At 68.7% G+C, this 56,865-nt stretch carries 52 protein-coding genes (2 of these 52 running past the window's edge); 21 read left to right on the top strand and 31 right to left on the bottom strand.

Translation table 11 applies throughout. The features are described 5' to 3' along the window. Positions 1–195, bottom strand: partial view of a phosphoenolpyruvate synthase gene (locus tag O3I_RS09195; RefSeq protein ID WP_063632238.1) — the start only. 2,505 nt of this gene lie to the left of the window's left edge; only the first 195 of its 2,700 coding nucleotides appear in the window; its start codon is at positions 193–195; its stop codon lies beyond the left edge, outside the window. 209 nt (positions 196–404) lie between these two features. Here O3I_RS09195 and O3I_RS09190 point away from each other — a divergent pair, with 209 nt between their 5' ends. The 3 genes from O3I_RS09190 to O3I_RS45430 all read left to right on the top strand — a co-directional run bounded on the left by O3I_RS09190 (position 405) and on the right by O3I_RS45430 (position 2,664). Beyond that, positions 405–1,109 (top strand): ESX secretion-associated protein EspG, encoded by a 705-nt coding sequence (locus tag O3I_RS09190; RefSeq protein WP_014982631.1) that lies wholly within the window; start codon positions 405–407, stop codon positions 1,107–1,109. A 92-nt stretch (positions 1,110–1,201) separates the two neighbouring features. Beyond that, complete coding sequence (locus tag O3I_RS09185; protein ID WP_014982630.1) at positions 1,202–1,576, top strand: hypothetical protein; 375 nt, start codon at positions 1,202–1,204, stop codon at positions 1,574–1,576. Further along, a complete protein-coding gene (locus O3I_RS45430; protein WP_014982629.1) occupies positions 1,573–2,664 on the top strand; it encodes a hypothetical protein in 1,092 nt (363 codons plus the stop codon). Before O3I_RS09185 ends, O3I_RS45430 begins: the two co-directional genes overlap by 4 nt. 476 nt (positions 2,665–3,140) lie before the next feature. Here O3I_RS45430 and proB read toward each other — a convergent pair whose 3' ends face one another. From proB to O3I_RS09130, 10 genes are all read right to left on the bottom strand, one after another. Next, on the bottom strand, positions 3,141–4,277 hold the full coding sequence (proB, locus tag O3I_RS09175; protein ID WP_014982628.1) for a glutamate 5-kinase: 1,137 nt from the start codon (positions 4,275–4,277) through the stop codon (positions 3,141–3,143). A gap of 52 nt (positions 4,278–4,329) precedes the next feature. After that, a complete protein-coding gene (gene obgE / locus O3I_RS09170) occupies positions 4,330–5,784 on the bottom strand; it encodes a GTPase ObgE (RefSeq protein ID WP_014982627.1) in 1,455 nt (484 codons plus the stop codon). A gap of 134 nt (positions 5,785–5,918) precedes the next feature. Beyond that, on the bottom strand, positions 5,919–6,185 hold the full coding sequence (gene rpmA / locus O3I_RS09165; RefSeq protein ID WP_014982626.1) for a 50S ribosomal protein L27: 267 nt from the start codon (positions 6,183–6,185) through the stop codon (positions 5,919–5,921). Positions 6,186–6,207: 22 nt separating this feature from the next. Beyond that, entirely contained in the window at positions 6,208–6,519 is a 312-nt protein-coding gene (gene rplU, locus O3I_RS09160; protein ID WP_014982625.1) for a 50S ribosomal protein L21, read from the bottom strand. A 340-nt stretch (positions 6,520–6,859) separates the two neighbouring features. After that, complete coding sequence (locus O3I_RS09155; protein WP_041562503.1) at positions 6,860–10,120, bottom strand: translation initiation factor IF-2 N-terminal domain-containing protein; 3,261 nt, start codon at positions 10,118–10,120, stop codon at positions 6,860–6,862. A 539-nt stretch (positions 10,121–10,659) separates the two neighbouring features. Beyond that, positions 10,660–11,076 (bottom strand): nucleoside-diphosphate kinase, encoded by a 417-nt coding sequence (gene ndk, locus O3I_RS09150; RefSeq protein ID WP_014982623.1) that lies wholly within the window; start codon positions 11,074–11,076, stop codon positions 10,660–10,662. A gap of 82 nt (positions 11,077–11,158) precedes the next feature. Continuing rightward, positions 11,159–11,566: a DUF4233 domain-containing protein gene (locus O3I_RS09145; protein WP_014982622.1), complete on the bottom strand. Its 408-nt coding sequence runs from the start codon at positions 11,564–11,566 to the stop codon at positions 11,159–11,161. Continuing rightward, complete coding sequence (gene folC / locus O3I_RS09140) at positions 11,563–13,032, bottom strand: bifunctional tetrahydrofolate synthase/dihydrofolate synthase (RefSeq protein WP_014982621.1); 1,470 nt, start codon at positions 13,030–13,032, stop codon at positions 11,563–11,565. Before folC ends, O3I_RS09145 begins: the two co-directional genes overlap by 4 nt. After that, positions 13,029–15,707, bottom strand: coding sequence for a valine--tRNA ligase (locus O3I_RS09135; protein ID WP_081593933.1), 2,679 nt, complete (start codon positions 15,705–15,707; stop codon positions 13,029–13,031). The genes folC and O3I_RS09135 overlap by 4 nt, the downstream gene beginning before the upstream one ends. Positions 15,708–15,899: 192 nt before the next feature. Continuing rightward, the gene (locus O3I_RS09130; protein ID WP_014982619.1) at positions 15,900–16,823 is read right to left on the bottom strand and encodes an NAD(P)/FAD-dependent oxidoreductase; all 924 of its coding nucleotides are present in this window, start codon (positions 16,821–16,823) and stop codon (positions 15,900–15,902) included. A 91-nt stretch (positions 16,824–16,914) separates the two neighbouring features. Here O3I_RS09130 and O3I_RS09125 point away from each other — a divergent pair, with 91 nt between their 5' ends. Together O3I_RS09125 and O3I_RS09120 are read left to right on the top strand one after the other, a co-directional pair. After that, positions 16,915–17,505, top strand: a complete 591-nt coding sequence (locus O3I_RS09125; RefSeq protein WP_014982618.1) for a helix-turn-helix domain-containing protein — start codon at positions 16,915–16,917, stop codon at positions 17,503–17,505. 164 nt (positions 17,506–17,669) lie between these two features. After that, the gene (locus tag O3I_RS09120; RefSeq protein WP_014982617.1) at positions 17,670–18,410 is read left to right on the top strand and encodes an AAA family ATPase; all 741 of its coding nucleotides are present in this window, start codon (positions 17,670–17,672) and stop codon (positions 18,408–18,410) included. A 12-nt stretch (positions 18,411–18,422) separates the two neighbouring features. Here the strand turns inward: O3I_RS09120 and O3I_RS09115 are convergent, their stop codons facing one another. Then, positions 18,423–19,379 carry a diacylglycerol kinase gene (locus O3I_RS09115; RefSeq protein ID WP_014982616.1) on the bottom strand — a complete coding sequence of 319 codons (957 nt, stop codon included), beginning with the start codon at positions 19,377–19,379 and terminating at the stop codon, positions 18,423–18,425. Then, positions 19,376–20,953, bottom strand: a complete 1,578-nt coding sequence (locus tag O3I_RS09110; RefSeq protein WP_041563564.1) for an FAD-binding oxidoreductase — start codon at positions 20,951–20,953, stop codon at positions 19,376–19,378. Before O3I_RS09110 ends, O3I_RS09115 begins: the two co-directional genes overlap by 4 nt. A 98-nt stretch (positions 20,954–21,051) precedes the next feature. Here O3I_RS09110 and O3I_RS09105 point away from each other — a divergent pair, with 98 nt between their 5' ends. Then, on the top strand, positions 21,052–21,699 hold the full coding sequence (locus O3I_RS09105; protein WP_081593932.1) for a TetR/AcrR family transcriptional regulator: 648 nt from the start codon (positions 21,052–21,054) through the stop codon (positions 21,697–21,699). A 513-nt stretch (positions 21,700–22,212) separates the two neighbouring features. Further along, entirely contained in the window at positions 22,213–23,763 is a 1,551-nt protein-coding gene (locus tag O3I_RS09100) for a glycerol-3-phosphate dehydrogenase/oxidase (RefSeq protein WP_014982613.1), read from the top strand. Between the two features lie 394 nt (positions 23,764–24,157). Here the strand turns inward: O3I_RS09100 and O3I_RS09095 are convergent, their stop codons facing one another. The 4 genes from O3I_RS09095 to O3I_RS09080 all read right to left on the bottom strand — a co-directional run bounded on the left by O3I_RS09095 (position 24,158) and on the right by O3I_RS09080 (position 27,686). Continuing rightward, the gene (locus O3I_RS09095) at positions 24,158–25,342 is read right to left on the bottom strand and encodes an NAD(P)/FAD-dependent oxidoreductase (RefSeq protein WP_014982612.1); all 1,185 of its coding nucleotides are present in this window, start codon (positions 25,340–25,342) and stop codon (positions 24,158–24,160) included. A gap of 81 nt (positions 25,343–25,423) precedes the next feature. Next, complete coding sequence (locus O3I_RS09090; protein ID WP_014982611.1) at positions 25,424–26,368, bottom strand: RNA polymerase sigma-70 factor; 945 nt, start codon at positions 26,366–26,368, stop codon at positions 25,424–25,426. Positions 26,369–26,452: 84 nt separating this feature from the next. Beyond that, positions 26,453–26,998, bottom strand: coding sequence for a GNAT family N-acetyltransferase (locus O3I_RS09085; protein ID WP_237748273.1), 546 nt, complete (start codon positions 26,996–26,998; stop codon positions 26,453–26,455). A gap of 7 nt (positions 26,999–27,005) precedes the next feature. Continuing rightward, positions 27,006–27,686, bottom strand: a complete 681-nt coding sequence (locus O3I_RS09080) for a TetR/AcrR family transcriptional regulator (RefSeq protein ID WP_014982609.1) — start codon at positions 27,684–27,686, stop codon at positions 27,006–27,008. A 158-nt stretch (positions 27,687–27,844) separates the two neighbouring features. Between O3I_RS09080 and O3I_RS09075 the strand changes: the two genes are divergently transcribed. Continuing rightward, on the top strand, positions 27,845–28,681 hold the full coding sequence (locus tag O3I_RS09075) for an SDR family oxidoreductase (protein ID WP_014982608.1): 837 nt from the start codon (positions 27,845–27,847) through the stop codon (positions 28,679–28,681). 487 nt (positions 28,682–29,168) lie between these two features. Here O3I_RS09075 and O3I_RS44445 read toward each other — a convergent pair whose 3' ends face one another. Then, positions 29,169–29,762, bottom strand: a complete 594-nt coding sequence (locus O3I_RS44445) for a hypothetical protein (RefSeq protein WP_014982607.1) — start codon at positions 29,760–29,762, stop codon at positions 29,169–29,171. Between the two features lie 1,308 nt (positions 29,763–31,070). Between O3I_RS44445 and O3I_RS44430 the strand changes: the two genes are divergently transcribed. Then, complete coding sequence (locus O3I_RS44430; RefSeq protein WP_014982604.1) at positions 31,071–31,439, top strand: FHA domain-containing protein; 369 nt, start codon at positions 31,071–31,073, stop codon at positions 31,437–31,439. Positions 31,440–31,566: 127 nt separating this feature from the next. On the opposite strand, the gene O3I_RS09050 is transcribed toward O3I_RS44430, so the two are convergent. Next, positions 31,567–32,769, bottom strand: a complete 1,203-nt coding sequence (locus O3I_RS09050) for a cytochrome P450 (RefSeq protein WP_014982603.1) — start codon at positions 32,767–32,769, stop codon at positions 31,567–31,569. A 214-nt stretch (positions 32,770–32,983) separates the two neighbouring features. Between O3I_RS09050 and O3I_RS09045 the strand changes: the two genes are divergently transcribed. Beyond that, positions 32,984–33,679, top strand: a complete 696-nt coding sequence (locus O3I_RS09045) for a GbsR/MarR family transcriptional regulator (RefSeq protein WP_014982602.1) — start codon at positions 32,984–32,986, stop codon at positions 33,677–33,679. A 13-nt stretch (positions 33,680–33,692) separates the two neighbouring features. On the opposite strand, the gene O3I_RS46235 is transcribed toward O3I_RS09045, so the two are convergent. Genes O3I_RS46235 through O3I_RS42490 form a run of 3 tightly spaced genes read right to left on the bottom strand, consistent with a single transcriptional unit; the run spans position 33,693 to position 37,083 of the window. Beyond that, positions 33,693–35,897 carry a serine/threonine-protein kinase gene (locus O3I_RS46235; RefSeq protein WP_014982601.1) on the bottom strand — a complete coding sequence of 735 codons (2,205 nt, stop codon included), beginning with the start codon at positions 35,895–35,897 and terminating at the stop codon, positions 33,693–33,695. Next, on the bottom strand, positions 35,894–36,739 hold the full coding sequence (locus tag O3I_RS09030) for a hypothetical protein (RefSeq protein ID WP_014982600.1): 846 nt from the start codon (positions 36,737–36,739) through the stop codon (positions 35,894–35,896). Before O3I_RS09030 ends, O3I_RS46235 begins: the two co-directional genes overlap by 4 nt. Next, positions 36,736–37,083, bottom strand: coding sequence for a hypothetical protein (locus O3I_RS42490; RefSeq protein WP_014982599.1), 348 nt, complete (start codon positions 37,081–37,083; stop codon positions 36,736–36,738). Before O3I_RS42490 ends, O3I_RS09030 begins: the two co-directional genes overlap by 4 nt. 1,764 nt (positions 37,084–38,847) lie before the next feature. Between O3I_RS42490 and O3I_RS09020 the strand changes: the two genes are divergently transcribed. The 3 genes from O3I_RS09020 to O3I_RS09010 all read left to right on the top strand — a co-directional run bounded on the left by O3I_RS09020 (position 38,848) and on the right by O3I_RS09010 (position 42,587). After that, on the top strand, positions 38,848–41,145 hold the full coding sequence (locus O3I_RS09020) for an FdhF/YdeP family oxidoreductase (RefSeq protein ID WP_014982598.1): 2,298 nt from the start codon (positions 38,848–38,850) through the stop codon (positions 41,143–41,145). Continuing rightward, positions 41,138–41,974: a formate dehydrogenase accessory sulfurtransferase FdhD gene (fdhD, locus tag O3I_RS09015; protein WP_014982597.1), complete on the top strand. Its 837-nt coding sequence runs from the start codon at positions 41,138–41,140 to the stop codon at positions 41,972–41,974. The genes O3I_RS09020 and fdhD overlap by 8 nt, the downstream gene beginning before the upstream one ends. 79 nt (positions 41,975–42,053) lie before the next feature. Beyond that, positions 42,054–42,587, top strand: coding sequence for a hypothetical protein (locus O3I_RS09010; protein ID WP_014982596.1), 534 nt, complete (start codon positions 42,054–42,056; stop codon positions 42,585–42,587). 116 nt (positions 42,588–42,703) lie between these two features. Here O3I_RS09010 and mihF read toward each other — a convergent pair whose 3' ends face one another. Beyond that, the gene (gene mihF, locus O3I_RS09005; RefSeq protein WP_029895202.1) at positions 42,704–43,018 is read right to left on the bottom strand and encodes an integration host factor, actinobacterial type; all 315 of its coding nucleotides are present in this window, start codon (positions 43,016–43,018) and stop codon (positions 42,704–42,706) included. 577 nt (positions 43,019–43,595) lie between these two features. Here mihF and O3I_RS09000 point away from each other — a divergent pair. The 4 genes from O3I_RS09000 to O3I_RS08985 all read left to right on the top strand — a co-directional run bounded on the left by O3I_RS09000 (position 43,596) and on the right by O3I_RS08985 (position 46,956). Next, on the top strand, positions 43,596–44,111 hold the full coding sequence (locus tag O3I_RS09000; RefSeq protein WP_141691973.1) for an OsmC family protein: 516 nt from the start codon (positions 43,596–43,598) through the stop codon (positions 44,109–44,111). Between the two features lie 25 nt (positions 44,112–44,136). Beyond that, positions 44,137–45,450: a bifunctional o-acetylhomoserine/o-acetylserine sulfhydrylase gene (locus tag O3I_RS08995; RefSeq protein ID WP_014982593.1), complete on the top strand. Its 1,314-nt coding sequence runs from the start codon at positions 44,137–44,139 to the stop codon at positions 45,448–45,450. Positions 45,451–45,571: 121 nt separating this feature from the next. After that, positions 45,572–45,949, top strand: a complete 378-nt coding sequence (locus O3I_RS08990; RefSeq protein WP_014982592.1) for a nuclear transport factor 2 family protein — start codon at positions 45,572–45,574, stop codon at positions 45,947–45,949. A 191-nt stretch (positions 45,950–46,140) separates the two neighbouring features. Then, positions 46,141–46,956: a hypothetical protein gene (locus O3I_RS08985; protein WP_014982591.1), complete on the top strand. Its 816-nt coding sequence runs from the start codon at positions 46,141–46,143 to the stop codon at positions 46,954–46,956. Positions 46,957–46,987: 31 nt separating this feature from the next. Here O3I_RS08985 and O3I_RS08980 read toward each other — a convergent pair whose 3' ends face one another. Further along, the gene (locus O3I_RS08980) at positions 46,988–47,494 is read right to left on the bottom strand and encodes an Lrp/AsnC family transcriptional regulator (RefSeq protein WP_141691974.1); all 507 of its coding nucleotides are present in this window, start codon (positions 47,492–47,494) and stop codon (positions 46,988–46,990) included. A 63-nt stretch (positions 47,495–47,557) separates the two neighbouring features. Here O3I_RS08980 and O3I_RS08975 point away from each other — a divergent pair, with 63 nt between their 5' ends. The 3 genes from O3I_RS08975 (at position 47,558) to O3I_RS08965 (ending at position 50,606) form a co-directional block, all read left to right on the top strand. Further along, positions 47,558–48,445 (top strand): EamA family transporter, encoded by an 888-nt coding sequence (locus O3I_RS08975; RefSeq protein ID WP_014982589.1) that lies wholly within the window; start codon positions 47,558–47,560, stop codon positions 48,443–48,445. After that, positions 48,445–49,425: an aldo/keto reductase gene (locus O3I_RS08970; protein ID WP_014982588.1), complete on the top strand. Its 981-nt coding sequence runs from the start codon at positions 48,445–48,447 to the stop codon at positions 49,423–49,425. The genes O3I_RS08975 and O3I_RS08970 overlap by 1 nt, the downstream gene beginning before the upstream one ends. A 539-nt stretch (positions 49,426–49,964) precedes the next feature. Further along, positions 49,965–50,606, top strand: a complete 642-nt coding sequence (locus O3I_RS08965; RefSeq protein ID WP_014982587.1) for a PhzF family phenazine biosynthesis protein — start codon at positions 49,965–49,967, stop codon at positions 50,604–50,606. A gap of 219 nt (positions 50,607–50,825) precedes the next feature. Here the strand turns inward: O3I_RS08965 and O3I_RS08960 are convergent, their stop codons facing one another. Further along, on the bottom strand, positions 50,826–51,443 hold the full coding sequence (locus tag O3I_RS08960) for a LysE family translocator (protein WP_014982586.1): 618 nt from the start codon (positions 51,441–51,443) through the stop codon (positions 50,826–50,828). A 110-nt stretch (positions 51,444–51,553) separates the two neighbouring features. Here O3I_RS08960 and O3I_RS08955 point away from each other — a divergent pair, with 110 nt between their 5' ends. Next, a complete protein-coding gene (locus O3I_RS08955) occupies positions 51,554–52,006 on the top strand; it encodes an Lrp/AsnC family transcriptional regulator (protein ID WP_014982585.1) in 453 nt (150 codons plus the stop codon). 12 nt (positions 52,007–52,018) lie between these two features. Here the strand turns inward: O3I_RS08955 and O3I_RS46230 are convergent, their stop codons facing one another. The 6 genes from O3I_RS46230 to tig form a co-directional block, all read right to left on the bottom strand. After that, a complete protein-coding gene (locus tag O3I_RS46230) occupies positions 52,019–52,303 on the bottom strand; it encodes a ribosomal protein bL12 (RefSeq protein WP_014982584.1) in 285 nt (94 codons plus the stop codon). A gap of 29 nt (positions 52,304–52,332) precedes the next feature. Further along, positions 52,333–52,698 (bottom strand): STAS domain-containing protein, encoded by a 366-nt coding sequence (locus O3I_RS08945; RefSeq protein ID WP_014982583.1) that lies wholly within the window; start codon positions 52,696–52,698, stop codon positions 52,333–52,335. A gap of 292 nt (positions 52,699–52,990) precedes the next feature. Beyond that, entirely contained in the window at positions 52,991–54,271 is a 1,281-nt protein-coding gene (gene clpX / locus O3I_RS08940; protein ID WP_014982582.1) for an ATP-dependent Clp protease ATP-binding subunit ClpX, read from the bottom strand. Positions 54,272–54,714: 443 nt separating this feature from the next. After that, complete coding sequence (locus tag O3I_RS08935; RefSeq protein ID WP_014982581.1) at positions 54,715–55,380, bottom strand: ATP-dependent Clp protease proteolytic subunit; 666 nt, start codon at positions 55,378–55,380, stop codon at positions 54,715–54,717. Positions 55,381–55,449: 69 nt separating this feature from the next. Next, positions 55,450–56,040 (bottom strand): ATP-dependent Clp protease proteolytic subunit, encoded by a 591-nt coding sequence (locus O3I_RS08930; protein WP_014982580.1) that lies wholly within the window; start codon positions 56,038–56,040, stop codon positions 55,450–55,452. 179 nt (positions 56,041–56,219) lie between these two features. Further along, positions 56,220–56,865 carry the end of a trigger factor gene (tig, locus tag O3I_RS08925; protein WP_041563557.1) on the bottom strand. It continues 755 nt past the right edge of the window, so 646 of the gene's 1,401 nt are visible here — the last part of the coding sequence; its start codon lies off the right edge, out of view — the gene reads right to left on this strand; the stop codon is at positions 56,220–56,222.

The raw sequence follows: 56,865 nt of genomic DNA, 5'->3' as shown, positions 1-56,865 counted from the left end.
GTCGAGTGAAACGATTGTGTCCGCTGTCTGAGCCAGCGCGCTCCCGGCGAGGAACCGCGCGAAGACGTCGGTACCGAGCACGGTCCAGTCCGGGACTCGAAACCCGCACTGCCCCAGGCTATGCAGGCCCCGCGCTTTGCCGCCGCCGAGCTCGGCGATCGTCGCGGTATCGGTCCATGGTCCAAGCACGTGCACGGATTCCTCCCGTCACCCCTGGGTCAGCGCACCGCAGCAAGGCGCTGCGACACGGGCTAGCCGAGCAAAACAAATAGGGGTTGTTTGGATATATCCGAGAAATCACCGCATTGTTAGCCCACAATCCTAGGTGCTCGGTGCGCCGACCGCACCGCGACCGCTAGGCTACGAGCAGCGTCGGTGGGTTCGGTGAGGATGTGATTCGGGCGGTGAGTTGGACGTTCACTCCGGACGAGTTCGCCCACGTCTGGCGGGAAACCGAGCTCGATCGGCACCCGTATCCGTTGCGGATCCTGGCGACCCCGCGCACCGAGGACGAGGCCGACCGCCTGCGCGCGACCCTCGACGAGCGGCTCCCGCTGCGCGCCGACCCGGACCTGAGCGCCTGTCTGCGCATCCTGGCGGCACCGCAGACCCGGATCGTGGCGATCGGCGGGGCGCACACGCCGGGCAGCGAGCTGCGGCTGCTCGCCGCGGCCATCTACGACCGCGCTGTACTCGCCCTGCAGGAGCCGGGCTCGACCCCGGAGTTCGGTGGCCGGGTCCGCCTCACCATCGGGCACAGCGGCAAGCTGGGGGCCCGGATCGCCGGTCTGCTGCCCACCGCCCCGCCGGGACACGAACCCGCCCGCGTCGCGCCCACCGAGGCGGTCCGCGACGAGGAAGTGGTGGTCGCCCAGCGCCCCACCGCGCCGCGCATCCGCAAACTGCTGTTGAAGCCGCACTCCGCGGAGGGCCACATTCGGATCGAGTCCCACCTCGACCAGCCCACACCCGCGCCGGCCATCCACTACACCTGGATCGACGTCAAAGGCGACGGGCGGTACCTGATCAGGGCGGGCAAGGAAGTCCACATCACGCCCGCCTCGGCCGAGCAGATCGCCGCACAATTGCAGAAACGCATTCAGCCGTGAGGCTCGTCGGTCCGGCCGAGCGCCGACCAGTGCTGACCGGATACTCGGCTTCGGGATAGTCTGGGGCGGACCGACCATCTCAGGGGTGTGCGATGACGATCGAGACCAGCCGAGCCGATATCACCCGGTTCAAGCAGGCGGCCCAGGCAGGAACAGTCCAGTTCGATCCGGCTGCGGCGCGGCAATGCGCGGAGATGTACGAACGGCAGGCCGAACGGCTGAGCTACCTGCAGCAGCGCCTCGAATCCGCCGCTGAACTCGGCGGATTCGGCGGATTCGTCTCCGCCCAGCAGTTACAGGCCGGCTTCAATCACAAAGCACGGGATGCCGCGGCGTTGCTCGATCACTACATCGAAGCCGCGTATCGGATGAAAGAAGCGTTCTTGATCAGCGGCGGACTACTCGAAGAAGCCGATGCCGCCAACGCCGCCGCACTGCGCGCCGTCGCCTCCCGGGTGCCGCGATGACCGGCGTCGACCCCGACTACATCAGCTCGATGGAGCACTTCGAGTCGATGCGGCACGAAGAGATCTACGCCAAAGCCCAGCAGATCGACGCCGCCGAGGTGCTGCGCGCGTCGGTCGCGTGGCTGGAGGTGGCGGGCACGCTCAGCACCTCCTTCCCGCTCACCCGGACCAGCACCGACCGGGTGATGAATTCGATGGAGTGGCAAGGCGCCGCGGCCGACGCCGCGTTCGCCAGCACCCGCAGCTTCGCCGCGTCGGTGGACGAACTCGCCGCGATCATGGGGCAGGTCGGCGCCCGCCTCGGCGGGGTGGCCGCGGCCGCCGAGGCGGTCAAGATCGCCGTCGCGCCGCCCGGTGGCTCCGGGCCGATCGGGGCCGTCGCCAAACTCCTGGAAGCCGCGCACGTCATCGACGCGCAGATGGCGGAGGAGGCACTGCGCCAAGAAGCGGTGCTGGCCATGAACATGGTGTACAAACCGGCGTACAGCACGGCGGGCAAAGCTGTTCCGGCGCTTCCTGGTCCGCCGCAGCTGCCCGGTATCCAGTCGGCGCCGCCGCCACCGAAACAACGCCAGGCGCCCCAGTACTTCCCGCAGGACGAGCAGCCGTCGACGCCGCAGGACAGTTACCCGTCCGCGCCGAACGGTCAACCGCAGGGCCCGTCTCCCGAATCGCAAGCGCCACAAGGCCCTTCGACGCCATCGCCGACGCCCGCGCCGCCGACCACCCAATCGCCCTCCCCCACACCGGCTCCGCCGACTACGCAGGCTCCGCCGACCCAGGACGCGCCGCCCACCACCCAGGCGCCGCCACCGACAACACAGCAAGCGCCTCCGCCGCCACCCACCACCCAGGCACCACCGCCCCCGCCGCCTACCCATGAGCCGCCGGCCCCGCCGACCCGCGACGCCCCGCCGCCCGCTCCACCGAGCCAGCAAGCGCCGCCACCCCCGCCCCCCGGCCAACCCCCGGCCCCCCTCCCCGACCCGGGCGGCCAACCGGGCGTCACCGGCCCCATCCCCTCGGAAGACGAACAACAACCCCCGTCGACCACCAACCAACCCGGCGTGGTCCCGTCCCAGAAGTAGCGCCCAATCCACCTGGGCCGCCGCATATCCCAACGGCCCAGGTGCCGCCATCGAGTCGGTGTCGACCTCGATCGGCGAGCGCGCGTCCACGGCGGCCCGGTCGAACAGCCTGCCTGCCGCAACGGGTGCGGCAGCGCAGAAGGGGCGCGAAGGCCCCACGAAGTGCGGCGGCGGGCGGAGACAGCGAGGTCCGCTCTCGCCCAGATCTTGGGCACAGCAACGGTTTTCACGTCAGCGGAGCGCACGATGGGCCGAGCGGACAGCGGTCGCGGTACCGGCGCACGCCGGGCAGGACGCCGAACCGCAAGAGCAGGGCACGACCGCGCCTCCGAGTCGCAGAATCACGCCGTGCACAGTCACCCGAGCACCGCCGCGCACAGTCATCCGAACACGGAACCACGCCGCGCACAGTGACCCGAAAGGCGGAGCCGGGCCACGCGGAGTGGGATCGGTTCGCGACGCGATGCCGGGGCGGCTCAGACCTTTACGAGGTCGTCGGCGTGGATTACGGGGCGTTGCATGGTTTCCGGGAGTTCGGCGGTGGAGTGGCCGAGCATGGTGGTGAGTTCGGTGCTGTCGTAGGCCACGACGCCGCGGGCGACGATGCGATCTTCGGTGGTGACGAGGTCGACCACGTCGCCGCCGTAGAAGCGGCCGCGCAGGCCGGTGATGCCTGCGGCCAGGAGGGAGCGGCGGGCCACGACGGCTTGGGCCGCACCGTCATCGATGAGCAGCGCGCCGCGGCTGTCGGCGGCGTGCCGGACCCAGAACTTGCGGGCGGACAGGCGCACCGGGCGGGCGGCGAACGCGGTGCCGACCGTGCCGCCGGTCAACGCGACGTCCGCGGCGGTCGCGGCGGCGAGCAGCACCGGCACGCCCGCGTCCGCGGCCAAGCGGGCGGCGGACAGCTTGGACGCCATGCCGCCGGTGCCGAGCGCGCCACCGCTGCCCGCGATCACCCCGTCCAGGTCGGCACTGCTGCGCACCTCGGGGATGAAGTTCGCGGCGCCCTTGCGCGGGTCGCCGTCGTAGAGGCCTTCGACGTCGGAGAGCAGGACCAGGGCGTCGGCCCCGACCAGGTGTGCGACGAGGGCGGCGAGCCGGTCGTTGTCGCCGAAACGGATCTCTTCCGTTGCGACGGTGTCGTTTTCGTTCACCACGGCGATCGCGCCGAGCGAGCGCAGGCGGTCCAGGGTGCGCTGTGCGTTGCGGTGGTGTTCGCGGCGCGCGAAATCGTCTGCGCTGAGCAGAACTTGGCCGACCGTGCGGTCGTAACGCGCGAACGAGGTACCCCAGGCGTGCGCGAGTGCGAGCTGGCCGACGCTGGCCGCGGCCTGTTTCGTGGCGAGGTCACGCGGCCGGCTGCTGAGCCCGAGCGGTGCGATACCGGCGCCGATGGCGCCCGAGGACACCACCACCACATCGGATCCCGCGCGCATCCGCGCCTCCACCGCGTCGGCGAGCCGGTCGAGCCGCGCGAGGTCGATCCCGCCTGCCAGACTGGTGAGCGCGGACGAACCGATCTTCACGACCACCCGCCGCGCCGACGCGATCGCCTGCCGCGCCTCGCTCAGCTCCGAACCCACCTCGGTCACACCCGAATTCCCCGTCATAGCCCTCGAACTCCCTGCGCCGCAATCGAATCCACCGACACCGGACCGGTCGCTACTCCTCGTCGTCCTTGACCAGACCGCGGCGCACCCGAGAAGCGTGTTTGCGTTCGGCGGCGCTGATCCGGTTGTCCTGTTCCAGACGGATATCCGTGCCGCGCCCGGTGGGCACCATGTCGATGCCCGCCGAGATCTGCGGCTCCCACTCGAAGGTCACGTTGCCGATCGTCACCGGGGCACCCGGCTCGGCGCCCTGCTTGACCAGTTCGTCTTCCACGCCGAGGCGGGCGAGCCGGTCGGCGAGGTAGCCGACGGCCTCGTCGTTGTCGAACTGGGTCTGCTTGACCCAGCGTTCCGGCTGCGGGCCGCGCACGATGAAACCGCCCGGCTCCTCGGGATCGGCGATGACGCTGAACCCGGTCTCGTTGACCGCGATCGGCCGGATCACCGGCCGGGCGGGCGCCGCCTTCGGATGCGCCGCCCGATACTGGAGCACCAGATCGGCGAGTGCGAAGGTCAAGGGCCGCAGACCTTCTCGGCTCACCGCCGAGATCTCGAAGACCGGCCAGCCCCGCGCGGTGAACTCCGGGGTGACCATCTCGGCGAGCTCGGCGGCGTCCGGGACGTCGATCTTGTTCAGGATCACCACGCGCGGCCGATCGGCCAGGTCGCCGAGGGCGGCGTCGGCGCTGAGCGCCGGTTTGTAGGCAGCGAGTTCGGCTTCGAGCGCGTCCACGTCGGATACCGGATCACGGCCGGGTTCGAGGGTCGCGCAGTCGACGACGTGCGCGAGTACCGCGCACCGTTCCAGATGCCGCAGGAAGTCGAGGCCGAGCCCACGGCCTTCGCTCGCGCCGGGAATCAGGCCGGGCACATCGGCGACGGTGAAGGTGGTGTCCCCGCTGAGCACCACGCCGAGGTTCGGCACCAGGGTGGTGAACGGGTAGTCCGCGATCTTCGGCTTGGCCGCCGACAGCACGGACACGAGCGAGGACTTCCCCGCCGACGGGAAGCCGACCAGGCCGACATCGGCGACGGACTTCAATTCGAGAACGAGGTCGCATTCCTCGCCGTCCTCGCCGAGCAGCGCGAAGCCCGGGGCTTTGCGCGCCTTCGAGGCGAGTGCGGCGTTGCCGAGACCGCCGCGGCCGCCGCGGGCCGCGATGTAGCGGTTGCCCGCGCCGACGAGGTCCATCAGGACCTTGCCCTCGTTGTCGAGCACCATGGTGCCGTCCGGCACCTTGAGCAGCAGGTCGGTGCCCTGCTTGCCGTCGCGGTTACCACCCTCGCCCGGCTTGCCGTTGCCGGCCTTGGCGTGCGGGTGGAAGTGGAAGTCCAGCAGGGTGTGCACGTTGGAATCGACCTCGAGGATCACGTTCCCGCCGTGGCCGCCGTTGCCGCCGTTGGGCCCGCCGAGCGGCATGAACTTCTCGCGGAGCACCGAAGCGCACCCGTGTCCGCCCTTGCCTGCGCGCACGTGCAGTACGACACGGTCGATGAACTTGGACATGTGGCGATCATCCTCCTTCAGGACTGGTCGTTGGCTGAGGCTGTGCTGGAAACGCACGGGGGCCTGCTGAAAACACAAAACGGGCCAGGGTTTGCGACCCTGACCCGCTCGGCTGTTGTCTGGAGAGGTAAGGCCTAGGCCTCGACCGGCTCCGCGACGACGATGTTGACGGTCTTGCGTCCACGCTTGGTGCCGAACTCGACGGCGCCCGCCGCGAGGGCGAACAGGGTGTCGTCACCGCCACGGCCGACGTTCACGCCGGGGTGGAAGTGGGTGCCACGCTGACGCACCAGGATCTCGCCCGCGTTGACCTTCTGGCCGCCGAAGCGCTTCACGCCGAGTCGCTGGGCGTTGGAATCGCGACCGTTCCGGGAGCTGGATGCACCCTTCTTGTGTGCCATAGCTGAATCTCCTCGGGATGTCTTACTTGATGCCGGTGACCTTGATGACCGTCAGCGGCTGACGGTGACCCTGACGCTTGTGGTAGCCGGTCTTGTTCTTGAACTTGTGGATGCGGATCTTCGGGCCCTTGGTCTGCTCGACGACCTCCGCGGCCACGGAGACCTTGGCCAGCTTGGCGGCGTCGGTGGTCAGGTCTGCCCCGTCGACGACGAGAACCGGATCCAGGGAGACGGACGTGCCCGGCTTACCCTCGATCTTCTCGACCTTCACCAGGTCACCGACCGCGACCTTGTACTGCTTTCCGCCGGTCTTGACGATCGCGTACGTTGCCATCGGTCGGCTTCCTCCACTCGAATAAGTACAGTCATGTTTCTTCTCGCGGCGCAAGTTCGCGACGCGAGATGTTCTTGGCTGGCTTGCTGCGCGGGGCGTGGTATAACGCCCATCGCCAGGCAGCGACCGACCAAGGTTACCAGAGCACCCCGGCAACGACACAATCCGGCCGTCGGCAGCCCGCGAGCAACTCGGCGGCCAGGGGTTTCGGTCCCAGGCAGCCGGGCCGGCCGCGGTCTGCGCGGCGCGGTGCGGCCCGACGAAACCGCCCACCGGCAAACGATTCGGCCGGTCGTACCCCGCGGGTGCGACCGGCCGAATCAGGCTGACGAATCAGCTGTTACGACTCGTCCGGCGGCGGCCCCGCGGGACGCCCGACCGCACGCCGCCGCGGCCTGCGCTCCGGCACCACGACCGGGACATCCGCCGTGTAGTCGACGGCGGGCGCGGGCGCGTGCTCCGCGGTCGGCAGCACGAACACCGCGCCGCTGCTGTCCGCGGCGGGCGCGGACACCGAACGGGCCACCCGACGCCGCCGGGCGGGGCGCGGCGCCGGTTCCGGCGCGCCGTTGGTCACCGCATGGTTGTCGGCAGCCTTCGGCTCTGCTCCCTTTGCCTCGGCAGCGACCGGCTCAGGGGCCTTTGCCTCGGCAGCGACCGGCTCCGGTGCGACCGGGGCCTGTGTGCGCGTCTCGACCTCGACGACCTCGGCCGGTTCGGTCTCCTCGTCCTGCGCGGGCACGGCGACCACGGCCTCGGTGGTGACGGCCTCGGTCACCTCGTCGGCAGCGGTGGCGTGTTCCGGCTCGGCCACGGGGGTCTCGACCGCCGATGCCTGGTCAGCGGAATCGGCCGCAGCGGAACCCGCTCCGGTATCGACCGGGCCCGACTCGGCCTCGACCGCCTTCGGCTCCTCAGGCGCCGCGTCCTCACCGTGGTGGGCCGCCATCGCCAGCGCGACCGGATGGGCCCGCTTGACCGCGATGTCCTCCTCGGACTCCGCGACCGCGGTGCCGTTGGCGGCGGCCGCGGGTGCCGCCGGAGCGGCGCCCTTGTCGCGACCGCGACGACGACGCGACCCGGTTTCCCGGGTGCCGCGGCTCGCGCTCTCCTCGCCGGAGGACGGCTCCACGGGGTACGCGTGCACCAGGATGCCGCGACCGTGGCAGTGCTCACACGTGGTGGAGAACGCCTCGACCAGGCCGGTGCCCAGCTTCTTCCTGGTCATCTGCACCAAGCCGAGCGAGGTCACCTCGGACACCTGATGCCGGGTGCGGTCCCGGCCCAGCGCCTCGGTCAGCCTGCGCAGCACCAGGTCCCGGTTCGACTCGAGCACCATGTCGATGAAGTCGACGACGATCATGCCGCCGATATCGCGCAACCGCATCTGGCGCACGATCTCCTCGGCCGCCTCCAGGTTGTTGCGGGTGACCGTCTCTTCCAGGTTGCTGCCGCCGGCGCCGGTGAACTTGCCGGTGTTCACGTCGACCACGGTCATCGCCTCGGTGCGGTCGATCACCAGGGTGCCGCCCGAGGGCAGCCACACCTTGCGATCGAGCGCCTTGGCGAGCTGCTCGTCGATACGGTACGTCTCGAACACGTCCACGCCGTTGTTCTCGTGCCGGGCGACCCGGGCGAGCATCTCCGGCGCGACGGTGCCGATGTACTTCTCGACCGTGCTCCAGGCCCGGTCACCCTCGATGACGAGCTTCGAGAAGTCCTCGTTGAACAGGTCGCGGATGACCTTGACCAACAGGTCCGGCTCTTCGTACAGCGTCTTGGGCGCGCCGTCGTTCTTGCCCTCGGCGGCCTTCTCGATGGTGCGCCAGGTGGCCTGCAGGCGTTCGACGTCGCGGGCCAGTTCCGCCTCGGCCACGCCTTCGGACGCGGTGCGGATGATCACGCCCGCGTCGTTGGGCACGATGTCGCGCAGGATCTCCTTGAGCCGCTTGCGCTCGGTATCGGGCAGTTTGCGGCTGATACCGGTGGACGTGCCGCCCGGCACGTACACGAGGAAGCGGCCGGCCAGGCTGATCTGCGTGGTCAGCCGGGCACCCTTGTGCCCGACCGGATCCTTCGAGACCTGCACGAGCACCTGATCGCCGGGCTTGAGCGCCTGCTCGATCTTGCGTTCCTTGCCACCGAGCCCGGCGGCCTCCCAGTTCACCTCGCCCGCGTACAGCACGCCGTTGCGGCCGCGGCCGATGTCGACGAACGCCGCCTCCATGCTGGGCAGCACGTTCTGCACCTTGCCGAGGTAGACGTTGCCCACCATGGACGCGGACCCGGTGCTGGTGACGAAGTGCTCGACCAGGATGTTGTCCTCGAGCACCGCGACCTGCGTCGCGGTCGGATGGTCCGGGAACGCCTTCTCGCGCACCACCATCACCCGGTCGACCGCCTCACGGCGGGCCAGGAACTCCGACTCGGTCAGGATCGGCGGGCGGCGCCGACCGGCCTCGCGGCCGTCGCGCCGGCGCTGCCGCTTGGCCTCCAACCGGGTGGAACCGGTGATGCCCTGCACCTCGTCGACCGTGGTGGCGCGGCTGCGGCTCTTGTTCCGCGGTTCGCGCTCGTGCACGACGGTGTTCGGCGGGTCGTCCTCGGTGACGTCGGCGGCATCACCGGAATCACCGGCGACCTTGCGCCGACGGCGCCGACGCCGGCGGCGGCTGGAGCCGTCGCCCGCGTTCTCGTCGTCGTCGGCATCGGCGTTGTCGTCGGCCGCATCGGCCGACTCCGCGGTATCGGCGTTCTCGGCGGGCTGCTCGTCGTCGGTATCCGACTCGGCCTCGCCGTCGTTGTCGTTCTCGTCGTCGGAGTCGCTGTGCTGTTCGCCACGACCGCGGCCCCGGCCCCGGCGGCCCCGCCGCCTGCGGCGCGGCTGATCGTCGGCGTCGTTCTGCTGGTCGGCGGTGTCCTGCTCGTCCTCGACGGTCTCGGGCTCTTCCTCGACCTGCTCGACCACGGGCTCTTCGCGGCGGGTCTCCCGCTCGGTACGGCGCTTGCGGCGGGCCTGCTCGGCCGCGGCGGCATCCGGCGGCAGGAACAGCGGCGCCTGCACCACGGCGGCGGACTCGAAGACCACCGGCGCGGCGACGTGCGGCTCTTCCCGGACGGGATGGGTGAACAGCTGGATCGACGGCTGGTGCGCGACCTCGCTCGGCCGCTCGGCGCCGGCCGACCCGACGATCGGGTCCGGCGCGGAGAAGACGAGGCCGCCGTGGCCCCGGCTCGGCTGCGACTCGACGATCTCGGCCTGCTGCTCGACCGGAGCTGCGGCGGCGGGCGCCGGGGTTTCCGCGGCCGGGGCAGCCGGGGTTTCGTCCGCCGTGGCAGCAGGAGTCTCGGCGGCTTGGGGCGCGGCGGTCGCCGCGGGGGTCTCCCCCTCCGGCGGGCCGAGCGCGTCGCGGACGGATTCCGCGATCGCCCGGTCGACGTTGGATTGCGCGCTGCGCGCGTCAGCTCCCAGCTCGGTGAGCTTGGCCAGGATGCGCTTGCTCGTTACTCCCAGGCGCTTGGCGAGTGCATGAACTCGGATCCGCTCCGGCAATTGTTCCGCATCCTGTGGTGTTGTTCCCGATGGCTCTTGTTCGGCCACGAAGTCTCCTCGGACCCCCGGGCGCGTCCCTCCCGGTAAGGAGTGACGCGGCCGACGCGGGGGCACTGTCCGTTCGCCTCACGCCGCTCGGCGCAAGGTCATCTGGTCTCGCCCCGCATGTCCGGTTATCACCATGTCGATCGTCGGTTGGGCTAACTGGTCACGCGGCGCCTGGCTGTTGGCTGAACTCCACGGTGTGAGCGCTCATCCAGCGTGCCGACGCGAACAGCGGGCCCCAGCAACCGGGCCTTTTGTCCGTGGCAGCGATGATCGGCATCGAACCGCGGTGTGTCATCCGGTTGCGATCGTCCCGATCATCCGCGTACCTGCGCGAACAGTCGGCATCAACAGCAACCGCTTCCAAGTATCCCACACCACGCGCGGCAAGTACGCCGCGGCGCACGGCTACGCTGCGCTCACTCATAAGCTTCGCTGCGCTGACGCTCGGCTTCGCCGCACGCCGGAGGCGCTGTTGCCATGGGTGTCGATGGCCCGGCCGCGGCGGTCGCGCGCGACCGGGCGGGGTCGGCAACTGTCGGTTAAATGCGGAACTCCGGGAACCAGAGAGCAATCTCTCGTTTGGCGGATTCGGGCGAATCGGACCCGTGCACCAGGTTCTCCTGGGTCTCCAGGGCGAAGTCGCCCCGCACGCTGCCGGGCACGGCCTTCTCGACCGGGTCGGTGCCGCCGGCGAGCTGCCGGAACGCCGCGATGGCGCGCGGCCCCTCCAGGATGGCCGCGACGACCGGACCGGAGGTGATGAATTCGATCAGGGAGCCGAAGAACGGCTTCTCGGCGTGCTCGGCGTAGTGGCCCTTGGCCAGGTCCTCGGACACATGCTTCAGTTCGAGAGCCGCGATCTTCAGGCCCTTGCGCTCGATGCGTACCAGCACCTCGCCGACGAGGCCACGGGCCACACCGTCCGGCTTGATGAGTACCAACGTCTGCTCAGTCACGGCGACACTCTAACCGGCACCCCCACCGGGTACCGAACCCGCGGTTCGGTCGCGAACACGGCGGACCTTGGCGAAGCCCGATTCAGGAGGAACGCGGGAGCCGCTGGCTCGGCAGCAAACCCTTCTCGATCCGGCCGCGCACGTCGGCGCGCAGCACCAGGATGAAGCCCCACACCACGGCGAAGACGATGCCGATGATGCCGATGGAGAGATGGATGAAGGTGCCGAGCAACACCAGAACCTGCAGGCCCAGATTGAACGGCATCGCCCAGGGGCGGCCCTGCAGTCCGGCGCCGAGGAACATCACGAGGGCGAGCACGACGAGGTAGGTCCCCGACCACCAGGTCACCCCGCCGCCGACCGAACCGACGACCGGCAGCGCGAGCAGCACCACGATCGCCTCGAGCACGAGGGTGCCCGCCATGACGCCGCGGAAACCCTTCCACGGGTCCGTGGCGGGCGGTGGCACCGAACCGGTCTCGTCGGTCATGCCGGGTCCTTTCCGAACAGTGCGCGCGTCGCGCCCGCGGTCACCACCGAGCCGGTCACCACGACGCCCGCGCCGGACACCATCTCCCCGGCCTCGCCGACCTCCTCGGCGATGGCGATGGCGGACTCCAGCGCGTCCGGCAGGGTCGAGGCGGTGATCACGCGCTCGTCGCCGAAGCGCTGGACCGCGAGATCGGCGAGCACGTCCACGTCCATCGCGCGCGGGGAACCGTTGTTGGTCACGACGATTTCGTCGAACACCGGCTCCAGCGCGCTGAGGATGCCGTCGGCGTCCTTGTCTGCCAGTACCGCGACCACACCGACCAGCTTACGGAAGTCGAACTCCGCGGTGAGGGTGGCCGCGAGGGCCTGCGCGCCCGCGGGATTGTGCGCGGCGTCGATGAAGATGGTCGGCGCGTTGCGCATCCGCTCGAGCCGGCCCGGACTGGTCACATTCGCGAAACCCGCACGCACGGCGTCGATGTCGAGCTGCCGGTCGGCGCCGGCGCCGAAGAAGGCCTCGACCGCGGCGAGCGCGAGTACCGCGTTGCGCGCCTGGTGCTCGCCGTGCAGCGGCAGGAAGATCTCGTCGTAAACGCCACCGAGGCCCTGTAATTCGAGCTGCTGGCCGCCGACCGCGATCTGCCGGGCGAGCACCCGGAATTCGCCGCCCTCGCGGGCCACCGCGGCGTCGACCTCGACGGCGCGGCGCAGCAGCACATCCATCGCCTCCGGGTCCTGTTCCGCGATGATCGCGACGGTGTCGCGCGGAATCAGCAGGTCCGGTGCGCGTTTGATGATGCCGGCCTTCTCCCCCGCGATGCTGGTGAGATCGGTGCCGAGAAAGTCGGTGTGGTCCATGCCGATCGGGGTGATCACCGCGATCTGCCCATCGATCACATTGGTGGCGTCCCAGGTGCCGCCCAGGCCGGTCTCCACCACCGCGACATCGATCGGCGCTTCGGCGAACGCGGCGTACGCCATGCCGGTGAGCACCTCGAACTTGCTCATCGGCGGGCCGCCCGCGTCGGCCGACTGCGCGTCGATCATCTCGATGAACGGCACCAGCTCGCGGTAGGTCTCCACATACTGGGCCGGGCTGATCGGCGCGTTGTCGATGCTGATCCGCTCGGTGGCCAGTTGCAAGTGCGGGCTGGTGATCCGGCCCGTGCGCCGGTGCAGCGCGGTGAGCAGGGCGTCGATCATCCGGGTCACCGAGGTCTTGCCGTTGGTGCCCGCCACATGGATCGCCGGATAGCTGTGCTGCGGCGAGCCGAGCAGATCCATCAGGGTGGCGATCCGGGTGAGCGACGGCTCGATCTTGGTTTCCGGCCAGCGGGTGTCGAGTTCGGCTTCCACCAGCGCCATTTCGGCGAGTTCGACCGGCGACGGACCGGAACTCAGCCGCGGCCCCGCCGCCGGGTGCCGCAGTTCGTCGCCGTATTGCGGCTCCGGTTCGTGGTTCATTTGCCGCTCAGTTCCGCGAGCCGGGCGCTGATCCGGGCCACCTCGGCGGTGGCGATCTCCTGCCGCGTCTTGATCTTGGCGACCACCGGTTCCGGCGCCTTGGCGAGGAAGGCCTCGTTGCCGAGCTTGGCCGTGGTGGTGGCCACTTCCTTCTCCGCGACGCCCAGATCCTTTTCCAGACGGCGACGTTCGGCATCCAGATCGACGGCGCCGGAGGTGTCCAGTTCCACCGTGACGGTGGCCGCGCTCAACCGGACCTCCAGCGAGGCGGTCGCCGCGAAATCGGCGCCGGGCTCGGTGAGCCGGGCCAGGTTCGCCACCGGTGCGTGCAGGTCGGTCAGCCCGGCGGCGTCGAGGCCGTTGAGCTTGGCCGCCACCTTCTGCTTGTCCGCCAGACCCTGGTCGCTGCGGAACCGGCGGATCTCGGTGATGAGCCGCTGGGTGTCCGAAACCCGTTGCGCGGAAACCTGATCGGTCGGCACGCCGGTGGCCTGCGGCCAGGCCGCGACCACCAGGGACTCGCCGCCGGTCAGCGCCTGCCACAGCGATTCGGTGACGAACGGGATGACCGGGTGCAGCAGCCGCAGCACCGCATCCAGCACGCTGCCGAGCACCACCCGGGTCGATTCGGCGCGGGTTTCCTCGGCCGCGAACTGCACCTTGGTCAATTCCAGGTACCAGTCACACAATTCGTCCCAGGCGAAGTGGTACAGCGCCTCGCAGGCCTTGCTGAACTCGTAGGCGTCGAAGGCCGAATCCACTTCGGCGCGCACCTCTTCGAGCCGGTCCAGGATCCAGCGGTCGGCATCGGTGAGCGTGGCACGATCCGGCAGCGCCCCGGTGTGCGCGCCGTTCATGAGCGCGAACTTGGTGGCGTTGAACAGCTTCGTGACGAAGCTGCGCGAGGCGAGCGCGTGCTGCTCACCGACCGCCGCGTCGCTACCCGGTTGCGCACCGCGCGCCAGCGTGAAACGCACTGTGTCCGCGCCGTATTCGTTGATCCACACCAGCGGGTCGATGCCGTTGCCACGCGACTTGGACATCTTCTTGCCGTGCTGATCGCGGATCAGGCCGTGCAGGAACACATCCTTGAACGGCACCTGCCGCGCGCCGTTCTTGCCCGCAGTGAGCACCGGGTCGTCGGCCACGAACGTGCCGAACATCATCATCCGGGCCACCCAGAAGAACAGGATGTCGTAGCCGGTGACGAGCACGTTCGTCGGGTAGAACTTTTCCAGTTCCGGTGTCGCGTCGGGCCAGCCCAGCGTGGAGAACGGCCACAGCCCGGAGGAGAACCAGGTGTCGAGCACGTCCGGGTCCTGCACGTAGCCCTCGGGCGCGGTCTCGTCGGGACCGACACACAGCACCTCGCCCTCGGGGCCGTACCAGATCGGGATGCGGTGACCCCACCAGAGCTGTCGCGAGATGCACCAGTCGTGCATGTTGTCGACCCAGTCGAACCAGCGCGGCTCGGAGCTGGCCGGGTGAATCACGGTGTCGCCGTTGCGCACCGCGTCACCGGCGGCCTTGGCCAGCGACTCGACCTTGACCCACCACTGCATGGACAGGCGCGGTTCGATCGGCTCGCCGCTGCGCTCGGAATGTCCGACGCTGTGCAGGTACGGCCGCTTCTCGGCGACCACCCGGCCCTCAGCGGCGAGCCGCTCACGCACCGCGACGCGCGCCTCGAACCGGTCCATGCCGTCGAATTCGGTTCCGGTATCGACGATCCGACCGCGCTCGTCCATGATGTTCGGCATCGGCAGGCTGTGCCGCACGCCCATCTCGAAGTCGTTCGGGTCGTGCGCGGGGGTGATCTTCACTGCGCCGGAACCGAACTCGGGATCGACGTAGTCGTCGGCGATGATCGGGATCTGCCGGCCGGTGATGGGGTGTTCGAGGGTGGTGCCGACCAGCGCCCGGTAGCGCGGGTCCTCCGGGTGCACGGCCACCGCGGTGTCGCCGAGCATCGTCTCGACACGGGTGGTTGCGACGATCACGTGCGGTTCGTCGTCGTCGAGCGAGCCGTACCGGAGCGAGACCAGTTCGCCTTCGACGTCCTCGTACTTGACCTCGATGTCGGAGATCGCGGTGCGCAGCGCGGGCGACCAGTTGACCAATCGCTCGGCGCGGTAGATCAGCCCGGCGTCGTAGAGCCGCTTGAAGATCGTCTGCACGGCGCGGGACAGGCCGTCGTCGAGGGTGAATCGGTCCCGGCTCCAGTCGACGCCGTCGCCGAGCGCGCGCATCTGCCACTGGATGGCGCCACCGGATTCGCGCTTCCAGTCCCACACCTTGTCGATGAACAGCTCGCGACCGAAGTCTTCCTTGGTCTTGCCGTCGACGGCCAGCTGCTTCTCCACCACTGTCTGGGTGGAGATTCCGGCGTGGTCCATGCCGGGCAGCCACAGCACCTCGTAGCCCTGCATCCGCTTGCGGCGGGTGAGGGTGTCCATCAGGGTGTGGTCGAGGGCATGGCCGATGTGCAGGTTACCGGTGACGTTCGGCGGGGGTAGCACGATGGAGTACGGCGGCTTGTCGCTGGTGACGTCCGCCTCGAAATAGCCAGCGGCTACCCAGCGCTCGTACATCGAGGCCTCTACCTCGCCGGGGTTCCAGCTCTTGGGAAGGGCATCGGCACGATTACGTGGATTGTCAGGGGCTGCGCTGGTCACCCGACGATTCTAGTAGTCGGGCTCAACGGATTTCCGCAGGGGCGGGGCTGCGCGCACAAACAAAAAGTAAGGCGGAGTCTTCGGTGGATGAGGGACACCGAAGACTCCGCCTACAACTCATAGCTTACCGTCCCAGCTGGAAGTGTTCCGGAATCCATACGGAATTCTCAGCTTCGGGCGATACCTGCCCACCTAACCCGTCGAAACGGGCATTTGGGCGGCCGCCAGGGCCAGATCGCCGTTGATGTCGACCGCGGCGGTGTACCCCGCGCCCGCCGCGACGACGACCTGAGCCGCGGCGTTCGCGACGTTCCCCGCGGCCCAGACCCCGGGCACGCTGGTGCGTCCCGCCGGGTCGGCGACCACCCATCCCTTGTCGTCGAATGCGCAGCCGAGCCCGTGCAGCAGATCGGCCTCCGGCACGAAACGGGGCGCGACGAACAGCGCCGAGCGCGAGACGGTCCGGCCGTCGGTCAGTTCCACTGCGCGCAACGTACCGTCGATCACCAGCCGGGCGACCGTTCCCTCGACGATCCGCACGCCCACGGCGGAGAGCCGGCCGCGGTCGGCGTCGGACAGTTCCATGGTGTGCGGGAACAGGATCACGTCGTCGGACCATTGCGGCAGCAGCAACGCGAGGTGCAGCACCCGGGGGTCCGCTCCGCCGAGCAGGCCCAACGGCTGGTCGCGCACCTCGTAGCCGTGGCAGTACGGACAGTGCAACACCTCGGCGCCCCACCGCTCTTGCACGCCGGGCAGGTCGGGCAGTTCGTCACGCAGACCGGTCGCGATCAGCAATCGGCGCGCCGTCAGCACCCGGCCGCTCGCCAGCTGGACGGTGAAATCCGCACTGCCCTCGATCTTTTCGGCCTTCGTCACGACGTCGTCGATCAGCTCGCCCCCGTAGCCTGCAACCTCGGCCGCGCCGACGGTCAGCAGTTCGCCGGGCGGCATGCCGTCCCGCGAGAGGAACCCGTGCATGTGCTCGGCGGGCGCATTGCGCGCCGGTCCACCACGCACCACCGCGACCCGGCGCCGCGACCTGGTCAGCACCAGCGCCGCGGACAGTCCCGCCGCGCCCCCGCCGACCACCACTACCTCATATGTCTCGTTCATCAGTGATCACCTCCGCCGACAGCGTGCCGTTCCGCGTCCTGTTACGGCAACCAATATTGCCAATTCCGGGAAATCGCGGTGCACTGGAGTCATGGAGAACCAGACCATCGCCGCGACGCTCGCCGACATCGGTCCCCGGCTCAAAGCGGCGCGCACCCATCGCAAAGTCACCTTGACCGCCCTGGCCGAGACGACCGGGATCTCCAAGAGCACACTGTCGCGACTGGAATCCGGCCAGCGCCGCGCCAGCCTCGAATTGCTGCTGCCGATCGCGCAGGCCTTGCAGGTGCCGCTCGACGAACTCGTCGCCGCCCCCAGAACCGCCGATCCGCGGGTGCACGCCCACGCGCGGAAGATCAACGGTATCACCGTCTTTCCGCTCACCCGCCAGCCCGGACCGTTGCAGGCCTTCAAGATGGTGCTGCCCCCCGATCGCACCGAACCGGAGGTGCGGGTGCACGAGGGCTACGAGTGGCTGTATGTCCTGTCCGGCCAGTTGCGGATGATCCTCGGCGAGCACGATGTCGTGCTCGGCCCCGGTGAAGCGGCCGAATTCGATACCCGCCAACCGCATTGGTTCGGCAGCACCGGCCGCGGTCCGGTGGAGTTGCTCAGCCTCTTCGGCAGTCAGGGCGAGCGGATGCACCTGCGGGCCCGGCCCCGGCGCGGCCGTACGGATTGATCACAATTCTACCTTGTCCGTATTGTCCGTTCTTGCCAGATCGGCTCGAGATGCGGACGCTGGAGAGTGTGAACGCATCCGGTAGTCGCCTTCAGGGGAATCTCAGTGAAAAACCAGGGTATTCCCCGTTGCGACGCCGAAGACGATTGGGGACGCTGGAAGAGGTGAAGCCCCCGCTCGACACGTACGCCGACGAGGCCGTGCTCCCCCTCGCCGAAGCCGCGCGACCCGCCGAGGCCGACTGGCCGCCCGTGGACCTGCTCGCCACCGAGGTGGTGCCGCCCGTCTTCGCCCCCGACGCGGTGCACGACCTGCGGGGTCGTTCCATCGATGAATTGCAGTACCCCGCAACCGCCGCCCTGGTCGTCGCGGGTTTGCCGGGCGCGGGAAAGAGCACCGTGCTGCGCCGTTTCTTCGGCACCGACACCGACGCCGAGCAGCCGTCCGGTGGACCCGAAGGTTCGGTGGTGCTCGATTCGCTACAGGTCCGCAATCGGTTGCGGCACCGGCTCGGCTGGCTGCCCTACGCACTGTGGCGGCCGGTGGTGCACGTCGCACATTTCGCCGGAATCCATGCGGCACTGCGCGATACGGACGGTCCGGTGGTGATCCACGACTGCGCCACCGTCGGGTGGGCGCGGCGGGTGATCTCGTTCTGGGCCGCCGGATACGGCCGCGAGCTGCACGTCATCCTGCTCGACGTGCCCGCCACCGTGGCCAAGGCCGGTCAGCACGCCCGGGGCCGACGATCCAACCGAATGACGTTCGTGCTGCACTGCTTTCGCTGGCGCCAGCTGATGAACCGGCTGCGCTCCGGGCAGACCATGCGGCCCGCGCCGGAGTCGCTGGTGATCGTCGACCGGCGCAACATCAACCGGATGCGCCGAGTCACCTTCGCCGCGTAGCGGATTACGCGCTCACGGCACCAGCACGGTGAGCGCGCCGCGCACGGCGCGCACCGTGATCGGCAGCGCGCCCGCCGGTTCGCCGTCGGCCGTGGCCGGGGTGTCGGGCGCGGTGAGCGTGATCTCCGCGGCGCGATACTGGGTGACCTTCGGGTGGATCTGCCGCTTGCCCGCCGACAGCGCGGGCAGCAGCCGCAGCATCTCGCGGCGCGACAGCGCGCCGACGACCGTCAGATCGAGCAGCCCGTCGTCCATTTCCGCGTCCGGGCAGATCAGCATGCCGCCGCCGTAGGTGCGGGTGTTGCCGATCGCGACCATCACCGCGTCGATCTCCAGGTTCGAGCCGCCGCCGGGGTTGGTCAGTCCGTCGGTGACCGCGCCGGTCAACGCCACCCGGTAGGGCACCGGGAACAGGCGCGAGATCTCGGCCAGTGCCGCCGCGGTGTAGCGCATGCGCCCTTTCGGCCAGCTCATCCGGTTCGCGCGCAGGCTGACCCTGGCGTCGAACCCGGTGCCGGACACGGTGGCGAACCAGGTCGGCGCCGAACCTGGTACCGGCGCGTCGATCCTGCCGAGGTCGATGGCGCGCTCGCGCCCATCGAGCACGACATCGGCCGCGGCCACCGGATCCTCGGTCGGGATGCCGAGCTCCCTGGCGAGATCGTTGCCGGTGCCCGCCGGGATCATGCCGAGCGGCACACCCGATTCGGCGACGGCCGCGAGGATCACGTTGACCAGACCGTCGCCGCCGATGCAGACCACCGCGTCCGGGCGGTCCCGTTCGATCGAATCCCGAACCTGCCGTACCGATTCGGCGGCGGAGGGCGCCCGCACCTCGGTGATCTCGACGCCACGCGCACGCAGCCGTGCCAAAGCCGCATCCGCGACGTCGTGGCCCTTGCCGTGCCCGGATCGCGGATTGGTCACCACGGTGACCGAAAGCCCGCTGCGGGATGAATCCTGTGTCACGGAACCAGCTTTCCAGGATTGAGGATGCCCGCGGGGTCCAGTTCGGCTTTCACCGCGCGCAGCACGCGCACCCCGAGCTCGCCGATCTCGGCGGGCAGCCAAGGCCGATGATCGGTGCCGACCGCATGGTGATGGGTGATGGTGCCGCCCGCGGCCACGATCGCGTCGCCGACCGCCTGTTTCGCGAGGTGCCACTGGGCGATCGGATCGTCGAGCTGCTTGGCGACGATGGTGAAGTACAGCGAGGCACCCGTGGGGTAGGTGTGCGAGATGTGGCACATGACCAGCGGCGGGGTGCCCTGACCGGCGAGCGAGTCGGTGAGCGCCGCGGTGACCTTCGCCTTGAGCACCGGCACATTCGACCAGATCGTCGCGGTCTCCAGGGTTTCGCACAGCACGCCGACATCGAGCAGCGCGTCACGCATATACGGCGCGCCGAAGCGGCCGTGTTCCCATTCCCGGGCCGGAGTTTCGCCGAGATCGGTGCCGCCCGCCGCGGCCAGCAACGCCCCCGCCTCGGCACTGCGCGCCGCGACATGCGCCGCGCTGCCTTCGAACGTGGTGATGGCCAGGCAGCCGGTGACGGCATTGCCGCCGATATCGCCCGCGCGCGCGAGGTTGATGCCGGTTTCGGCCTCGTCGGACAGGCGCAGCACGGTCGGCGCCGCCCCTGCCTGCACCACCGAACGCAGTGCGGCGGTGCCGGTTTCGAAGTCGGGGAAAGACCAGGCTTGGTAGGCAACGGTTTCCGGCACCGGATGCACCCGCACCGTCACCTCGGTGATCACGCCGAGTGCGCCTTCGGAACCGACGAACAGCTCACGCAGATCCGGGCCCGCCGCGGACGCCGGCGCGCGGCCGAGTTCCACTGTGCCGCTGGGGGTCGCGATCTTCAGTCGCTGCACCATGTCGTCGAAGCGGCCGTACCCCGCGGACGCCTGACCGGAGGACCGGGTCGCCGCGAAACCGCCGATGGTGGCGAACTCGAAGCTCTGCGGAAAGTGGCCGAGCGAAAGCCCTTGCGCGGCAAGTAATTGCTCCGTGCGCGGACCGGTGAGCCCAGCGCCGAGGGTCACCAGGCCGCTGATCGGGTCGACGTCGGTGACGGTATCGAGCCTGCGCAGGTCGATCGCGATCACCGCGTCGAAACGACCGCGGACCGGGTCGACGCCGCCCACCACACTCGTTCCGCCGCCGAACGGCACCACGGCGATCCCCTGCTCGGCGCAGTAGGCCAGCACGGCCAGGACCTGCGCATGGTCGGCGGGAGCGACGATGGCGTCGGGCGCGTCCTGCGGCTCTTCGGCACGACGGCGCAGCAGGTCGAAGGTGCTCTTGCCGCCCGCGTGCCGCAACCGGTCGCGGTGGTCGGCCGACACGTTGTCCGCGCCGACCACCCCGGCCAACCCGTCTCGCTGGTCCGGCGTGAGCGCCGACTCGCGGAGCAGCACATCGCCCTCATCGCGGCGCGCCACCGGGTCGCCGGACACTCCGAACACCTGCGTCAAGAGGTTCCGGATCTGTGCCGACAGCGGCTTGTGTCCGGCGGGAATGCCCCAGGCATCCCAGACCATACCCGCCGCGGCCTCGGTTACGCCCGAGTTCTGCGCGGGAGTCGGTTCCTCGCCGGTGTGCTTCTGCGTCTCGACCATGCGTTACAGTTTGACATAGAATGTCAAGTAGTAACGATGAGCTGCCGACCCGAGGTGACACCTTGACCGCTCCGGACGAGTCCGCCGACACCGCACCTTCCGCGATCGACCTCGCGATCTTCGAGGCCGCGCGCCGTTGCGTCGAGGAATTCGGCGTGCGGCGCACCACCCTCACCGAGGTGGCGCGGCGGGCCGGAGTCAGCCGGCCGACCGTCTACCGCCGGTGGCCGGACACCGGCGCGCTGGTAGCCGAGCTGCTGGTGCGTGAGCTGCGCGCGATCGTCACCGACTCCATGCCGCGCGCGGGCACCGGGCGGGCCCGCTTGGTCGAGGGCATCGTCGCCGGCGCCGCGACCGTGCGCTCGAACTCGTTGTTCGGCAAGATCTTCCGCACCGACACCGACCTGATGCTCACCTACGTGTTCGGCCGGCTGGGCCGCAACCAGCGCGCGCTGATCGAGCTGTTCGCGGCCGGGATCCGAGAAGGCCAGCAGGACGGCTCGATTCGCGCGGGCGATCCGGAACATCTGGCCACCATGCTGTTGCTGATCGCACAGTCCGCCGTGCAATCCGCCGGCACGGTCGCGCCGGTGCTGCGCGGCACGGAACTCGACGCCGAACTGCGCCACGCGATCGACGGCTATCTCGTTCCGGGCGCGTCCCGGTGAACACGGTTCGGGCGATGCCCCAAGCGGTTGGGGTTGCCCTGGGCGCGGCTCGGGCTGTCCCCACGCGGTTCGGGTCACGCCCTACGCGGTTCGGGCTGCCCCACGCGGTTCAGGTTGTCCCCCACGCCGTTCGGGTCACGCCCTACGCGGTTCGGGCTGCCCCGGACGTGGCTCGGGCTACGCTCCGCGCGACTCCGGTCGCCCCGCGCGGTTCAGGTTGGCTCCCGCGCGGTTCGGGTTGCCCCACGCAGTTCAGGTCGCCCCCCTGCGCAGTTCAGGTGGTGGCCCCACCCGGCTCGGGTTACGCCCCACGCTGTTCGGATTCCCCCCACACGGTTCAAGTTGTCCCCACGCGGTTCGGGTCACGCCCCCACGCGGTTCGAGTTGGCCCCCACGCGGTTCGGGGTTGTCCCTCGGCGCGATTCATGCGGCGTCTTACTCGGTTCGGGTGTTGCCGCAGACGAGTGCCGGGCGTCGCGCAGGCGATGCCATCGATATCGGAAAGGTAGTGCGATGACCAGGAATTCGGTGGTTACCGGAGATTCGGCCCTCAACGCGGACCGGCGCACCCGCGAGCTGCGACAGCTCGGCGACGGTGCACAGATCGATCTGCTGATCATCGGCGGCGGGGTCACCGGTGCGGGCGCGGCGCTGGACGCGGCCGCGCGCGGGCTGCGTACCGTGCTGGTCGAGCGACACGATCTCGCGTTCGGCACCAGCCGCTGGAGTTCCAAGCTCGTGCACGGCGGGTTGCGTTACCTCGCCAGCGGTCAGGTCGGCATCGCGCACGAGAGCGCCGTCGAGCGCGGCATCCTGATCCGCACCACCGCACCGCATCTCGTGCGACCGCTCCCCCAGCTCGTCCCGCTGCTGCCCGGTATCGGCGCGGCGCAGAGCGCGCTCGTCCGAGCGGGTTTCGCGGCGGGCGATCTGTTGCGTCGCGGGGCGGGCACCCCCGCATCGATCCTGCCCCGGTCCCGCCGAGTCGCCGCGGCCGAGGCGCTACGTCTCGCGCCGACGGTTCGCCGCGCGGGCTTGCGCGGCGGGCTGCAAGCCTGGGACGGACAGCTCGTCGACGATGCCCGCCTGGTGGTCGCGCTGGCGCGCACCGCGGCCGCGGAGGGTGCGAGCGTGCTGACGCGTGTGGAAGCTCTTGATGTGACCGGAGATTCGGCCACGTTACGGGACACGCTCAGCGGCGAGAGCATGACCGTGCGGGCCCGCGCGGTGGTGAACGCGACCGGCGTCTGGGCCGACGAGGTCGACCCCAGTATCGAGCTGCGCCCGAGCCGCGGCACACACCTGGTGTTCGACGCCGCCGCGTTCGGGGGCCTCACCGCATCGCTGACCGTGCCGGTGCCCGGCAGTACCAGCCGATTCGTCTTCGCCTTCCCCGCCGCGCACGGCCGGGTGTACCTCGGCCTGACCGATGAGGACGCGCCCGGCCCGGTGCCCGACGAACCGAAACCCACCGAGGCCGAGATCGGCTTCCTGCTCGACACGATCAACACCGCGCTGCGGGAACCGTTGAAGCGGGCCGATATCCGAGGCAGCTACGCGGGCCTGCGCCCGCTGCTGAAAACCGCCGACGACAGCACCGCCGACATCTCCCGCAAGCACGCGGTATTGACCTCGCCGACCGGTGTCGTCACCATCGTCGGCGGCAAGTTGACCACCTACCGCCGCATGGCCGAGGACGCCGTCGACGCCGCGGTTTCCCGCGCCGCACTGTCCGCCGGACCCTGCCGCACCCGTCGACTTCCGTTGGTGGGCGCGGTATCCGGCGCGGAACGCGATCGTATCGACGCACCACCCACCCTGATCGATCGCTACGGCAGCGAGGCCGCGACCATTCTCGCTGCCGCACAGTCCAACCCGGCTCTCGCCGACCCCATCGCGCCGGGAATCGACGTCACCGCAGCCGAATTCGCTTTCGCGGTCACCCACGAGGGCGCCCTCACCCCCGACGATCTACTCGACCGTCGCACCCGCATCGGCCTCGTGCCCGCCGACCGCACAGCCGCCACCCCTGCCGCCGCCGCAGCCCTGGCCCCCGCCACCTGAAAGGCCACAGGCGACCGTGCTGCACGCGGCCTCGGATCCCGCACCCACCCGGGTCGCACCCCTTCTGCGGTGTCGCACCCCTTCTGCGGTGTCGCACGCGCTATGGCAGGCCACAGCGCGTGCGCGAACACAGAACCCGTGCGGGAACCACTCCTGTGCCGCTCGGGAGCGGATCGCCCACGGCCGTCGCGGACGGACGCTGCTACGAGACAAGGGCTCCGGGCGCGGACGCCAGGCGCGGTCACTGGCCGCACACCGGGCGCAGTCACCGGCCAGACGCCGGGCGCAGTCACCGGCCGCACGCCGGGCGCAGTCACCGGCCAGTCGCTGCAGCCGACAACGTGACCTCGTCAGCTGCAGCGTCTGAATATCCGCTCCGCCCAACCAATTTCGGTCACACAGCGCGAACGGGGGTCTCCACCCCACCGGCGACGATGTGCCGGCGACGGGTGGGCATCATCATCGTCGGGTGCGAGATGCTCCAGGCGGTGCTCGCGCAGATCAGTTCCTTGATGCGGGCACCGATCCGACCGGTGAGGACGGTGGAGGTGACCTCGTCGGCGGGTGTCACCCGCTGGACGATCGCGTCGCGGCGGCCGAGGCTGACGCATTGCAACGCGTAACCGATCGTGGTCTCCGGCACTTTACGTCCGGTCAGCCGCGCGGCGAGAACGTCGGCGGCCAGCCACGCCATGGGAGTCGCTGTGGCGCAAGCCATCCGCAGCGGTTTGCCGCCCACTCCGGCGGCGATCGCGGCGTCACCGACCGCGTACACGTCGGGGTGCGAGACCGAGCGCATCCCGGCATCGACGACGATCCGCCCGGTCTCGGACACCTCCAGGGTGGTGGCGGCCGCGATCGGGTGCACGGTGAATCCGGCGGTCCACACGGTCACTTCGGCCGGAAGTTCCCCGGCGGCGGTGATTACGGCGTTCGCTTCGACGCGTGCGACGTCGGCGTTTTCGTGCACGGTGATGCCGAGCCGATCGAACACGCGGTCCAGGTGCCGCTGCGCCTTCGCGCTGAGCCAGTCGCCGACACCGCCGCGGGCGGCGATCGCCACGGCCAGTTCGGGATACGCCTCGGCGATCTCGGTGGCCGCTTCGATACCGGTCAGGCCACCGCCGACGATCAACACCGACGCACCGGGCGCCAGCTCGGCCAATCGAGTCCGCAGCCGCGACGCGGCTTGCTTCCCCGCGATGTCGTAAGCATGGTCGGCGACTCCGGGTACGCCGTGATCGGTGGTGGTGCTCCCGAGCGCGTACACGAGGGTGTCGTAGCCGAGGGTGTCGTCGCCGTGCTCGCCGACCAGGTCGACGGTCTTGCGATCGACGTCCACCGCGGTCACCCAGGCGGTACGAACCTGCACCCCGGTGCCCGCGAAGACCGCGCGCAACGGACGCGACGGCAGGTCCTGTCCGCTCGCGAGCTGGTGCAAGCGGATCCGCTCGACGAATTCGGTGTCGGCGTTGACCAGGGTGATCTCGACGTCGTCACCGTGCAGCCGCTTGGCGAGGCGGCCGGCGGTGTTGGCTCCGGCGTATCCGGCTCCGAGGACGACAATGCGATGCTTCATGGCTCGCTCCTATCTGGGTTGTGCTCACCTCCTGAACCGGACAGCCGCACAATCCCTGACAGGTAGCGAACGAGAGCTAGGTCACCATGTCCAGTCGAGCGGCTGCGGCTGTTCGCTGTCCGCCCATACCCGCGCCAGGTGGGTCAGCTTCTCGGGGTTGACCTGGATATGGATTCGCGCGACGCCGTCGGGGGTCGCGTCGAGGCAGAAAACACCGATCACCTGTTCGTCGACCTCCACGAGCAGCGCGGGCGCGCCGTTGGCGACGACGGCGTAGAAGGCCGGGGTGCCGCCGATCATCGCGCGTTTGCTCTCGCTCCGCCGGAACAGTCCACGCAGGTAACGCGCGATCTGGAGCGCGCCCAGCACCGGAGTCTTCCTGGCCCGCACCCGGCCGCCGCCGTCGGCCACGCTGACCGCGTCGGCGGTGAGCAGCCGGATCAGCGCGTCGGTATCGCCGCTGAGCGCGGCGGCGAGGAATTCCTCGACGACCTTGCGTGCCGCGACCGCATCGATCTCGGCGCGGGCCCGCTCGTCGCTGAGGTGCTGTTTGGCGCGTCGATAGATCTGCTGACAGTTCGCTTCGGTGCGGTCGAGCAGCTCGGCGATCTCGCGATGGGAGTACCCGAAGGCCTCGCGCAGCACGTACACGACCCGCTCGTTGGGCGAGAGCCGCTCCATCAGGGTGAGCATCGCGATCGAGACGGACTCGCGCTGCTCGGCGGTGTCGGCCGGACCCAGGATCCGGTCGCCGGCCAGCACGGGTTCCGGAAGCCACTGTCCCACATAGGTTTCCCGGCGCGCCCGGGCCGAGGTCAGCTGGTTCAGGCAGATGTTGGTGAGCACCTTCGTCAGCCAGGCCACGGGCGTCTCGATCAGTGTCCGGTCCGCCGCGTGCCAGCGCAGGTACACATCCTGCACCGCGTCCTCGGCATCACCGGCCGACCCGAGGAGCCGGTAGGCGATCGCCTCCAGGCGGCCCCGGTAACCCTCGAACAAATCGGCCTCTTGCATGCTGAGCGACATGACCCCATGGTCGGCCATGCGGGCCGGGCGCGTCCACCCGCCCCCGGCCCGACCCGCCCACGAACACCGCAGGTCAGCGACAGCTCAACTGCCCGAGGCGGTTTCGTCGAACGACCAGGCGTCGAGGTCCGCGCGCATGCAGGCCCGGGGCCAGTCGTCCAGGCCGTGCGCGGCTTCCGCGTCGCGGATCGCGTGCAGGCCGGGCGTCTGCTCCTCGTCGGGGAGGTAGCGGAACCCGATCCGCTCGTAGTACGGCCCGTTCCAGGCCACCTCGGTGAACGTGGTGAGCGTCATCGCCTGCGTCCCTCGGGCTTTCGCCCAGCGGACGGCGTGGTCGATCAACTGTTTGCCGATCCGCCTGCCGCGATGGTCGGGGTGTACCGAGACCTGGTCGATGTGCACGTCGCCGTCCACCAGCTCGGCCATCAGGTAGCCGATCGGCGGGTCGGCGTCGTCGGTCCACACCCAGACGCGCCCGGCCTGCTGGGCCTCGCGCAGTATCTCCAGTGCGGGCGGGTCGTCTTCCGCGACAGCGGTCATCCCGATTTCGGCGAACGGTTTTCCCGCCGCGATCTCGATTTGCTGAAGGGCAGGCAGGTCATCCTCGGTCGCCGGACGGATCACAGACACGCACCCATTATCGGGTCCAGGTGACCGGCGTGCCGAGAATGCCGTCGATGAGCACCCGAAGTGCCCACTGGGCGCGGGCGTCGCCGTCGCCGGAGGTCAAGGATTCGCGCATCGACACGACCATCGGATAGCGGTCCGCGGGGAGCGCGGCATAGCGCGCGGTGACCTCCGCGATGTGCTGTTCGGCGCGCATGCCTTTGGTGTTGTAGGCGCTCTGCTCGGCGGCGGCCGCGGTGATGTAGAGGAACAGCAGGTCCACCGCCCAGGAGTTGGTCTGCTCGGCCACGCCGCCCTCGGCGAGCAGCGCGAGCATGCGATCGACCAGCGCCAGCGCGTTCTCGCCGGTGGGGATGGCGCCGAGCGCGACCAGCGCGACTCCCTCGTGCCTGCTCATCACCGCGATCGCCGAGTGCACCAGCGCGACGAGTCGTTCGCGCCAGGTGCCGCCGGCCGGTTGCTCGATCATGCCGAGCACGTGATCGAGCATCGCGGCCATCAGGTCGTCGCGATTGGCGATGTAGACGTACAGCGAAGCCGCGCCGGTGTCGAGATCCTGGGCCACCCGGCGCATGGTCAAGGCGGCGAGGCCGTCCTGGTCCAGGATGCGCAGCCCGGTCTCGATGATCACCTCACGGCTCAGCGGCGCCTTGGCCGGGCGCGCTCGACGGCTCACAGGCGCTTCGTTCATGAGGCGAGCATACGGCATAACGAACAGCGTTTGACACGAACGACGTTCGTCTCGTACCGTTTCGCTCGAACGAACAACGTTCGTCAGCCGTCTCGCCCGGATCCATCGTTGCCCCGATCGGCGAGCGCGGTCACTGCGCTACTCACCAAGGACTTCCCATGTTTCTCATCACCGGCGGCCGCGGCGCGGTCGGCACCCATCTGCTGGATCTGCTGCGCGCCGACGGCCATGCCGTCCGAGTCGGCTCACGGCGACCCGAAGAATTGGAGTTGCCCGCCGATGTCCCCGGCATCGCCTGCGACCTGACCGACCCGCAGACATTTCCCGCCGCACTGTCCGGCGTCGACGCGGTGTTCCTCTACGCCGAGTCCGCGGCGGTCACCGAATTCGTCTCCGCCGCAACCGAAGCCGGCGTAGAGCACATCGTGCTGCTCTCGTCGGCCTCGGTGCTCAGCCCCGACGCGGCGAACAACCCGATCGGAAAAGCACACCTGGACACCGAGATCGGACTCGCCGACGCACCGATGACCGTCACCGTGCTGCGCCCCGGCACCTTCGCGGGCAACGCACGGTTCTGGGCCGGACCGATCAAGGCCGGACAGCCCGTCAGCCTCCCCTACCCGAACGCCTACACCGAGCCGATCCACGAACGCGATATCGCCGCCTGCGCCCACGCCGTACTCACCGCGCCGAAACACCGTGGCGGCCAACACAGTCTGACCGGCCCCGAAGCGCTGACCTTCCGCGAGCAACTCGACCGCGTCGCCTCGGTCATCGGCCGTCCCGTCCCGATCGCCGAAGTCAGCCCCGCGGAATGGAAGGAACAGATGGCACCTCATATGCCCGGTTTCGTCGCAGACGGCCTGCTCGAGCACTGGCGTCGCCACGACGGCGTCCCGACCCCGCTCACCGACACTGTCACCACCCTCACCGGCCAACCAGCCCGCACCTTCACCACGTGGTTGCAGGAGCACGCCGACGAATTCCGGAGCTGAACGACGCCGGTCTTCAGGTCCGCCCCCTTCGGCAACATCCGCCACCGCCACATTCCGCCAGGACCGATCCGGTCGCCGCGCGGTCTTCGTGATCATCGTGGCGAGCCGGGGAAGCTGGGCAGTCTCGTGGGCGACCCCGCGAGGCCCGGTCACGGTAGGCGAAGTCATCGAGCGCCTCGTCGCCGTGACCGAGAAGCGCTGTGCACGCTCGGGTGCATTTGATCGGTGTCGCGCAGGTCGCCCATGTGCGGCAGTTGGCGTGTTCGGGAAGTGGGCGGGGTGGTTGCGGAGGAGATGGTGGCCACAGTGGAGTGGGCGGGTGAATAGCGTGGATGATCAAGTTGTCGCTGGTCGGGCGGTTGCGCGGGCGGGGGTCAGATGTGTACCGGGGGTGTCGAATTCGGCCGCAGAAGATTAATCCGGGGTGGGGTGAGACGGCGGGAGGGTGGTGATCCCGCACAGTTCAAGGCACCGGTTTGCCTCAGGTTCACGCTCTATGCTGGCTTCGAATGTCGGTAGTGCGCCGGGAAGGAGGGCGCGGGTGCGCAGCAAACCGTCCACCGTTGGTATCGCGCCGGGCAACGGCCTGGTCGCGCGCTTCGGTGGCATTGTCGTCTACCTGTCGGGTGAAACCGCTTCCACCGAGCGAATTCTCGGCACGATCGAGGCGGTCGCGGAGTTCGACCATCCCGGCGCGGCCCTGGCCCAGCGTCTCGCGGCCGTGGTTTTCGCGGGCACCGCCGAACCGCAACACTTCGGCGTGGTCGCGCCCGCCGACGACGGCACCCTCATCCTGCTGCGTGGACCGGTGTTCGCCGAGATCAACGGCGCCGAAGGCACCCGGCGCCTCGACGGCACCCGCGCCTTCACCTGGGTCGACGAGATCGTCCGCGAACCGTTCCGCCGCATCACCATCGGCGCGGCCGGCACCGCCGCCCTGAAAGCGTTGCCCCGCACCGACCTCCGCGCCGGCATCGCCCCCGGCGGTGGTTTCGTCCTGAATGCCGCACTCCGTCGCGCCACCAAAACCCCGCGCCGCCCCGCCGAAACCCCACCCCCCGCCGTAGACCTCACCGCCCACCGCGCGCGCACCCGCCCCGCACCCCAAGCCACCGCCTCAGCGGTTCCCCACGCCAACACAAACGATCCGCGCGCCGCCACTCCGACCAACGAACGCGGCCCCACAACCACGTCGGGTGCCTCCGACACTCGCGCCAACGCGAACCGATCTCGCGCCGTCTCGTCGAACAGCGCACGAGAACAGGGTGCCGCCCCTGGCGTCTCCAACACGCAACAACTGGACACCGCGACCGCGGCCTCTAACGGTGCGTCCGGCTCGTCGGCCCAACGCTCTGACGCGGTAGCCGCAGGACGTTCGTCGGCAAGTTCCGCATCGAAAGGTGCGGGCCGCCGCACCCCGATGGTCGAGCCGGAGCCGACCGCGGCTGCGGGTATCACCGCGGCTTCGGCAACAGACGCTGCCGGGAAGGACCCTCGCGCCGCCGCAGTTCAGCGCGGGTCTTCGAAGCAACCTGCTGCGGCAGAAGACAATTCGGCGGACATCCCACTCGACCCGACGGCCGCCGCAGGCTTCGCCGCCGCCTCGGACTCCAGCACGGAGGCAGCTGGGGCCGGGTCGAAAGGGACAGCTGCAGCGAAGCGACAGTCGGCCTCGTCGACGAAGAAGGCGGGGAGCCCCAGCGCGAGGGGCTCAGCCGGGGCGCGGCCCACCATTTCCACAGACGAGCTCGAGGCCACGGCCGCTTCGGGTTTCGGCGCGACGCCGGAGCCGACCGGCGAATCCGATACAGTCGCACCGTCTTCCGCCACGTACTCGTCCACCGGCGTGCACGCCGAGGCATCCTCACGGAAAGCCGATCGATCAACGGTGGGCTCGTCATCGAACGCCGCTGCGGCGCGAGGAACTTCGCCGGACGCAGACGCACCGCTTAAGACAGCTGGCCGGGCGGGCGCGACACCAGGTGGTTCGGTCGCCACGCCAGGCGCGTCAGGCGCGACACCTGGCGCGTCGGGCGCGACACCAGGCGGCTCGGGCGCCACACCAGACACGTCAGGCGCGACACCTGGCGCGTCGGACGCGACACCAGGCGGCTCGGGCGCCACACCAGGCGCGTCGGACCCGACACCTGGCCGGTCAGGCGCGACACCAGGCGCGTCAGGGGCGTCACACGGCGCTTCGGGCGCAGCACCAGGCGCTTCGGCCGCGTACCCGCGACGCCCGGGACGCCCACTGCCCCGCCCACGGCCACCGATCGGGAACAAGGCTGCTGCGGATCGGCCGCTGGCCTGGTCGCAGGCGCGACAGCCGGGTGGCTGGCCGGAACCTGTTGCGCTGCATCGCCCTTCGGACAATCGTGGACTGCGGGTGATGCGACCGGTGCTGGATCGGGCGGTCGGCGCGTTGATCCTGGAGAACGGCACCGCGTATCCGCTCGATCGTCCCTACGTGATCGGGCGCGGTCCCCAAGCCGACGACGCGGTGCGTGCCGCCACCGCTGCACCAATCGTGATTCAACGTGACCGTCATGTCTCGCGGGTGCACGCCTACGTCTCGGTCGATGACGGCAAGGTCTTCGTCCGCGACGCCACCGCCACCTCCGGCACCTTCATCGCGCCACCCGGCACCGACCAGTGGACCCGAATCACCACCTCCCCCACCGAACTTCGCCCCGGCTGGAGCGTCCGCATCAGCGACCGCGTCCTCACCTACCGACCCGACGACCACCCGACTCCCTGAGCTTCCCGCGCCCCGTCATCGGCGATTCCCGGTGGACGCTTGATCACCAAGTAATGGTGGCGGAGGGCAAGTCGGGCGATGCCGCCAGGATTACCTGGTGATCATGCGTCCGACTCAGACCAGCCCGCTACCAGGTCACCGGGAGTTGCTGGACGCCATAGGTACCGAGGCCCTCGGGCCGCAGGGGAACCTCGTCGGCCGGGACGGCGAGGCGCAGGGTTGGGAAGCGTGACAACAGTGCGGGCAAGGCGGTGCGGAGTTCGACTCGGGCCAGCTGCTGACCGAGGCACTGGTGGACGCCATGGCCGAAACCCAGGTGGCCGGTGGCGTTGCGCCGCAGATCGAGGGTGTCGGGGTCCGGGAAGCGAACCGGGTCGCGGTTGGCGGCGTGAGCCGAAAGGGCGACTGTTTCACCGGCTTTGATGATCGTTCCATCGACCTCGACATCCTGCAGGGCCGAGCGGGTGAGGGTGTGCGCGAGGGTCAGGTATCGCATCAACTCTTCGACCGCACGATCGGCGAGGCCGGGGTCGGCGCGCAGGGCGGCCGATTGCTCGGAGTGGCGTAGGAGCGCGAAAGTGCCGAGCGCCAGCATGTTCGCGGTGGTGTCGAATCCGCCGATCAGCAGGAGCACCGCGACGCCGGTGAGTTCGTCCTCGTCGAAGTCGGCGGCAGTCAGCTCGCTGAGCAGATCGTCGGTGGGTGCGTTGCGTTTGTCGGCGACCAAGCGTCGCATGTAATGCCGCGCCTCCTCGAAGACGGCCAACCCCTGCTCGAGGGGAATGTTCGGATCGTTCATCTTGGTGACGAGATCGGCCACCAACTGCTGGAACCGAGGCCGGTCGCGGTCCGGCACGCCGAGCAGTTCGCAGATCACCAGCGCCGGAATCGGATACGCGAACGCTGTCAGCAGATCCAGTGGGCCACCGCTCGTTTCCATGGCGTCCAGGCATTCGGCGCTGACCTGCGCGACGTGCGCGGTGAGCAGTTGCATCCGTCGCACGGTGAACTTGCCGGCCAACAGCTTTCGATAGCGGGTGTGCTCGGGGGCGTCGAGGTTGAGGAAGTCGCCGGGCGGCGCCGGGGGCAGCGGGCCGAGGTCCACGATCGGGGAATGCGCGAGCTCCGCGCGCGCACTGAAACGCGGATCGGCCAGGATGGCGCGCACGGTGGCGTATCCGGTGGCCAACCAGCCGTGGTGGCCGTCCGGAAACACCATGCGGGTCAGTGGATTCCGCGACCGAAGCGCCCGCAGCTCGACGGGAGGATCGAAAGGACAACCGGCAGGACGGTCGGTGGGTATCGCGAAAACGGCGGTCAGCTCGGTCATCGATTTCCTTCTGGTGCGGGGAAGCAACGATGAACGGAACGTAGATAGCGTTCAGCCAATGCTCAACGGAGAATGCACTTATACTCACCATTATTGCAGGTAAAATCCCTTTTTATGATGCAATGACCTTGCCGCTGAAGATGCCCGAACAGCCGTTTCGTGCAATGAGTTGGCGCTGAACGCACGCCACTGCGATCGAAGGAGGACCGCACCGATGCCAGGAGGCAGGCTCACCCTGCACGAGCGGGAATGCATCGCGGACGGGCTGTCCGCCGGACTCGGCTACGCGCAGATCGCACGCCGGCTCGAACGACCGTCCTCGACCATCAGCCGGGAGGTGAACCGCAACGGCGGGCCCGGTCGCTATCGCGCCGAACGCGCACACCGGGCCACCGCGGCGCGCGCCCGACGTGGCAAAGCGCCGGTGGCCACGCAATCGGATTCGGCCGCAGCGGAATTCACGGTCTACAGCGCGGCGGTACGCGAGTTCGCGGCGCAGTTCACCGAGTTGTTCGTCTACGACGGGATGCCTCGGATGCAGGCGCGGGTGATGACCTGCCTGCACCTCACCGATTCCGGCAGTCGCACCGCTGCCGAGCTGGCGCGCTGGCTCGAAGTCAGCCCGGCGTCCATCTCCACCGCCGTCGCCGCGCTGGAGCAGCGGGATCTGATTCGCCGGGAACGTGACGCCCGCCGTCGCGACCGTTACTACATCGACGACGAAACCTGGTACCGCACCACGCTGAACCTGGCCCGCGCCGCCGAGGTACGGGTCGAGGCGGCGCGCCGCGGTGCCGAAATACTGGGCGCGACAACGGGGGCCGGTGCCCGCTTGACCGAGATCAGCCGGTACCTGGACTATCTCGGCAAGCAGATGGTCCAGGTCGTCGAGCGCTGGCCTCGCCCGTGAGATCAGTCGTACTTCACGACGTCCGACGGCGAGCACGACGAAGGTATCGGCGGCGCTTGCCGATTCGACGAGCCGCGACAGATACGGCGGCGCCCGCCGCAGCCGCCGTGGCAGTGCAACATGCGGCGGTGAAGACGGTCGGCGGTGCGGCGAGCAGGACCCATCGCGCGCCGAGCAACGCGACCGCGAGCAGCGCGGCGCTGACCGACAGTCCGAGGATATTGGCGAATCCGCCACGGCCACTGCGCAAACGACGCATGTTGGATTCCAGGTAGGCGAACGCGAAGAGTGCCAGCAGGACAACACATCCCGCGGTCGCCGTAGTGGTCGAGCGCTGGACTGTGCGGAGTTCGACGCGCTGCGTGGCGATTTCCGCACCGTTGCGCAGTAGCACCAACTCACCGGTCAGCGTGCCCGCCATGACGTGCTCGTTGACGGGCGCGGGAAGCGAGGCATTCCGATCGCCCGGCACGAAAGGCACGGTGTCCCCGCCGAGCGGCACCCCGAGCAACGTCACCTTCAACACGGCCGAATCGGTATCAATATTGTTGGCCTGCAACGGAGTCGGCTTCGTCAGATCGATCTCGATCGGACCCGCGGCCGGATCCGCACCTCCGAGCAGCACCGCGCCGGGCGCGAGATCGCCACCGACCGAGGGCCCGCTCCCCACCAGCCCCAGCACCACCGCCACCACCGTGAGCGCCAAACCGATCACGAGCGGCACCCGCGGCGAGGCTAGCGTGACCACCTGCTGGATCGGCCGCAGATCCCGCCGATCCAGCTCCACCAACCGAGCCCCGCGCGCCGGTGCCGCACCCCGCGGCCGCACCCTGGTCGTCGCCGACCCCGAAACCCGCTGCCCGGCAAAAGGCCCTACTCCCTCCGGATACCCGGACCGCGACCCGGCACCAGGCCGAACCCCGCCCGCCGGATACCACTGAACAGTAGGCGGGGCGGTACCGCGCGGAAGCCAGGATGGTGCTCTCGGCGGCGGTGTGGACTCCGGCCGGCGCGGAAGCGCCGTGGTATCGGCTTGCGGCGGTAGGGTTTTGGCGGGCTCCGGAGCAGGTGGCCGGTTGGGGCCGGTTGGATCTCGGGGGTCGGGGCGCGGTGTGTGCTCGGCTATCCGTGCGGAGGGGAGCGTTTCGTCCGTGGCACGGTTACGGTCCTGTGCGACGGGACGGAACGGGGGCGGGGTGTGGTATGCCTCGGGCGGAAGCGGGGCAGGAGGGGTTTCGGAAGTGTGAACGCGGCTGGGCGTGGGTGGGGTTCCGGGGTGATAGGGCGGTTGGGGGCGGCTGCTGCCGGTCGCGGCGGCGACTATGGTGTCGGCGCCGATTACCGGGATGCCGACGGGGGCGAGCCAATTCTGGCCCCAGCAGTGGACAGCCGGGCGGGCGAGGGCGACGCCGAAGGATTCGGCGGTGTCGAAACGTTGGGCGGGATCGGTGGCGAGACCGCGCATCACGACGGCGGCAATGGGTTCCGGCACGCTCGGCGCGACCTCACCGAGCGGGATCGGCTCGTCGAAGGCGTGCGCGAACAGCATGGCCAGCGGTCCCTCACCCGGCGGGAACGGCAGCACACCCGACAGCAGCTGATAGAGCATCGTGGCCAAGGCGTACACGTCGGTGGCCGGTGAGAGTGGTTGTCCGCGAGCCTGTTCCGGTGCGATATAGGAAGGGGTGCCGATGATGTCGCCCGCTTTGGTCACCAAAGTCTCGTCACCGCCGACGATCTTGGCGATGCCGAAGTCGGTCAGTTTGATCGCACCGCCCGCCGCGAACATCAGATTCGCCGGTTTGACGTCGCGGTGCAGCACCCGATGCCGGTGCGCGGCCGTCAATCCGGCCGCGCAGGACAGCGCGATCGCGACGGCGCTCGCGAAATCGTAACCGTCCGTGGCGAACCGCTCGCCCACCGTGCCGCCCGGCAGGTACTCCATCACCAGCAGGCACAACTCCTCGTGCTCCAGGTAGTCGAAAACCCGCACCACATGCGGATGATCGATGGCGGCGAGCACCCTGGCCTCGGCGACGAACCGGCGCCGGACCCGTTCGTCGTGCACGAACTGCGCCGGAATCTGTTTGATCGCCACCGGTCTGCGCAGCCTGCGGTGGGTCCCCGCGAGCACCACACCGCACCCGCCTCGGCCGAGTTCCGCGCCGATGTCGTAGGCAGGCAACGCCTCCCGCAGCCGCTCCCCCTGCTCGGTCACAACCCGGGCCTCTCGGGCGGGAACCGTTGCGTGTCCACCTCAGCGAACTCGTCCAGCTCCGCAGCCTCGTCCGGCTCGTCGTCTGCTGCCTCATCCGGTTCCGGCGTCGGTGACGCGTAGCCGAGCAGGAACGCGACGGCGGCGGTGACACCGGCGAAGGCCAGCCACAGGCTGGTGTCCGGCACCCACCACCGGGCGACCGACGCGGTGAACGCGAACACCAGCCCGATCCCGAGCCCAGGGGCGAGCAAACGCAACCCGCGCTGCCAGCGATTTGCCGAAAGCCGATGGCGCGCAACGGCCAGCGCCGCATCCGCGATCGCCAGTGCGGTGAGGACCGCGAGCGCGATCCCGAACAACCCGTAGACCGACCACAGCGACCCGCGCACATCGGTGATCAACGGGATGGCCGCCACCTTCGCGCTGTCCGCGCCGTACACCGCGAGCTCGCCGCCGAGGAACCCGACCGCCTGCCCCTCCAGCCCACGCAACTCCAGCCGATATCGCAGCGATTCGGCCCCGCCCGGCGGGATGGTCAATTCGACGGCGGTGGAATAGGAGAAGAAGCTCAGCCCGAGCACCTGCCCGGCCAGATCCACGTGCCGGATCTCGACCGGCGCGCCTGTCTTGTTGGACAGTTCGATCGAGACCCGGACGGTGCTGCCCGGCTCGAGCCGCAACGGGTCATCGACGGAAGTGTCCGCGATATCGCGTCCGTCGACATTGGCGGACATGTCGACCCCGTCCGGACGCGCCGTCGCCGGTGCCGCAGGACCCCACAGCACAGTCAGCAGCAGCATCGGCCCGAGCACAGCTCCGATGCCGCGGCGCAGACCGCTCATTCGCCCCTCCGTGCCGGTAGATGCGAAACCAGCCGATGGCCGTAGTACCAGCTGCCGAACAGAAGGAAGAACAGGATCACCGTCACAGTGCCGGTGCCGGAACCGATGCTGCTGACCAGCACCACGTCCAGCGGAGCGGTCAGCGTCCGTCCGCATTTCGCCGTCACCTCATGCCTGCCCACCTCGACAGTGCCGGTGGTCAACGGCACTTCGAACGCGCCGTCCGGTCCCGCCACGGTCTTACCCACGGCCACGTCCCCGATCGCGACCTGAACCGGAGCCTGCGGATCGCAACCGCGCCCACTCGCCCGGACCCCGGCACCGGGACCGATCGCCGTCGGCATGAGAGCCAAAGCAGGAGAAGGGAATTCACGCGGCAACGGTTGCGGTGCCGGCTCCGGTGGAAGCACGGTGGGCACCCGCGCCGGATTCCGCGGCGGCACAACCGCATCCGGCGGGCGCGGCGGTGGCGGTGCCGGAACGTCGGGTGGCCTGGGATCACCCGGCACGGGCTCGCCCGGCTTGGGATCGCAGGAGTCAGGACTGCCAGGTTTGGGATCACACGGCGGGGGTTCGCACGGCCTGGAACTACCGGGCCTCGGGTCACACGGCTGCGGATCACACGGCCTGGAACTACCGGGCCTCGGATCACACGGCTGCGGATCACACGGCCTCGAACTACCCGGCTTAGGGTCACATGGCTGCGGGTCGCACGGCCTGGAACTACCCGGCGTCGGATCGCACGGCTGCGGGTCGCACGGCCTCGAACTTCCGGGCTTCGGATCACACGGCTGCGGATCGTTCGGTTTCGGATCCCCCGGCTTGGGATCACCGGGTTTTGGATCGCTAGGCGTCCCGGGGTCCGGCCTCGGATGCCCCGGCCGCGGCTCCCCTGGTTTCGGATCGCCGGATGGTCCAGGACACGTCGGCCCATCCCCCTCACCGCAGGGAACAGGCTGCCGAGGTTGCGGCGCCACCGGCCCATCCCGCGTCCCGCTCCCCTCCGGCTGAGCAGGCACATCCCGCGCCCCACCATTCGGCGGCGGCGGAGGCTGCTGCGGCGGAGGTTGCTGCTGCGGCGGCGGCGGAGGCGGTGGAGGAGGAGGCGGCGGCGGAACCTGCGCCGGAGCAGGCGCTCCCGTCCCATCCCTGGTCCCACCCCCATCCGACGCCGGCGGCTTGGGCGTCGTCGGCTGCCGCACCAGCACGGGCCCCGCCCACCCGACCGAACCGCCCGAAGCCGCGAGTACCTGCGCCGGAACAAGGGCCGCTGGCCCATCCCCTTCCACCTTCGGACTCGTCAGCAACCCGACCGGCACCGGCTCAGCCAACCCATCAGGCAGCCCGGAGCCATCCGCATCGTCCAGGACTCCTTTGCCGTCGAGGACGAAGAGAAGCCCACCTGCACCGGTCTTATCCGCGCGCAGTTCTTGCCCCGCCATGTCTGTCCTCGGCGACAGGTGCGACAGGTACTCAGCGGACCGGCCGTCGACCAGCCAGTTCCCGTCTCGCCCGCCGTCGACCCATAGGGATAGGGTCTGCCCTGCGGCGCCCGGTCCCGCGTCGGCCAACTCTTCAGGCACCTCGATGGCCGTCGAACCGCCGCGGGTCCAAGCGATCGCCTGCCCCGGCACGCCAGTCGACTCACCACGCGGAGCCGGGGGGAACCCCGCCGCACCGACCCCGAGTTCACCCCCGACGGCCGCACCACAGCTCAATGCCACGACGCACAGCACCCCCAGCCCAGCGACTTGTCTCGCATGCCGGGTTCGCGCCTGCCGGGACAGTGCACCGACACGCGCAACGACTGGTGCCAACGTCCCCATCGGCCGTGCTCTCGCTAGGCGTACCTCCGCCGTCGCTTCGGTCAAGTGGTGTGCCGGCGGAGTCCGTCCGGCCGCCCCCTGATGCGTGCGGATCACTAGCATCGTAATGCTCTGTGCGCCAACGCGGAGCCAACTCCGGCGTGCCGCTCGCCGCCTGTCGCGCAGCTGGGCGCGGCGCCGGGGCGCGGCGCATGTTCCGCCCCCTGGACGTTCCCAGTGCATACCATCGAGGTAGCCGGTCCCCTGCCCGACTCAGACACTGCGAAGAGGACAATACGAACTATGCACCGTAACGGGCCGACCCAGGATATCGACGAGTCCGAGCTCACCGTCTCCGCGCCGAAGGAGCAGGCGGCGGGTGTCACCGCGGTCGCGGTGTCGCTGCGCCGCGCGGTGGAGGAGATGGGCGTGATTCGCACTGCCCGCACTTTGGCGCGGGTCAACCAGGTGCACGGCTTCGACTGCCCCGGCTGCGCCTGGCCGGAGCCGACGGGTCATCGCCGCCCGGCCGAGTTCTGTGAGAACGGCGCGAAGGCGGTGGCCGAGGAGGCCACGCTGCGCACGGTCACGCCGGAGTTCTTCGCCGCGCATTCGATCGATGAGCTGGCGGGCAAGTCGGGGTATTGGCTCGGCCAGCAGGGCCGGTTGACCCATCCGATGGTGTTGCGCCCCGGCGACACTCATTATTCGCGGATCGGGTGGGACGACGCCTACCGGTTGATCGCGGATCAGCTGGGCGCCTTGGCTTCTCCCGACGAGGCGGTCTTCTACACCTCCGGTCGCACCAGCAACGAGGCCGCGTTCCTGTACCAGCTGCTGGTCCGCAGCTTCGGCACGAACAATCTGCCGGACTGTTCGAATATGTGCCACGAGTCCTCGGGCGCCGCGCTGTCCAGCTCGATCGGTATCGGCAAGGGTTCGGTGTCGATCGACGATTTCGCCGCGGCGGACCTGATCATCGTCGCCGGGCAGAATCCCGGCACCAACCATCCGCGCATGCTGAGCGCGCTGGCGAACGCGAAATCCGAAGGCGCCAGGATCATCGCGATCAATCCGCTGCCCGAGACCGGCTTGCTCGGTTTCCGGGATCCGCAGACCGTCAAGGGTTTCACCACCGGTGTCGCGATCGCCGACGACTTCCTGCAGATCCGTTTGGGCGGTGACATGGCGCTGTTCCAGGCGCTGGGCAGGTTGTTGTTCGAGGCGGAGGATCGCGCTCCGGGCACCGTCGTCGACCGGGAATTCGTCGATGCGCACTGTGCGGGTCTGGCCGAGTACGAAAAGCAGGTCCGCGCCGTCGATTTCGATACTGTGCTCGCCGCGACCGGCCTGAGCCGGGCCGAGATCGACCGCACCGCGAAATATCTGGCCGAGGCGAACAACGTCATCATCTGCTGGGCGATGGGCCTGACCCAGCAGTCGCACGGTGTCGCGACCATCGAGGAGGCGACGAATCTGCTGTTGCTGCGCGGGATGATCGGCAAACCGGGCGCGGGAGTCTGCCCGGTGCGCGGACATTCGAACGTGCAGGGCGACCGCACCATGGGCATCTGGGAGAAGATGCCGGACACCTTCCTCGACGCGCTGGACCGGGAGTTCGGCATCACCAGCCCGCGCAAGCACGGTTGGGACACGGTCGACGCCATCCGCGCCATGCGGGACGGTCGCGCCGCGGTGTTCGTCGGGATGGGCGGTAATTTCGTCTCGGCCACCCCCGATACCGAGGTGACCGAGACCGCCCTGCGCAATTGCGCACTGACGGTACAGATTTCCACCAAACTCAACCGCAGCCATGTCGTACACGGCCGGACCGCGCTGATCCTGCCGACGCTCGGCCGCACCGACAAGGATCTGCGTGACGGCCTGAAACAGCAAGTGTCGGTGGAGGATTCGATGTCGATGGTGCATCTGTCCACCGGTCGGCTCGATCCGGTGAGCAAGCACCTGCGCAGCGAGGTCGCGATCGTCTGCGATCTGGCCCTGACCCTGTTCGGCGCGGATCATCCGGTGCCGTGGGCGCGTTTCCGCAGCGACTACGACACCATCCGCGACGCGATCTCCCGGGTGGTTCCCGGTTGCGCCGACTACAACGCCAGGGTGCGCGCCCGTAACGGTTTCGTCCTACCGCACCCGCCCCGGGACAGCCGCGAATTCCGTACCAGCACCGGCAAAGCCAACTTCGCGGTGAACGAACTCACCTGGACCCCGGTCCCGGAGGGCAGACTGATCCTGCAGACGCTGCGCAGTCACGACCAGTACAACACCACCATCTACGGCTTGGACGACCGCTACCGCGGCGTGCACGGCGGCCGCAAGGTGGTCCTGGTGCACCCCGAGGACATCACGGCGCTCGGCTTCGCCGAAGACGAACTGGTGGACGTGATCTCGGAGTGGACCGACGGCACCGAGCGCCGCGTCGAGGGTTTCCGCCTGGTCGGTTATCCGACCCCGCGCGGTAACGCCGCCGCCTACTACCCCGAGACGAATCCGCTTGTGCCGCTGGACCATGTCGCGGCGCGGTCGAATACGCCGGTCTCCAAATCGGTCACCATCAGATTGCAGCGTGCCAGTCATGAGTAGAGTCACCGCCCGCCGCCGGACGCGCCGGATCTCGCCGACCGGAGAGATCCAGCGCCCCGACACCCTGGCCGTCGAAGAGCCGCTGGAGATCCGGATCGGCGGCCGGTCGCTGACCGTCACCATGCGCACGCCGGGTAACGATGTGGACCTGGTGCACGGATTCCTGTTGAGCGAGGCCATGATCGGCGTCGCCGAGGACATCACGGCGGCTCGCTACTGTTCGGGCACCGACGACGACGGCCGCAACACCTACAACGTCCTCGATCTCACGCTGCGCAACCCGGTCCCGGTGCAGACCCGCAGCTTCCTGACCACCGGCGCCTGCGGGCTCTGCGGAAAGACCGCCCTGGACGAGGTGCGCAAGAACACCCGCTACCCGATCGCCGAGAAGGGCATCGCGGTGGACCCGCACACGCTCGGCGCCATGCCGGAGACGTTGCGCGGCAAGCAATCCCTGTTCGAGGCCACCGGTGGGCTGCACGCGGCGGGCCTGTTCGCGGCCGACGGCACGGTGCTCGCCGTGCGCGAGGACATCGGCAGGCACAACGCGGTGGACAAGGTGATCGGCTGGGCGCTGCGGCAGAATCGGGTCCCCGCAGCCGATCTGGTGCTCATCGTGAGCGGGCGCGCCTCGTTCGAGCTGGTGCAGAAGGCGGTGATGGCGGGCATTCCGATGCTCGGCGCGGTCTCGGCGCCCAGTTCGCTCGCGGTCGACCTGGCCGCCGAAGCGGGGCTGACGCTGGTCGGATTCCTGCGCGGCGACACGATGAACGTCTACACCCACCCGGATCGGGTCGTCGCCTCGAACGCCACGCCGATGCCGGCCTGAGTACCCTTGCCCGACCCGAACACCGGCTTTACCGTGACAGCTACGTGATCGGAGCGGTTCGGCGGGAACGGAGAGACCGATGCGGATTTCGGTGGAGGGCACGCAGGAGGGGCTGCGCGTGCGGATGCGGTTCGAGCAGTATCGCCGCCGCCTGCTGGCGACTCGAATCGTCTTGGTGGTGCTGGCCGTTCAAGGCGCGATCAGCGGACTGTGGGCCACGGTGGCGCCGCACTCCTGGTACACCAGCTTTCCCGGTTTCGGCATGCGGTGGGTCGCGGCGGACGGCCCGTACAACCATCATCTCGCGGCCGATGTCGGCGCGTTCTTCCTCGCCTTGACCGCGGTATCGATCGCCGCGCTGGTCGTCGACGGCACCACCGTGGCACGGATCGCGGGCTTGGGCTGGCTCTTCTTCAGCGTGCCGCATGTCGTCTATCACCTCTTCCACCAACCCGACGGGATGAGCACCGTGAGCTTCACGCTGAGCGTGCTCGCCTCGGCCCTGCTGGTGGCGCTCGCCGCGGCCTGCGTGCTGCTGCCGCCGCGCGGCGATATTCCGATGTCGGATCCGAGCCCGATCACCGTCCGGTTTCCACGCCGCAAACGGGGTTAGCGACGACAACGCCCCACAGCCCGTGCCGGCGCTGTGGGGCGTTTGAACTGTCTAGGCGGTCGTGCGCGGGCTCAGCCGCGCCACCGAGGTAGAGCTGTTCGGTCCGCTTAGCCCCGTCAGTCCTTCAGGGCGTCGAGCAGGGCCGCACGCTGCCGCGCGCCGAGCCCACCGATACGACGATCCTCCGGGATCTCGGCCTGGTCCATCAGCTTGGCCGCCTTCACCGGTCCGACACCGGGCAGAGCCTTGATCACCGCGGCGACCTTGGTCTTCTTGACCAGCTCATCGGAGTCGGCCTTCTTCAGCAGATCGGCGACCGAAACCTTGCCCGCCTTCACCTTGCCGATCAGTTCGGAGCGCGCCTTGCGGACCGCTGCCGCTTTGGCCAGCGCCTCAGTGCGCTGCTCCGCGGTCATGGTAGGCAGTGCCATGTCTCCTCCGCTTCCACTCGTCACTCGAACATCTGGTTGACCGGACCGAGTAAACAGCACTTCACCGGCAGCGCAAGGTCGACACACCGGGACCATTTCGGCGGAGTTAGCGATGAGTTTCCTGGACCGGGGCCGTTGGGAGCAGTAATCGAGCGGCACACAACGGGCAAATGGGATGAACAATGACTTCCGGTCCGTACACCGAAACGGACGTAACACCGCACCCGATCGATGCGACACAATGGACGAAAGCATCAGCGCGGGATCAAGGTTCAACGGCGAACCACGGGAGATCAACGGCGATTTCCGGCTCCGGGCGCGATCGGTTTCCCCGATCGTCACCGTGTCTCGTCAGCGCCGATGCCGACAAAAGAAGAGCGACTGCGGGGGCAAGCCAAACTTTGGGGGGACTTCGCGACCGGCCGAAGCGCCGTCGCCCGTTCGATGATTGAGCGGATCCATTGCTTGACCGCCCCCGCAGGCGTCGAACGAGGACGAAAGCAGCGGCGTCCACCGTTGGGTTCTGTCCGAATCAAACCATCGTCAGCGCGTGCCGGGCTTCCTACCGTTCACAGCCGTGACCACTCATCTGAGCACTCCGCTCAACGATATCGGCGACGCCACCGCACAAGCGGTCGCGACCGACCCCGCGAACGCGCTGGTGGTGTTCCGCGCCGCAGGCACCCCGGACGGCCCCGTGGGCAGCACGATCACCGCGCGCAGGCACGTCGTCCGGGTAGACGAACCACCCACGCTCGGCGGCGACGACACCGCCGCCAACCCCGTCGAGGTCTACCTCGCCGCGCTGATCTCCTGCCAGGTGGTGACCTACCGCTTCTGGGCCCAGCGACTCGGGATCGCCGTCGACGAACTCGAGGTCCAGGCCGAGGGAGATCTCGACGTCCGCGGCTTCTTCGGCTTGGACGACAGCGTCCGCGCCGGCTTCCAGGCCGTCCGGGTGACCGTCCGGATCTCCGGACCGGAGACGCCGCAGCGCTACGCGCAGCTCCAGCGCTCGGTCGACGCGCACTGCCCGGTCCTCGATCTCAGCACCGGCGTCACACCGGTCGAAACCACCCTGATCACCCACTAGCCACCGCGATAACCCAGGAGCATCGATGACAGAGTCGCTCGACCCGTCCGCGACGTGGAGTTTCGAGACCAAGCAGGTCCATGTCGGCCAGGTCCCCGACGGCGCGACCAGCGCCCGCGCGCTGCCGATCTACCAGACCACCTCCTACACCTTCCGCGATACCGACCATGCGGCGGCGCTGTTCGGTCTGGCCGAACCGGGCAACATCTACACCCGGATCATGAACCCCACCCAGGACGCGGTGGAGCAGCGGATCGCGGCGCTCGAGGGCGGCGTCGCGGCGCTGCTGCTCTCGTCCGGGCAGGCGGCGGAGACGCTGGCGATCCTGAACCTCGCGGGCGCGGGTGATCACCTGGTGTCCAGTCCACGGCTGTACGGCGGCACCTACAACCTCTTCCACTACACGCTGCCCAAACTCGGCATCGAGGTGTCCTTCGTCGACGACCCGGACGACCTCGAACAGTGGCGCGCCGCGATCCGGCCGAACACCAAGGCGTTCTACGGCGAGACCATCTCGAATCCGCAGAACCACATCTTCGACATCCGCGGCATCGCCGACGTCGCGCATGCCGCGGGCGTTCCGCTCATCGTCGACAACACCGTCGCCACACCGTATTTGATCCAGCCCTTCGCGCACGGCGCCGACATCGTGGTGCACTCGGCGACCAAGTATCTCGGCGGGCACGGCTCGGCCATCGCCGGCGTCATCGTCGACGGCGGCACCTTCGACTGGACCGTCCGGTCCGGCGAGGAGCCGCGTTTCCCCGGTTTCGTGGTCCCCGATCCCAGCTACCACGGTGTGGTGTACGCGGATCTGGGTGCGCCCGCGTTCGCGCTCAAGGCCCGGGTGCAGCTGCTGCGTGATCTGGGCGCGGCGGTCTCGCCGTTCAACGCGTTCCTGATCAGCCAGGGGCTGGAGACGCTGAGCCTGCGCATCGAGCGGCACGTGAGCAATGCCCATCAGGTGGCCGAATTCCTCAGCAGCAGGCCGGAAGTCACCTCGGTGTCCTATGCCGGGCTGCCGTCCTCGCCGTGGTACGAACGCGGGAAGACGCTGGCGCCGCGGGGTGCGGGCGCGGTGATCGGGTTCGAACTCGCCGGCGGCGTCGACGCGGGCAAACGTTTCGTCGAGGCGCTGACCCTGCACAGCCACGTCGCCAATATCGGCGATGTGCGCTCGCTGGTCATCCACCCGGCCTCCACCACGCATTCCCAGCTGACCCCCGACGAACAGCTCAGCTCCGGCGTCACCCCGGGACTGGTCCGGCTCGCGGTGGGTATCGAGGGAATCGAGGACATCCTCGCCGATCTGCGCGCCGGGTTCGCCGCCGCCGGGTAGCGAGCGGGCACGCCCTCGGGCGGGATGGGCGAAACCATCCCGCCCGTTTGCCGTTTCGTCCGCGCCGACATGCTGCTACGCTGCCGGAATTAGAACACGTTTCAATTCCGCAGGAGTTCAGATGACCGAGCAGATCCGTGATGTCGTCGACCGGTACGTCAAGTTGGTCGGCTCGGGTCCGACCGAAGCCATCGTCGAGCTCTACGCGCCCGAGGCGACCGTCGAAGACCCGGTGGGCGCACCGGTGCGGCACGGCCACGAGGCCATCCGCGAGTTCTACGAGATCCTCGCGCCCCTGGACCGCGAGACCGAATTGCGCACCGACTCGGTGCGCGTCGCGGGCAACGAGGTGGCCTTCCAGTTCACGATCATCACGCGCGTCGGCGGCCAGCGCTTCACCATGTCGCCCATCGACTACATGGAATTCGACGACACGGGCAAGATCGTGCGCATGCGTGCCTTCTGGAGCCAGGACGACATGGCCATCGAACCGGAGTGACGCGCCGCGTTTTTCGGTGCAATCGACCGCGTGGCGTGTTGTTGGCGCGCGGAATCGACTAGGAAGAGTGGGTATCGGGGCCTCGCGTCCGATACCCTCTCATCGAGCTGGGACCCAGCTCTCGGTGAGCGGGCTGCCCGGCGTCTTGCTATTTGTCGAGTTCCGTTCAGCACATCCACTTTTGGAGCCGCATGCCCGACGAACACCCCATCGACGAAGTCGCACAGCTGGCCAGGCGGGTCGAGCGGGCCCGCGGACGGCTCGCCTACCAGTTCGATCCCGCGCTGACCGACGTACTGGCCGAGGACGAGCTGGAGGCCGAGCGCGAGCTGGCCGAACGCATCCGCACGCAGGAGCGCGGCCAGCGGTGGAAGTACGCCCAGGCCGTGTCCGCCGCGGCCGACCGCGCCCGGCAGACCAAGGAAGCCATCGACAAGGCCGACATCCGCGATCTGCTGATGGCGCGCAAGGCCATTGCCGCGCAACGCCGGGAATCCAGCCCGCACGCCCAGCTGGCGTCGCTGTACCGGCACCGTACGTGGTCGCTGCGCGCGCTGGCCGGCGTGGTGATCGCGGGCATGCTGTGGTCGGCGGTCAACGTGCAGCACAACATCGCGCCGGACGGTGCAGGCGACCCCCTGTACTGGTTCAGCTACCTGGTCGAGGCGATGATCAGCGTCTGCCTGGTGATCATCATGGTGGGCACCACCAAGATCACCGAGTGGGGCGTGCTGGACAGTCGCACACAGGTCGTCGCCGCCGAGGTCGCGTTGCTCGCGCTGACGGTCGGGCTCAACACCTACCCGCACGTGCGCGACGGCCGCTGGTTCGACGCGGGCGTGCACGCCGTCGCGCCGGTGATGATCGGCGTCGCGTTGCTCACCCACGACGCCGCGAATTCCCGCTACAGCCAAGCGATCGCGCGCGCCACCGAACACATCCGCGACAACCCCAACACCCCCTGGCCGCGAGCCGAGAGCGGTCTGCTCAACACCGCCCGCGCATAATCGCGCCTCCCGCACCCACTCGCCGCGCTCACTAACGCTTGCGCTGCGCGGGGACGGGTAAGGGGCGGCGGGGTACCGGCTCGGATACCACGATCGAGGTGGTGGTCTGGCCGAACATGAGGAACCCGTCGAGCAGTTCCTCCAGTTCGCCGATCGACGGACCGTGCACCTTCAGCAGGAAGCAGTCCTCGCCGGTGATCCGGAAGCACTCGACCACCTGCGGGGTGTCCCGAGCGGCCGCCACAATCTTGGGCAGCTGGCCGGGCCCGGGCCGGATGCGCACCAGCGCGGTCACCGGCATGCCGAGCGCGGCCGGGTCCACCTCCATCCGGAAGCCGGTGATCACGCCGCTCTGCTCCAGGCGCTGCACCCGCTCGGTGACCGCGGGCGCCGACATGCCGACGCGGCGCGCGAGTTCGGACATGGACAGTCGCGGATCGGCGTGCAACTCGTTGAGCAGGCGCACATTCACCTCGTCCAACAGCCGTGCCCGATCGGTGAAGGCAATATTGCCGTTCGGCCTTGATTTTCCAGACAACTCACGCCATCTTCCTGGATAGTGCCATTCCGGCCGTGGGTATTTCTTCGGAAGATACTCCGCATGACCGAATCGTCACGGATCGTCGCACAGCGCAGGCCCCCACGGGTGCCCGCCGTGACCTACTTCGGCATCAGCGCGCTCTTCCATTACCTCGGTCCCGCCTGCGCGGTGCTGCTGTTCGTCCGGGTGGATGTGCTCGGCGTGGCGTGGCTGCGGATCGCCAGCGCCGCACTGGTGTTCGCGGCCTGGCGCCGGCCGTGGCGGTTGCTCCGGCGCGGCACCGCCGAGCAGCGGCGGGTGCTGCTCGCGCTCGGGATCGTGCTCGCGGCGATGAACGCGACCTTCTACCTCGCCATCGCACGGTTACCGCTGGCCACCGTCGGCGCGATCGAATTCCTCGGGCCGATCGTGCTCGCCGCGATCGGTCTACGCAACGGCCGCAACATGATCGCCCTCGTGCTCGCGGCCGGCGGGGTCGTCGCGCTGACCGATATCCAGCTGGCCGGCGCGCCGACCGGATTCGTCTTCGCGTTCGCCAACTGCGCGCTGTTCCTGCTGTACGTGCTGCTCGGCCACCGGATCGCCAACAGCGCAGCGGTTTCCGGCCTCGACCAGCTCGCCGCCGCGATGTCGATCGCCGCGGTGGTGGCGACGCCGTTCTGTCTCGGCGCTGCTGTCCCGGCGTTCACCAGTCCCGCGGCATTGCTCGCCGGGATCGGCGTCGGGCTCTGCTCCTCGGTCATTCCCTACGTGACCGATCAGCTCGCCATGGCGCGACTGCGTCGCAGCACCTTCGCCCTGCTGCTCAGCATCCTCCCCGCGGTCGCGGCGGTGATCGGGATCGTGGTGCTCGCCCAAGTCCCCACCGTCCAGGAGCTGGCCGGCATCGCGCTGATCGCCGCGGGCGTCTCAATCCACCAGGAAAAACACGAAAACGAGGAGAACTGATGGAATACATCCGGCTCGGACACACGGGTCTGAACGTGTCCCGGATCTGCCTGGGCATGATGAGCTACGGCGACCCCGCGTCGTGGGCGTGGGTGCTCAGCGAAGACGCCGCCGAACCGATCGTCCGGCAGGCCGCCGAGTCGGGAGTGAACTTCTTCGACACCGCGGACATGTACTCCGCGGGAGTCAGCGAATCGATCACCGGGCGGCTGCTGGGCAAGCTGTTCCCGCGCCGCGACGACTACGTGCTGGCCACCAAGGTGTACTTCCCGATGGGTTCGGGGCCGAACGACAAAGGCTTGTCCCGCAAACACATCATGTCCGCCATCGACGCCTCGCTCGATCGGCTGGGTGTCGACCACGTGGACCTATATCAGATCCACCGCTGGGACGACGAGACGCCGATCGAGGAAACCATGCAGGCGCTCCACGAGGTGGTCACCGCCGGGAAAGCGCGGTATCTCGGCGCATCCAGCATGTTCGCCTGGCAGTTCGCGAAGGCGCAGCACGTCGCCGGAACGCACGGCTGGACGAAGTTCGTCGCGATGCAGAACCACTACAACCTCGTCTACCGGGAGGAGGAACGCGAGATGCTCCCACTCTGCCGCGACCAGGGCGTCGGCGTGATCCCCTGGAGTCCGCTCGCCCGCGGACTCCTCACCGGCTCCCGCACCCGCGGCGGCCACCCCACCACTGCCCGCGCCGGCTCCGACCACATCGCCGCGAACATGTACACCGACAACGACTTCGACGTCGTCGACGCGGTCCGCCGAGTAGCCGCCGCCCGCGACCTGCCGCCCGCCCAGATCGCCCTCGCCTGGCTCCTCGGCCGCCCCGGCATCACCGCCCCCATCATCGGCGCCACCAAACCGAACCACCTGAACGACGCACTCGACGCCATGCGGCTACATCTCACCGACGACGAAATCACCACACTGGAAACCCCCTACCGCCCCCACCCAGTCCTCGGCCACCACTAACCCGGTCGTCTGATGCCCGGGCCCCACCAGGCATCGCCGCCCCGCACCATCCGCGATGGCACAGCCACCACAACCCCGGCCACCCAGCGACACGACCCGCTGCCGCACCACTCCCGTTGCGCCGCACCCTTTCTGAGCCTTCGCACCCTCTGCGGCCAGCCACAGCAGGTGCGCGAAGACAGAACGGGTGCGGCTAGGGCGCTTGGGTCATCGGCCGCGCCGATCCGGTGGCGCAGAGGCCGCTGCGCATGCGCACCCTCCCCTGCGTCGCAGCACACCGCCTCGCCGTCGGAGTCGAGATTGATCGCCGCCCGCCGCCACACGCGCTGAACTGCTGCGCTCTTCTGCTGCGTCGCACCATTTCTGAGCCTTCGCACCCGCGACGGCCTGCCACAGCGGGTGCGGGAACGCAGAACCGGTGCGGCTGCGGCGGCACACCGCTACGCACGTGCGCACCTCTGCCGCCACCGGCTGGTACGCACACTCGGCCGTTGCCGATGCGGCGGCATCCCCCGGCGCGGGCGTGGTTGACTCGTCGGATGATCGAGTACGACGTGCTGCGGGTGTTCTGCGGGGCCGGGGGTGGTTTCGGTAACCGGCTCGGGGTGGTGCGGGACGGGGGTGCCGTTGCGGAGGTCGGGGCGCGGCAACGTTTTGCCGCGGAGTTGGGGTTCAGTGAGACGGTGTTCGTCGATGACGCGGAGGGCGGGGTCATCGATATCTACACCCCGACGGTGCGCCTTCCTTTTGCCGGGCATCCGTGCGTCGGGACCGCCTGGTTGCTCGGTGCGTCCGAACTCGTGACCGCGGCGGGCGTCGTCGGCGTCCGGCACGACGACGAATTCACCTATATCGCAGCGCGATCCGCGTGGGCACCGCCACGGACGTTGCGCCAGTACGGATCCGCGGCCGAGGTGGACGCGCTGACCGTACCCGAGCCGGGCGAATGGATCTACGCTTGGGCCTGGCAGGACGAGCGCGCCGGTCACGTGCGGGCCCGCGCCTTCCCGGGCCGCGGCGACGGCATCGACGAGGACGAAGCAACGGGCGCCGCCGCCCTGCTCCTCACCGCCGAACTCGCACGCCCCCTGCATATTTCGCAAGGGCAAGGCTCGATCATCGTGACCGCACCACAGCCGGACGGACTGATCGAAGTCGGTGGACGCGTAACAGCCGGATAGGACCAGCACCAGCCGATCCACAGCCGGAAGGCTTACCGAGGGCGGCGGGCGACTAGTACGCGAGTAACGCTGCAGCAGAACACTTCTCGCCATGCGGCCCGCCCGTCTCACCGAGTCGGCCGCACCGCAGCAACTTTTACCGAAGCTCGCACTCAATCGCGCACATAGTAATGCCCGAGCGTGTCGTCATAGCGCCCGGACGGACGGCAGCACCGGCGCTCAGATCAAACGCTCCACCAGCAGCAACCCGCCGATCACGAGCATCGCGACACCGGAGATGCGGGTGACGATCCGGGCCGCGGTCGGCCGGGCGCGCAGCACGGTCCGGGCCAGTACGCCGACGCAGAGGTAGATCACCGCACAGCTGAGCGTGTGGATCAGCCCCAGTGCGCCGATCTGGGCGGCGAGCGGCCAACTCCCGGTCCGGTCGGTGAACTGCGGCAGCAAGGCCACGAAAAGCAACAGCGCCTTGGGATTCAGGCCACTGATCCCGATGCCGCGCAGCAGGCTCGCGCCCCACGGCGCGGGATTCTGCTCCCCCGCTACCGCGGTGGGCGCGTTCGACGCGACCAGCGTCGTCCCGCCGAGCCACATCAGATACAGGCCGCCGAAGACCGTAAGCGCCGTCAGCACAACCGGATTCCGATCGACAACGGCCGCGACGCCGGCCGCGACCACCACGGTCAGCGCGACATATCCCAGCAGCAGCCCGCCGACCGCGGGGACCACCGACCGCTCCCGCAGTCCCGCGGCGATCGCGTACGCCCAGTCCGCACCGGGTACCAGGATCAGCAGCACCGACACCGTCCAGAACGCGGCGATGTACCCGACAGCCATACCCAACCCTCTCCCTCGAACACCGACCCCAAGGAAGGATAGGTGCGATCAACCGGGAGGTGATTCCAATTTCTCGCAGGTAGGCGCACGATTATGGAAGAATCTTCCGCATGGATCGGATCGACCGGAAGATTATTGCCGAGCTACAGCACGACGGCCGTTTGACGATCACCGAACTCGCCGCCCGGGTGCGCCTCAGTCTCTCGCCGTGTCACCGCCGGTTACGGGAGCTGGAGAAGTCGGGGGTGATCCGCGGCTATCGCGCGCTGGTCGACGCAGCGGCCGTCGGCTTGACCTTCGAGGCGCTGGTCTTCGTCACGATGCGGCAGGAGGATCGCCCCACCGTGGCCGCCTTCGAGCAGGCGGTCGCGGAGATACCGCATGTGCTGCAAGCACAGCGCCTGTTCGGCGACCCCGACTTCCTGTTGCGTGTGGTCGCCGCGGATCTGCCTGCGTTCCAACAGCTTTACGACGAGCGCCTGGCGACGCTGCCCGGCGTGCAACACCTCACGTCGACCTTGGTGATGAAGCATGTGGTGCACGAGCGACCGGTGCCGCTGTGACGACGACCGCGCTCAGTACCGCCGTTCGTGTTGCTCCACAGCGTCTTTGGCGTCTTTCAACCCGGCGCCGGTGAGTTCGCGGTAGCGCTTGATCGCCTGAATCTTCTTGCCCTGCACCAGAAGATCATCGATCTCGGCCCAGCTGAACGACACCGGACGGGGTGCGACCGGCATGGCGGGGATGGGTTTGGCGGTGGTCAGGTCGGGCCGTTCCTGAATCCCCAGATGATCGAGGATCAGGTCCAGTTTGAGGTGCAGTGCGTCGATCTTCCGCTCGAGGCGGCGGTGGGCGAACATGCTCGAATCGTAGTGACCGCCGTCGGCTCTCAGGCGGCGAGCAGCGCGTCGGCGAGATTATCGGTGGTGTCGAAGGCGGCGACGTCACCGGCCGCGGCGAGCAGCCGATTCACGCACCGCGGGCCCGTGACCAGGCGAATCCTGCGCTCTGTGCGCTCAGCCGAGCTTCGGGCCGCGAGCAGCACGTGCAGCCCGGCGACGCCGAAAAACGTCACCTGGGACAGGTCGATGACCACGGTCGACGCGGCATTACCGAGCGCATCGGTCAGCCGGGAGCGGAACAGCTCCGCGGTGTAGAAATCGACTTCACCGGCGAGCGCGCACAGTGTCACCGTGTCGCTGGGAGCCGTCAGGGATACGCGCAGCCGGTCCAGGGGATCGGGTCGATTCGGCACCGTGACTCGACTCGGTGCCCCACCTCGCTTCGGGATGGTCGCGGATCTCGCCATGTTGTCGACGAGGAATGCTGAAGTAGCGAGTGTGGTCGACATGAGGACCTCGGTCCTGTCGCGCGCGGCAAATGAAGTCCGGTTGCCGGCAAGTTTTTTCGCCCTGATGCGATATCGCCATCCCGAGCTGGGCTGTCTACTCAACCCTGAAAGCAGATTACCCAGCGGCGGCTCGCGACAAACCAAAGAAGCCACCGCGAGTCGCGGTGGCTTCTTGTGGACAGCGGTCCGTAACGGACTAGGCTGACTTCTCCCGGCGCTCGGTGCGCTGCGCCTTGCGCGGCACGATCGTCGGCAGCACGTTCTCGGTGACGGTGTCGGAATCGACGACCACCTTGGCGACATCGTCGCGGCTGGGGATGTCGTACATGACCGGCAGCAGCACTTCCTCCATGATGGCGCGCAGGCCGCGGGCGCCGGTGCCACGCAGGATGGCTTGATCGGCGATCGCCTCGAGCGCATCGGTGGTGAACTCGAGGTCCACGCCGTCCATCTCGAACAACCGGATGTACTGCTTGACCAGTGCGTTCTTCGGCTCGGACAGGATCTTGACGAGCGATTCCTTGTCCAGGTTGGTCACCGACGCGACGACCGGCAGACGGCCGATGAACTCGGGGATCAGACCGAACTTGATCAGATCCTCCGGCATCACCTCGGCGAAGTGGTCGGTGGTGTCGACCTCGGCCTTGGAGCGCACCTCGGCGCCGAAACCGATGCCGCGGTGGCCGGTCCGGTCGGAGACGATCTTCTCCAGGCCGGCGAACGCACCCGCCACGATGAAAAGCACGTTGGTGGTGTCGATCTGGATGAACTCCTGGTGCGGGTGCTTACGGCCGCCCTGCGGCGGCACACTCGCCTGGGTGCCCTCCAGGATCTTCAGCAGCGCCTGCTGCACGCCCTCGCCGGAGACGTCGCGGGTGATCGACGGGTTCTCGCTCTTGCGGGCGATCTTGTCGACCTCGTCGATGTAGATGATGCCGGTCTCGGCGCGCTTCACGTCGTAATCCGCGGCCTGGATCAGCTTCAGCAGGATGTTCTCGACATCCTCACCGACGTAGCCGGCCTCGGTCAGCGCGGTCGCGTCGGCGATGGCGAACGGAACATTGAGCATCTTGGCCAGGGTCTGCGCGAGGTAGGTCTTGCCGCAACCGGTGGGCCCGAGCATCAGAATGTTCGATTTGGTGAGCTCGACGACCTCGCCGCGGCTGTCGCGGCCCTTGTCGCCGGCCTGAATGCGCTTGTAGTGGTTGTACACGGCCACCGCCAGCGTGCGCTTGGCGGTGTCCTGCCCGATGACGTAGTTCTCCAGGAAGTCCCGGATCTCCGCCGGCTTGGGCAGTTCATCGAGCTTGACCTCGCTGGACTCGGCGAGTTCTTCCTCGATGATCTCGTTGCACAGATCGATGCACTCGTCGCAGATGTACACCCCTGGTCCCGCAATGAGCTTCTTGACCTGCTTCTGGCTCTTTCCGCAGAACGAGCATTTCAGCAGATCGCCGCCATCTCCGATGCGCGCCATCTCGTGGGTCCCTACTTCCTTGTCCGCGTGCAACCGTCGTCCAGGTTGCCAGTTATCTGCCGCCTTGCTTGTCGGCACCACGGCGTGGTCGAAAACGCGTCGACCGGTTCCGGTGTGTACGGCAGTGCTGTCAACCGGGAGCAAAGGTCCCTAGGTTGACCGTACCTGGTGTGTGCGATGGAGGTCGACAACTCGAGCATGTTTCTCCGCCGGGTTGTGCGAGTTCTCACGGCACCGGAGCGCGTTCTGTCATTGCGACGGCCTGTTCGAGCTCCGGCCGCTTGTTCATCGACGCCGGGGACCGAAGTGTTTCGGCGCCGACGTCGTCATTGAAGCAGTCCGGCCGGGCAGCATGCCACCTGGCGTGCTTCCCGGCCGGAACTCCGTGGGGTACAGCTATTCGCGCGCGAATCACCGCCGGGAAACGGCGACTCGCGACGAGATCACTTCTGTGCGCTGAGCTTGCGGTAGTCGAACACCGTATCAACGATCCCGTATTCCTTGGCCTCTTCGGCGGTGAGAATCTTGTCGCGGTCGGTGTCCTTGCGGATGGTGTCCGCGTCCTTACCGGTGTGCCGGGCCAGCGTGGTCTCCATCAGGCGCCGCATGCGCTCGATCTCGGCGGCCTGGATCTCCAGATCCGACACCTGGCCCTGGATGCCACCCTCCAGCGACGGCTGGTGGATCAGCACGCGGGCGTTGGGCAGGCAGGCACGCTTGCCCGGGGTGCCGGCCGCGAGCAGCACAGCGGCGGCGGAGGCGGCCTGACCCAGGCAGACGGTTGCGACATCGGCGCGCACGTACTGCATGGTGTCGTAGATGGCCATCAGCGAGGTGAACGAGCCACCGGGCGAGTTGATGTACATGGTGATGTCGCGGTCCGGGTCGAGCGACTCGAGCACGAGCAGCTGCGCCATCACGTCGTTCGCGGAGGCGTCGTCCACCTGCACGCCGAGGAAGATGATGCGCTCCTCGAACAGCTTGTTGTACGGGTTGGACTCTTTGACGCCGAAGCTCGAGTGCTCGATGAACGACGGCAGGATGTAGCGCGACTGCGGGCCCTGCGGCGCCATGCCGCCGAGTGCGCGTGGGTCAAACTGGTTGGCCATCTTGGTCTCCAAAGTCTCTGTGGGTAAGCGGCTGATGCGCTGGAACGGACGAAGATTCGCCGATCGCGCCTAGTTGTCGCTCACGCCGCCGGTCTGGTTCGCGTGGCTGACGACCCGGTCGATGAAGCCGTATTCCAGGGCTTCCTTGGCGGTGAACCAGCGGTCGCGGTCGGCGTCGGCCGTGACCTGCTCCACGGACTTGCCGGTGTGCTGCGCCTGCAGTTCGTTCAGTTCCCGCTTGGTGTGCGCGAACTGCTCGGCCATGATCGCGATATCGGCGGCCGAACCACCGATACCGGCCGAGGGCTGGTGCATCATGATCCGCGCGTGCGGCAGGGCCAGGCGCTTGCCCTTGGTGCCGGCGGTGAGCAGGAACTGGCCCATCGAGGCGGCCAGACCCATGCCGACGGTGCGGATATCGCACTCGGCGAACTGCATGGTGTCGTAGATGGCCATACCGGCGGTCACCGAGCCACCCGGCGAGTTGATGTACAGCGAAATGTCCTTGGTCGGATCCTCCGCCGTGAGCAGCAGGATCTGCGCGCAGATCTTGTTCGCGATGTCGTCGTCGACCTGGGTGCCGAGGAAGATGATGCGCTCGCGAAGCAGGCGCTCGTACACCGAATCACTGAGGTTGAGCCCAGCAGTCGCGGACGTCATAGCGATCCCTGCCTGATTACTTGTCACGGATACCTGCCTTCTCATACCGGCTCGCTGGCCGACGGCCATCTCTGGTTCGTTGTCACAAACATTAACGAAGCAGGGCGGCACCGAACTCCCGGTACCGCCCTACTTCGCTCACAGCGCAACTTCGCGGCGCTCAGCTGCGCTGTGCTCTACTACTCCGCCTTCGCCGCGGCGGTCTCGTCCGACTCGACCTCGAGCACGTCGTCGGCGTCGATCTCCGGCGCGGAATCCTCAGGCGCACCGAACATTTCGGCGGTGTCCACGGCGTTGCCCGCGGAGTCGGTCACCTTGACCTTGCCGACCACGCCGGCCAGCGCCTTGCCGCGACGGACGTCGGCGAAGATCGCGCCGAGCTGGCCCGCCTGCTGCACCTGCTGGATGAACTGCTCCGGCGCCAGGCCGTAACGCTGCGACTGGAACAGGATCCGCTCGGTGAGCTCTTCCTGGCCGACCTGGGTGTTGTCCGCCTCGGCGATCGCGTCCAGCAGCAGCTGGGTCTTCACCGACTTCTCGGCGGACTCCTTGGCGTCCTTGTCGAACTCTTCACGGCTCGAGCCCTGCGCCTCCAGCGCCTCGGCGAGCTTGGCCTCGTCGTGGTCGAAGCCGTGCACCGCGTCGTGGGTGACGGCGTCGATCTCGGCCTTGACGACGGCATCGGGCAGCGGCACCTCGACCTGCTCCAGCAGGGTCTCGAGCACCTTGTCCCGGATCTCGCCGGCCTGCTGCACCTTCTTGCTGCGCTCCACCCGGGTGCGCAGGTCTTCCTTCAGCTCGTCCAGGGTGTCGAATTCGCTTGCC

This window comes from Nocardia brasiliensis ATCC 700358, assembly GCF_000250675.2.
Classification (GTDB): Bacteria; Actinomycetota; Actinomycetes; order Mycobacteriales; family Mycobacteriaceae; genus Nocardia; species Nocardia brasiliensis_B.
Note: the sequence above shows the minus strand (reverse complement) of the source record. Positions and strands in the feature narration are given on the sequence as shown.

Bases quoted from the DNA above. Each gene is read 5' to 3' on its own strand.
- O3I_RS09110 (WP_041563564.1), bottom strand. From the start codon at position 20,953: ATGGTCTGGGATGCCTGGGGCATTCCCGCCGGACACAAGCCGCTGTCG.
- obgE (WP_014982627.1), bottom strand. From the start codon at position 5,784: ATGTCCAAGTTCATCGACCGTGTCGTACTGCACGTGCGCGCAGGCAAG.
- O3I_RS42490 (WP_014982599.1), bottom strand. From the start codon at position 37,083: ATGCCGACGGCGATCGGTCCCGGTGCCGGGGTCCGGGCGAGTGGGCGC.
- O3I_RS08990 (WP_014982592.1), top strand. From the start codon at position 45,572: ATGACCGAGCAGATCCGTGATGTCGTCGACCGGTACGTCAAGTTGGTC.
- O3I_RS08970 (WP_014982588.1), top strand. From the start codon at position 48,445: ATGGAATACATCCGGCTCGGACACACGGGTCTGAACGTGTCCCGGATC.
- proB (WP_014982628.1), bottom strand. From the start codon at position 4,277: ATGACGGGGAATTCGGGTGTGACCGAGGTGGGTTCGGAGCTGAGCGAG.
- O3I_RS09095 (WP_014982612.1), bottom strand. From the start codon at position 25,342: ATGAAGCATCGCATTGTCGTCCTCGGAGCCGGATACGCCGGAGCCAAC.
- O3I_RS09050 (WP_014982603.1), bottom strand. From the start codon at position 32,769: ATGACCGAGCTGACCGCCGTTTTCGCGATACCCACCGACCGTCCTGCC.
- rpmA (WP_014982626.1), bottom strand. From the start codon at position 6,185: ATGGCACACAAGAAGGGTGCATCCAGCTCCCGGAACGGTCGCGATTCC.
- O3I_RS08955 (WP_014982585.1), top strand. From the start codon at position 51,554: ATGGATCGGATCGACCGGAAGATTATTGCCGAGCTACAGCACGACGGC.
- O3I_RS08960 (WP_014982586.1), bottom strand. From the start codon at position 51,443: ATGGCTGTCGGGTACATCGCCGCGTTCTGGACGGTGTCGGTGCTGCTG.
- fdhD (WP_014982597.1), top strand. From the start codon at position 41,138: ATGAGTAGAGTCACCGCCCGCCGCCGGACGCGCCGGATCTCGCCGACC.
- O3I_RS09145 (WP_014982622.1), bottom strand. From the start codon at position 11,566: ATGACCGACGAGACCGGTTCGGTGCCACCGCCCGCCACGGACCCGTGG.
- mihF (WP_029895202.1), bottom strand. From the start codon at position 43,018: ATGGCACTGCCTACCATGACCGCGGAGCAGCGCACTGAGGCGCTGGCC.
- O3I_RS09020 (WP_014982598.1), top strand. From the start codon at position 38,848: ATGCACCGTAACGGGCCGACCCAGGATATCGACGAGTCCGAGCTCACC.
- O3I_RS09090 (WP_014982611.1), bottom strand. From the start codon at position 26,368: ATGTCGCTCAGCATGCAAGAGGCCGATTTGTTCGAGGGTTACCGGGGC.
- O3I_RS09030 (WP_014982600.1), bottom strand. From the start codon at position 36,739: ATGAGCGGTCTGCGCCGCGGCATCGGAGCTGTGCTCGGGCCGATGCTG.
- O3I_RS44430 (WP_014982604.1), top strand. From the start codon at position 31,071: ATGCGACCGGTGCTGGATCGGGCGGTCGGCGCGTTGATCCTGGAGAAC.
- O3I_RS09045 (WP_014982602.1), top strand. From the start codon at position 32,984: ATGCCAGGAGGCAGGCTCACCCTGCACGAGCGGGAATGCATCGCGGAC.
- O3I_RS09010 (WP_014982596.1), top strand. From the start codon at position 42,054: ATGCGGATTTCGGTGGAGGGCACGCAGGAGGGGCTGCGCGTGCGGATG.
- O3I_RS08975 (WP_014982589.1), top strand. From the start codon at position 47,558: ATGACCGAATCGTCACGGATCGTCGCACAGCGCAGGCCCCCACGGGTG.
- rplU (WP_014982625.1), bottom strand. From the start codon at position 6,519: ATGGCAACGTACGCGATCGTCAAGACCGGCGGAAAGCAGTACAAGGTC.
- clpX (WP_014982582.1), bottom strand. From the start codon at position 54,271: ATGGCGCGCATCGGAGATGGCGGCGATCTGCTGAAATGCTCGTTCTGC.
- folC (WP_014982621.1), bottom strand. From the start codon at position 13,032: ATGAACCACGAACCGGAGCCGCAATACGGCGACGAACTGCGGCACCCG.
- O3I_RS09125 (WP_014982618.1), top strand. From the start codon at position 16,915: ATGGAGAACCAGACCATCGCCGCGACGCTCGCCGACATCGGTCCCCGG.
- O3I_RS46230 (WP_014982584.1), bottom strand. From the start codon at position 52,303: ATGTTCGCCCACCGCCGCCTCGAGCGGAAGATCGACGCACTGCACCTC.
- O3I_RS45430 (WP_014982629.1), top strand. From the start codon at position 1,573: ATGACCGGCGTCGACCCCGACTACATCAGCTCGATGGAGCACTTCGAG.
- O3I_RS09080 (WP_014982609.1), bottom strand. From the start codon at position 27,686: ATGAACGAAGCGCCTGTGAGCCGTCGAGCGCGCCCGGCCAAGGCGCCG.
- O3I_RS09185 (WP_014982630.1), top strand. From the start codon at position 1,202: ATGACGATCGAGACCAGCCGAGCCGATATCACCCGGTTCAAGCAGGCG.
- O3I_RS08965 (WP_014982587.1), top strand. From the start codon at position 49,965: ATGATCGAGTACGACGTGCTGCGGGTGTTCTGCGGGGCCGGGGGTGGT.
- O3I_RS09130 (WP_014982619.1), bottom strand. From the start codon at position 16,823: ATGAACGAGACATATGAGGTAGTGGTGGTCGGCGGGGGCGCGGCGGGA.
- O3I_RS08995 (WP_014982593.1), top strand. From the start codon at position 44,137: ATGACAGAGTCGCTCGACCCGTCCGCGACGTGGAGTTTCGAGACCAAG.
- O3I_RS08930 (WP_014982580.1), bottom strand. From the start codon at position 56,040: ATGACGTCCGCGACTGCTGGGCTCAACCTCAGTGATTCGGTGTACGAG.
- O3I_RS09100 (WP_014982613.1), top strand. From the start codon at position 22,213: ATGACCAGGAATTCGGTGGTTACCGGAGATTCGGCCCTCAACGCGGAC.
- O3I_RS09105 (WP_081593932.1), top strand. From the start codon at position 21,052: ATGTCAAGTAGTAACGATGAGCTGCCGACCCGAGGTGACACCTTGACC.
- O3I_RS08985 (WP_014982591.1), top strand. From the start codon at position 46,141: ATGCCCGACGAACACCCCATCGACGAAGTCGCACAGCTGGCCAGGCGG.
- O3I_RS08935 (WP_014982581.1), bottom strand. From the start codon at position 55,380: ATGGCCAACCAGTTTGACCCACGCGCACTCGGCGGCATGGCGCCGCAG.
- O3I_RS09075 (WP_014982608.1), top strand. From the start codon at position 27,845: ATGTTTCTCATCACCGGCGGCCGCGGCGCGGTCGGCACCCATCTGCTG.